The sequence below is a fragment of the Paenibacillus mobilis genome, from assembly GCF_058267595.1.
This window is the reverse complement of sequence record NZ_JBZCMS010000003.1, coordinates 346,030-403,700: the sequence shown is the minus strand read 5'-3', so window position 1 is coordinate 403,700 and position 57,671 is coordinate 346,030. Positions and strand designations below refer to the sequence as shown.

The window sequence follows — 57,671 nt, the reverse complement described above, 5'->3', positions numbered from 1 at the left end:
GATATATACGTTCTGCAAATTTTCGATATCCTCCGCCAATACGCCGAGGATGTCCCCGGTTTTTTGACGGGAGCGGATAAATAGGGCCTGCGGTTCGAGCAGCTTATAAAGCTTGACCCGCATTTTGGACAAAATGCGCAGCACGGCGTCATGGCCCGTCAGCCGCTCCACGTAATGAATCACCGCCCGGGCGATCCCGAAGGTGCGGACGCCGACGATCGGGACATAAACGAGCAGGATGTTCTCCGGTCTGAGCGCGGACTTCGAAATCAGAAAGCCGGAAGTGAACATCAGCATGGCCGCCGACAGCAGCGTCAGGATGCCCAGCAGCACGATCAGCGCAAACCGCCAGAAATAGGCGCGAAAAAAAGGTTTAAACCACGTCTCCCCATTCATGCCAGCGCCTCCCTTTCCGCATTTACCAGTCCGTAATAAACGCCCCTGCGGGCCATCAGCTCCTCGTGGGTTCCCGCCTCCGCCAGCCTGCCCTGCTCCAGCACCAGAATCTGGTCCATCTCCCGCATCCAATGCAGGCGATGGGTCGCCAGCAGCACCAGCTTGCCTGCAAACATGGGCAGCATCGTTTCTTTCAGCTCATATTCGGTTTCGATATCGAGGTGAGCTGTCGGTTCGTCCAGCAGCATCACGGGACGGCTGCACAAAAAAGACCGCGCCAGCGCGACGCGCTGCTCCTGCCCGCCGCTCAGCGGACGTCCTCCGCCGCCGACCGGCGTTTCCAGGCCTTGCGGCAGGCTGCGAAGCAGCTCTTCCAGCCCGGCTGCTTGAACCGCCTGCCGGATGGCCGCTTCCGAAGCATCCGGCGCATAAAAGGCGATGTTCTCAGCGAGCGTTCCGCTGAACAAAAAAGGCCGCTGCGGGATGTACGTAATCAGACTCCGCCAGTCCGGCGTAGCCAGATTGTCCAGCTTCATCCCGCCAAGCTCAAATGTGCCGGCGCTTGGCTTTAAAAAACCGCCGAACACGTCGATCAAGGTGGACTTGCCTGCGCCGCTTTCCCCAATGATGCCGATTTTGCCCGTTCCCGGCAGCGTAACCGTCAGGCCGGCAAGCGAGTCCTTGCCGCCTTCCCCGTAGCTTACGGTGATGCCGGACATTTTTAAAACGCTTGAAGGGGTCCAAAGGATTTGGCCGCCCGGCACTGTGTTATTCATCTCCCAGATGGGTGCCGGTTCCTGAATAGGCACCGGTTCGCCCGCATTCCCAGGCTGATCTGCCAAAGGCGGGATGGTTTTGTTAGCTTTCCTATACGAACCGCCTGTCCCGGCGTCCCTTGTCCTGGCACCTTCAATCCCTGCGGTGCTGTCCGCCTGCGCTATGCCATCCGTCTCGGCGATAATCGCACGGATCGTTTCGCCCGCTTCTTTGCCGTCCATCGTCGCGTGGAAATCCGCGCCAACCATGCGCACCGGCAGGAAATATTCCGGCGCAAGGATCAGGACGGTCAGCGCTGGCAGCAGGGTAAGCCGCCCGTCAATCAGGCGGAGCCCCAGGCTCACCGCTACCGAAGCGACCGACAGCATGGTGAAGAAATCCAGGGCAAACGAAGACATAAAGGCTACCCGCAGCGTTCTCATCGTCGCCGAGCGGTAGGAATCGCTGACTTTCTCGATGGAGCGGACATGACTCCGGCTCCGGCCTAAATATTTCAGCGTCTCCAGCCCGCGCAGCGAATCCACAAAGTGGTTGGACAATACCCGGTAGGTGCCGATCTGACGCTCCGTCTGCCGGCGCGCGGCCAGACCTACCAGAATCATAAAGACGATCAGAATCGGCATCGTAATGATCAGAATAAGGCCCGACATGACATCCTGCGTAAAAACGAACAACAAAACCAGGACAGGCGTCATTCCCGTCGCCAGCATGCGCGGAAGGAACAGCTCCAGATAGGTTTTATATTTGGAGATGCCGTCCAGCACCAGGGTGACCAGCTTGCCCGTGCCCTCCCGGGCCGCAAAACGGGGACCCAGCGCAAACAGCTTGCCTACAAACGCCTTGCGCAGCGCGCTCCCGGTCCGTTCGGCAAAACGGTAGGCCAGCCGCTGCTGCAGCAGGTTCGTCAGCTGCCGGACCGTAAAACCAAGCAGGAACAATACGAGGCTGCCGTATTGTTCCTGCAGGGATCCGCCGTTAAACAGGCCGGTGACGGCATCCGCCAGCCACTTGGCCTGCATAATAACGGCAAGAGTATGAATGAACGTCAGCACGGCCATGAACCCCATAACCGTCCGAATTCCTTTTAGCTTCAGCAAGTTTTTGTCCATGTCCGTTCATCCTATCGCTTAGTGTACTGTAATCTGGCTTGCTAGTTACGCTCACTATCGGCTCCGATCCCAAATGTTCTTACAATCGCTGTTGTCTCCAAGATTCTTGAACACGTTCATTAACGTTAAATCTCGGAGACAAAGGCGAACGCTTCGCTTTTTCAGAATCATTTGTCCTCTCCACCTATAGAACGCACTGAAACGAACTCAGCTTAGTTCCATGTTTTCAGTATTCCAAATGCGATTTCTCGTGCACCCGTTTGTGGAAGACGAAATAACTCCAGATCTGATAACCGAGCACGAACGGCAGCAGCGACACAGCGACGATCGTCATGACCTTCAGCGAATAATGGCCCGAGGCCGCATTATGAATCGTCAGGTTAAAAGCCGTATCGATCGAGCTGATCATCACGTTCGGGAACAGCCCGGCAAATACGCCGATAATCGCCAAAGCGATGACAGCGCCGGTCATGCCGAAAGCCCAGCCGTCCCGTTTCCGGCTCAGGAAATAACCGGCCAGCAGGAAAGCGGCCAGTCCGAGCACCGCCAGCACGCTTAACACGGCGCCATGAGCTTCAAAAATATCCGTTGCCAAATAAGTGGCGATGCCGGTCAGGGCCAGCAGGGCTGCCAGCGGATACAGCATCTGTTTGGCCAGCTTGCGTGCTCTGTCCTGAATATCTCCCTCCGTGCGGAGCACCGTGAACAGAAGCCCGTGCACAAAACAAAGCAGCGTAACGGTAATGCCGCCCACCAGCGTATACCAGTTCACCATGTCGAACAGTCCGGCCCTCATCTCCATTTGCCCGTCGATCGGCAGGCCTTTCATAAAGCCGGCGAAGACGACGCCCAGCAGGAATGGCGGCAGCAGGCTGCCGATGAAAATGCAGACGTCCCACGTTTTTTTCCAGCGGTCGTCCTGCACCTTGCCCCGGAATTCAAAAGCGACGCCTCTGGCGATCAGCGCCAGCAGGAGGACAACAAGAGGCGTATAATAGCCGCTGAACATCGTGGCGTACCAGTTCGGAAAAGCGGCAAAAATCGCGCCGCCGGCCGTAATCAGCCATACCTCGTTGCCATCCCAGAAGGGACCGATCGAGTTGATCAGCACGCGGCGTTCCGTATCGTTTTTGGCGAGAATGCCTGTAGCCATGCCGACCCCGAAGTCAAACCCCTCGAGGAAAAAGAACCCGATGAACAGCACCGCCACCAAAATAAACCAAAGCTCATTAAGAGACAGCATGATACCCCTCCTTGCCGAATGGATCTGTGGAATGTTCGTCGTCGGAATGGTCTTTGGCGAACGGGCCCTGTTTGATCACTTTCACCCAAAGGAACACCATCACGATGGCAAGCACGGTATAAATCGCGCAGAAGGCAATAATTGAAAACAACATCTGGCCTGCGGACACGTTAGGCGACACGGAATCGGCGGTGGTCATCAGCCCGAATACCGTCCATGGCTGGCGGCCGAACTCCGTCATAATCCAACCGGAAGTATTCGCGATATACGGCAGCGAAATGCCAAACAGCATCAAACGCAGATAGTTTTTGTTCGGACGGTCCATTTTTTTGTGCATCCACAGGTACAAGCCGTAAGCCGCAAACAAAATCATGAGCGAACCTGCCGCCACCATGATGCGGAAGCTCCAGAAGGTCGTGCGCACCGGCGGGATGTAATTGCCTGCGCCGTATTTTTGCGTATACTCGGCCTGCAGCTCGTTCATGCCTTTAACTTCCCCATTCAGTTTGCTGTAGGAAAGGAAGCTGAGCAGGTAGGGAATTTTAATCTCGTATTTATTTTCTTTGGTCTTCGGATCAATCGCCGCAACGACCGTCCATGGAGCAGGGTCGCCGCTTTTGCCCCAGAGGCCTTCGGATGCGGCCATTTTCATCGGCTGGGTCTCTACCAGGTACTGAGCCTGCTGATGACCGAAGATGGCGGTCAAGAAAGAGGAGAGCAAAGCTACGATGACGGCGATTTTAAAAGAACTTTTAAAGAAAGCATAGTCTTTCTTCTTGAGCATTTTGTACGCGCTGATGCCGCAGATCAGGAAAGAGCCGGTGGCCAGCGCACCTAAAACGGTATGCGGGAATTCCACCCACAGCTGCCCATTGGCAATCAGGGCGAAAAAGTCGTTCATCTCCGCGCGGCCATTGTTGATTTCGAACCCAACCGGATGCTGCATAAACGAGTTCGCCGCCAAAATCCACAATGCGGACAGCGTGGTACCGAAGGAAACCAGCCAAATGCACAGCAAATGCACTTTCTTGGACAATCGATCCCAGCCGAAGATCCAAATCCCCATAAAGGTCGACTCCAGAAAAAACGCGGCCAGCGCTTCAATCGCAAGCGGCGCGCCAAAAACGTCCCCCACAAAACGGGAATAATCGGACCAGTTCATACCGAACTGGAACTCCTGCAAAATACCGGTGACGACTCCGACCGCAAAGTTAATGAGGAACAGCTTGCCCCAGAACTTTGCCATTGTTTTGTACACTTCTTTGCCCTTGGCCACATACATCGTCTCCATGACCGCGATCATAAACACCAACCCGATCGACACCGGCACGAAGAAGAAATGGAAGATGGTCGTCGCAGCAAACTGGATGCGTGCAAGCACTAACGGATCCATGGATCATACTCTCCTTTGAACGATAAGAATGGGAGGCTGAATGCCCCTCTTGCTTGGAAAACTCACTGTTCTTATCATGGCAGTTCTGCAAAAGGGGTATTGTGATAAATGTCACAATAGAAAACGGAAATATATAAAATTTGTGACCATAATCACAACATTCGTCGAAATTGCACACAAATCAGGCAAAACCAAGGGCGATTTCAAAGTCATTTTGCCTCAAAGCTCATTGACAGAACCGTTTTGTGATCTGCCTCACAACGTTCAATTTTGAAGTCATTTTATAGCCCGAACGGGCTATGCACGGGTTGCGGGATTCCAGTATCATAATACTCGTACAGATCAGGAAGAAGAATAAGAAGGAGTGAAGATTCGACATGATGGTTCTTATGTTTGCTTTGGTGGCTATCAGCTTTATTGTCATTGGCATTTTCTGCGCACAGATTTTCAAAGAAGAAGATCAGCTCGAACAACAAACGCATTAAGTTCAAGTCTGAAACCTTACATTAACCATTTAGATCCAAGCTTTCCCTTTACCCATAACCTTGCCTATAAATTTTAATTCCTTTCCTATTTTAAAATAAAAATAACCGCCGCCTTTCCCCCAGGGAAAGAACGGCGGTTTTGTTTTGCTGCTGGAGTCCACACTTGTCAGCATACTTGCCTGTCAGTACACTTGCCTGTCAAAAGATATTCTACAGCTCTACATCCGTGAGGCTGAAGGTGGTTACATCGACCAGACCGCGGTTGGAGATGCGCAAATCCGGAATGACGGGCAGCGCAATCAGCGAAAACGTCATAAACGGCGCATGAATCGTGCAGCCCAGCTCCTTCCAGCCCGCTTCGAGCCCGCGGACCTCTTCCACCACCTGGTCCAGCGGTTTATCGGACATCAGTCCGGCTACCGGCATTTCGACCAGGCCCAGTACTTTGCCGTCTTTTACGGCAATCATGCCACCGCCGCATTCCGCCAGCTTGGATGCCGCAAACGCCATATCCGCTTCATTCGTGCCCATGACTAGCAGGTTATGGCTGTCGTGCGCGACGGTGGACGCAACGGCGCCTTCTTTTAACTGGAAGCCTTTAGCGAAGGCAAGGGAAATATCGCCCGTGCCTTTGTGGCGCTCGATGCAGGCGAGCAGCAGGACATCCTGCTGCGGATCAGGCTGGATGTATCCGTCCTTCACCGTTAACTCGGCTGTCGCCGAGGCTGTGCGGGCGCTGTTTTCAATCACCTGAATTACCCGCACCCGGACCTTCTCCCCCGCTCCGCCGCTGCCGGCTTCGCTCGCTTGATGAGCCTCAGCCCGTTTGCTGCGCAGGCGGAAATCCTCCGGCGTAAGCGGCCTGGCCAGCTTCACCGACTGGCGGGCTTTTTCCGGATATACGTATGATGGATAATACGCCAATATTCTCCCTGCCTCCGCCACAACCTCACCGTCGGCAATAACGAGCGACGGCACCATCTGCCGCAGATCGTCGATGAGCAGGATATCCGCACATTTTCCGGGCGCAATCGCTCCTAAATCCCGCTCTTTATTAAAGTATTTTGCCGTGTTAAGGGTCGCCATCTGAATGGCGGTAACCGGTTCTACCCCTTCTTCGATGGCACGCCGAACAACGTGATTCATATGGCCTTTTTCGACCAGGGTTTGCGGATAAACGTCGTCCGTCACAAGCGTAATATTGCCCGTAGGCGCATGATCCTCCGTGACCACCTTGATCACTTCCTTCACGTCCTGCCAAGCCGAACCTTCACGGATCATCAGGTTCATGCCCAGCCGGATTCTCGCCAGCCCCTGCTCGCGCGTCACCGTTTCGTGATCGGAGGTAACGCCCGCAGCTATGTAAGCCTGCAGCATTTGCTGGTCGTCGCTCGGAAAATGTCCGGTAACCGTTTTTCCTGCCCGGATGGTCGCTTCGATTTCGCCTTTCATCTTGGGATCGCCATTGACCACGCCGGGGAAATTCATGACCTCGCCCAGACCCGCAACGCCTTCCCAGGTTAAACCGGCTTCAATGTCCTTGACCTCCAAAACGGCCCCGGCATCCTCCAGACCCTCGGCGGCCGGCACGCAGGACGGGTAAGTCGTAAACACCTTCAGCGGGAGCGCCCGCCCTTCTTCATGCATCCACGCGACACCTTCATTTCCGAAGACGTTCGCGATCTCATGGGGATCCATAAAAACGGCCGTGGTGCCTTTGGCCAATGCGGCTTTCGAGAACTCCGTCACGGTCATCATCGTGCTTTCCACGTGCATATGACCGTCAATCAATCCCGGCACCAAAAAACGGCCTTTGGCGTCCACGACCCGGGTGTCCGGTCCGATGGCGTGATCGGCTTTGCCGACGTACGCGATTCTTCCAGCCGATATGGCAATATCGGTATGCTTCATCAGCTCGCCGGAATAAACGTTAACCAGCGTGCCGTTCCGGATCACAAGATCCGCCTTTTCCCGGCCCATGGCCACCTTCGCAAGCCTGCCGCTGACCTCGTACAGCTCGCGTCTTCGTTTTGTCTCCATCGTTTATTCCCCGTTTCTTCTCTTTATTTTGAAAAATTATATAGCAATCGGCCGGAAAGTCAACCATTGGATGACTGGGAATTGAGTACAGCTCAAGCGGCAAAAAAAAAGGCGAAGACTGCTGCTGTAAAAACAGCAGCAGTCTTCGCATTTCGTTTACCTGATCACGTCTATTTGAATTTTAGAATTCCATATCCAAATGCCGATTAAACCAGCCGGCAATCCGGTTTAGCCGCTCTACCCGCAAAATCGGGCGGCCCGTCCGCGATAAATCGTGGCTGGCGCCCGGGAAACGGACCAGCTGCGTTGTTTTTCCGAGACGTTTGAGCGCCGTGTACAGCTGCTCGCCTTGCTCAATCGGACAACGCAAATCCTCTTCGCCATGCAGGATCAGCAGCGGGGTTTCCACCTGCTGAACATAAGCCAGCGGAGAATGTTTCCACAGCATTTCCGTATGCTCCCAAGGATTGCCTCCGCCGATTTCCATCTCTGTGAAGAAATACCCGATATCGCTGACTCCATAGAAGGAAATCCAGTTGGAAATGGAACGCTGCGTGACTGCCGCTTTGAAGCGGTTGGTATGCCCTACGATCCAGTTAGTCATAAAACCGCCGTAGCTTCCGCCTGTAACGACCCAACGGTCCGGATCAATAAAATCAAAATGTTCGGTCGCATAATCGGTTAATTCCATCAGATCCTGATAGTCGCGGCCGCCATAATCGCCGCGGCACGCATCCACAAACAGCTGGCCGTATCCGTGGCTGCCGCGGGGGTTGCTGTAAACAACCGCGTAACCCCGGGAGGCGAACAGCTGGAACTCGTGCATAAACGTATGCCCGTACATGGCATGCGGTCCGCCGTGGATCTCCAGCACCGCCGGATAACTGCCGCCTTCTTTAAAGCCTGCCGGCTTCATGATCCAGCCCTGAAGCTGTTCGCCGTCGGACGCCTCAAACCAGAAGGTTTCCGGTTCGCTCAGCTCCAGTCCGCCCAGCAGCTCTTTGTTCAGCTCCGTAAGCCGTTTTTCCAGCCCGGTCTTCGGATAAATGCGGAAAAGATCGCCCGGCTGCAAAGGATCAGCGGCTGCAATAACAAAGCTTCCGTCCGACTCGTCTGCAGCAAAACCGAAAATATCGCGTTTCCCTTGCGTCAAAGCCTCCGGAGCGCGGCTTCCGTCCAGAGCAAAGCTGTACAGATGAACGCTTCCTTTTGTCGTAACAAGCGTATATACCTCTTTACCGTCCGGGCTGAATACGGGTTTGTAGAAACCGCCGCCGCGCATATCGCTTATCGAGGCAGCCGAGATCATCAGATCCATTCCGGCCGTTACGCAAGTGACCTCGCCTCCGCCCGCAGGCATCCGGTAAAGCTGAACCAAGGTAGCGTTGCTGTATGACAAATCATCGCCCAAAAACACCAGTTCGCTGCCATCCGGCGAATAAACCACCTGATGGATATCGTACTGCGTAGCCGTTAATCTGCGGGGTTCCCCGCCTTCCACTGGCAGCTCGAACAAGTCGTTCTTCAATTCTAGGTCGGGATCGGCCTGAGGATCTGCGGGAATCGTCGCCGTGAACACCAGCTTTCTGCCGTCCGGGGAACATGCGACACTTCCAACATCAAATTCCCCTTCCGTTAATGGTTGAACCGCTGCATCCCCTAGCCCAATGCGATACAAATGACGGTAACGGCCGTCCCATTCCCCACTGCCGTCCGACCTCGGCTTGGTCCGGTCGCTGACCACTACCCGGTTAGCTTTGTCTTCGTCTTTGACCGCGGGTGGTCCGCCAACCGGCTGCTTAATAAATAGGGCGCGGCTGTCCGCAGACCAGACAAAACCTTCTACGCCGTGTTCGGCATGCGTCAATACGGCGGCTTCTCCGCCCTCCTTCGGTAAAATCCAAATCTGGGGATGATCTTTGTGTTTCCGGATAAAAGCCAGTTTCGTGCCGTCCGGAGACCAGGCAGGAGCAGCGTCTGTCTCTCCGGAGGTATAAGACTGGTCTTTCCCGTCCACGTCCAGCTTGCGGAAATGGCTGAGGTAACCCGTGCGCTCCTTATTGACCCTCTTGACTCCGTACACCACTTCGCCGCTGGAAGGATGTACGCTTAATCCCGAAATCCAAGCCAATTCATACAAATCCTCCGAAGTAACCTTCCGTTTTGCCGTCATACAGAAGCCGCCTCCTATGTAATATTCATGTTATATTCCCCAACAATCAATCCATCTAAAAAAGACGGATAAAGCTGTTATATCTATCTTATTCCTCCGAATTTACAGCGTCAACTTTGAAGAAAAAAGAAATTATCCGGCGTTACCCTTTGATTAATCGGCGATTTTCGACTTTTTCCGGAACCAACAACTTTTATACTTTTTCAAAAAAAATAGTGAAATCTCTTTTTTCTTATGCTACGATGACCTCATAATAATTGAGCTTTTGTTAGTTTTCCTGACATCAAAGAGGGCCGATGATCTGCTACCGCATCCAGACCATTTCCGTTTCGGCAACAGCAAGGCATTCCCCGCTGCAGCTCCCCGTTTCGGACTGCTTTGTCCGCTGTAATCCCCGACTTCTCCCCGCAAAACCTCCCAGACCGCCCCTCCGGTTTGGGAGGTTTTTTCCTTGGTCCTCAAGCAAAAAAAAAAGCCCTTCAAAGCACTGCGATGAAGCAGTCTTTGAAAGGCCGTAGGTTTGTTCATTAATTTGAAGTTATAATGCCGTCAACAATGATGACATTAACGCTGCATGCCGGACGGCATAAATCCGCCGATATCCACGCCAAGACTTTTTGCGACCCGCATGCCGTATTCCACGTCTGCGCGGAAGAAATTGCAAATCGCGCGGAGTTGAATTTTTTCGTTGGTTTGCTTCAAATCCCCCACGATATTGCTGATGAGATGGTCTTTCTCCACATCCGTGTAACTGCGGTACAGCTCTCCGGCCTGCGTAAAATCATCCGTTTTCTCGATTTTTTGGCTTCCGGTCTCCCCGCTGAGCGGCATCGAACTGTTCCGGTATGCAGGGTCTTCCTTCACGCTGTCCGTGTAACTGTTCGGCTCAAAGTTGATCGGGGAAGGGTCCTGGTTTACGTTCATCTGTCCGTCGCGCTGATGATTTCGTACGGGCGCATAAGGGCAGTTGACCGGAATCTGCATATAATTCGCTCCCAGACGGTAACGCTGCGTATCCGGATAAGAGAACAGGCGGCCTTGCAGCAGTTTGTCTTCGGAAGGTTCGATGCCCGGTACGGTTGCGCTTGGCGTAAATGCGGCCTGCTCCACTTCCGCAAAGAAGTTTTGCGGATTCCGATTCAGCGTCATCGTACCGACTTTCAGCAGCGGGTAATGTTCTTCCGGCCATACCTTGGTCGGATCGAGCGGGTCATAACTCCAAATGTCCAGGTCTTCCACCGGCATTAGCTGAACATGCAGCTCCCACTGCGGAAAATCGCCCGAGGCGATATGCTCATGCAAATCGCGCGTGGCATGGTTGAAATCCTTCCCTTGGACTTCTACAGCTTCTTCAGCCGACAGATTGCGGACGCCCTGCTTGGATTTCCAGGTATACTTCACATAAGTAACCTTTCCTTCGCTGTTGATCCACTTGAAGGCGTGAACGCCGAATCCGTCCATTTCCCGGTAGTTCGCCGGCGTGCCATGATCGGAGAACACCCAGGTCATCATATGGGTCGATTCCGGCGACAGGGTCATAAAGTCCCAGTACCGTCCAGGTTCCTGTACATTGGTGGCAGGCGAAGGCTTCAGTGAATGGACCATGTCCGGAAATTTTATAGCATCGCGGATAAAAAAGACCGGCAAATGGTTGCCCACAATGTCATAATTGCCTTCCTCCGTATACAATTTCACGGCAAAGCCGCGCGGATCGCGAGCAGTTTCCGGGGATCCGGCCGAGTTGATGACCGTAGAAAATCTTACGAATACCGGCGTCTCCCGTCCCGCCTCTTGAAGAAAGTGGGCTTTCGTGTGGGCGCTCATGCCGGCTTCAGTTACAAAAATACCATGCGCCCCCGCCCCGCGGGCATGCACTACACGCTCCGGGATGCGCTCTCGGTCAAAATGAGCCAGCTTCTCAAGCAGATGGTAATCTTCGAGCAGAGCGGGACCACGTCTGCCAGCCGTTCTGGAATTCTGGTTGTCTCCTACCGGGGTACCTTGATTTGTAGTCATTCTTTGATCCATATTTTGAACACCTCATCGCGTGAATTTAGACTTGATCTAAATTTGATTCTAACATCATTGCGGTTTCGCATCATGAAGAAGGCATGAAATAAAGATGAATGATCCGAAGGCAAAAATGAAGATAGATGAAGGAAGATGAAGATCAATGAACGTCAATGAATATGAAGCAGACTATAAGCCGATATTCAGCCTTTTTTGATGCTCCGGCGAGTTCATGATTTCGAGGCCAAAAGGGCATAGTAAAAGCGGATTCTTGTCAGGAAAGGAGGATAAAGGTATGGAAAACACCCATGAATTCGTAGAGAAAGTACGCCAGCACCAGAAAAACCAGGAACGGAACAAAAAGCGGGGCCAAGGCACTCCCAATGCCGCGCTGCCAACCAAACAACACGGTACCAACAAATAAAGCCGATCGGCGAATGAAGCGGGCATTTATAAAAATGAAAACAGGAGCCGGGCCATGCCCGTACTCCTGTTTCGTTATTTCCGTAGAGCCCGCTTTACGTCCTATACCTTCTGTACCTTGACCAGGTTGGTCGTGCCCGCCTGCATCACAGGCAAGCCGGCCGACAGGACAATCGTATCGCCCTTATGGATATAGCCGGTATTCAGCGCATTGCGGATGGCGGATTCAAACATTTCGTCGGTCGTAGCCACCTTGTCTCCGAGCACCGGAGTCACGCCGGAGAGCAAGCAGATTTGAGGCAGCACCTTCCGCTGCGGCGTGACGGCAATAATCGGCGCTTCGGGGCGGTATTTGGAAACCATCCGCGCCGTAAACCCGCTTTCCGTGGATACGATAATGGCTTCGGCCTTCAGTTCCAGTGACGCGTTAACGGCGCTTTGGCTGATGACCTCCGTGATATCGGACGGATGCTGCAGCTTCTTGCGGTTGAACTGTTCCTGGTAGTTCAGCACGCTTTCCGCTTTTTTGGCAACGGTGGCCATGGTTTGAACCGCCTTGACCGGGTATTTGCCGGCGGCCGACTCTCCGGACAGCATGACCACGTCCGCCCCCTGAATGACGGCGTTAAACACGTCACCGACCTCCGCCCGCGTCGGACGCGGGTTCACCTGCATCGATTCCAGCATATGCGTGGCTACGATCACCGGTTTGCCCGCATAATTGCATTTTTCGATCATTTCCTTCTGCAGCATTGGCACATCCTCGACCGGCACTTCTACGCCCAGATCGCCGCGGGCCACCATGATGCCGTCGGACGCCTCGATAATGTCGTCCAGGTTGTCGATGCCTTCGCCATTTTCAATTTTGGAAATGATCTGCACATGCTCTGCGCCATGCTCCTGCAAAATACGCCGAATTTCGCGGATATCGTCGCCTTTGCGGACAAAAGAAGCGGCGATCATTTCGATGTTGTGCTCCAAGCCAAATTTAATGTGACGGATATCCCGTTCGGTGACGCCGGGCAGCGTCGTTTTTACGCCGGGCAGGTTAACGCCTTTTGTTGGTTTCAAAGGCCCGCCGCTGATGACCTTGCAGTGCATTTCCGTATTTCCCACCTTTACGACATGCAGCTCGATCAATCCGTCGTTAATCAGTACGCGGTCACCCGGGCGCACTACCTTGGGCATATCCGGATAATTCACGGATACCCGGCCGGCATTCCCCTCCACAATTTCCGTAGTCAGCGTGATCGCGGCTCCCTGCTCCAGCATCACGGAAGCTTCCTTCAGCTTGCCGATCCGGATTTCCGGACCTTTGATGTCCAGCATAACCGGGATAAAGGTTCCGAGCTCCTCCGCAGCCCGGCGAACCCCGTCAATCCGTCTGGCGTGTTCTTCAAGTTCTCCATGCGCCATATTAAGCCGTCCTACGGTCATTCCGGCTTCAATCATTTGCTTCAGCACCTGGGGTTCATCGCACGCCGGTCCTAGCGTACAAATGATTTTTGTTTTCTGCACGTCCTGCAGCCTCCTTTGTCATCGTATAAAAATCGCGTTGGTATCTTTTACCCGATTCTTCTACCTGCCATGCGCCATACCAAAAAAGCCCCCGCTTCCGGGGGCCTCGGCGCCTCAGCGGACATTTCCGCCCTCCGCCTGGTCGATCGCCTGCTGTTAATCCTTTTGATCGTCCAGATACTCATTCAAAACACCGCTGCCATCCTGACTGTGGTTCTTAAACTGGGCTTTCCGTCCGGCTCTCCGTTCCCCCCGGCCTCCCGCCGTATCGCTCTGTCCGTTATTGCTGGCAATTTGACGTTCCCGTTTCTGATGTTTGTCTTTGGTCATGGGTGACTCTCCTTTGCATGGACTGATATTGGGTTAAATGCTTTTGTTTCTGTTCGGGGATAAGTTCAGGTTTAGTATGCCTTGTCCACCGGCGGGACATGCATTCTAAAGCCGCTGTCCGGGTCATCCGCCCTCCTGCTGAGAACCGCCATTTCGTTGATGATCGCCGTTATTTTGCATTTGATCGTTCGGATTCGTTTGATCCCCGTTTTGCTATTCCGTATGATTCTGCTGCTGGCCGCTGTTTGGCTGTTGATTAGCGCTTTGCTGTTGTTGGGCATTTTGCTGCTTACCGGCCTGCTGTCCGTTTCCATTCCCCTGGTTTGGAGCACCTTTGGGAAACCGGACAGCCGATACGATCCACAGCAGAATCGGAATTACATAGCCGTTAAGCGGCAGCAGGGTTCCTATCCATAGGTTTTGCAGAATGACCACATTGGAGATATTGCTTCGAATAAGCAAATAGCCAATCGTAGAAGTCGTAACGGCAGGAATAACAACGAAATATTTCCACTTGTTAGCTTTGCCTACCCATTGAGCCGTCCCATAGCTGGTTACAAAGACATAGATGGACATTTTCACAAAAATGCTGACGAGCCAGACCGCCATTACAAAGATATCCATATTTTGAATGAACTCCATGAGGTAGACCAGCTTAACCATGTCGAAAAAAGGATAATTAAGTTTGGAGGCGATATGCCAGCCGAAAGTCATCAAAACCCAAAGGAGCCCCATCAAGATAAAAAAAGTCGAGAGAAGAACGCCCGACAAGGCCGCCCGCCTCGTGTATTTTCCGGGTTTGTCCACGAAGGCGATCAGCATCATGACGCTCACAGATTCCGCTAACAGGGAGCCGGGGACAAGAGAACCTTTAAGGATGGGAACCATGCCGGTCAGCGCGTAAACCGGGAACAATGCTTTCCAGTCCAGATTGTTTATGGTAAAAGCAAAGGTCAGGGCCAGAATCGCAAGCAAAATCGGGCTCCAGATCTGGGTACAGCGAGCGATCACTTCAATCCCGCCTTTTATAACGGTATAAACAATGATTAAAATCATGGAGCCGATGATCATCCATACCGGAGTCATAAACAGGACATTGATATGCACAAACTGATATTGATCTCTCAAGACCAGCGGTATGACCAGATACCATTGGATCATATAAGGAATCACGATAAGTTTGCCCAGCCATTTGCCTAAAATGACGGTACTGAACTCAAACAGGGTTTGCTTCGGATGTCTCAAGGCTACCTGGGTCCCCAAATAAACGGCCCCCAGACCGATCAGGCCGGAAATCATCGAGGACATCCAAGCATCCTGGTGCCCTTCCTGAACGACCAGATTGATGGCAATAAGCAGATTAATTCCCACATTCAGCATCAAAATCATCCAAAGCAGCTGTTGGTTACTAATCTTCATTCGCTATCCCGGCTCCTTTCAGGAAGCAACGACTGCTGATCCAGTCCTGTTCCCGTGATATCCAGCTTCACCACCACGTCTACCGGAGCTTCTTTGAACGTTTCCTTCCAATGGGGCTCAAGCTTTTTCCACTTGTAGGGATGGAACATCCGTATGGAGTCCCCGAAGTTAAAGACATCGGTCCCGTATTTCGTTTGCACCTTCTTGAGGACCCGCTGCACATCCTTTTTCAGCCCCTTTTCGAAATGCTGCTCCAGCTCTTTTATGACCTTCGGCTGGCCGACATTAAGCGGCGTATTGTTTTCGAGAATTTCTCCTCGGGCGTTTAATCGGACTTTAAAAGACACTTCGTTCCCCTGAAAGATGGGCGTGATCTTGCTTTTCAAATGGTTCAGCCTGATGCTGACCGTATCTTCTTTTCCACCGATCGTTTTCGTGACATCCCTTTTCTCCAGCTCGTTCGCGATCCACAGCCTGACCCAGAAATCTTCAGTATCCAGATAGCCGAGCATTTTTACGTTTTCATCCATTAAAGCAATGCCGTCTATCTCCAACGTGGGCTGCGGAGGGCTGTCTTCGCTGGTTTTTTTAGGGGTTTCCACTTCGGGATTCACTACATGCAGCGTTGGAATGGTCCCGCATTTGTTTTTATTTATTTGAATTAAGAAGTCAAGCAGGGAGCGGCTGATCGGGGCTCCGAGCTTTTCCTGGATTTTCTGCACGGCAATGGATGGATTGGTCTCCAGCTTGTAGAACAAAGCCATAGCCTCCTGCGCAGTTCCCCCTTTGACCACAAAAATATTGCTCCGCGGCCGCACGCTCGGACTTCTCGAGTATTCGTCCATCATGTGCCCGAGCCCATGCTTTGCCAGGTTTTCCCCGATAAAAATATTCCGGCGGTGCCCCGAAAAAGTTACGCGCGAAAGCTTTTTCTGCATATTTTGACCGGCGTCGGTAATGTTTTTGCCCATGGCGCTCTCCGTAATGTATCCGGGGTTTCCGCTGCTGCCTCCTTGAGGTTTCGCGGCAAGCGGAAGAACGATGTTAGCCGTGGCCATATAACGCCCGTCTTCGAGCAGATCCATTCCCCAGCCGAGCAAAATGGCGCGGTCATTGAGTTCAAGCCGGTCCCAGCAGCCGGTCAGAAGGAACATGAACATTAGGACAAGCGCTATTTTTCTCCACATCGTGATTTCCTCCCGTTTCAGAATACGATTTCTATTTCACAGGCGACCGGTTTTTGTTGTGGCCGGATAACGTGCCCATACGTTTATTCATTTTCCATTTAGGAGCCCGGATCAGGATATCCCGCAAATTAGCGCTTTCCAGCGGACTTGCAGGAGCCATGTACGGAATGCCGAACGGTTTGAGCGACACAAGATGCACGGTCATCAAAATGAGAAACAGCATGATGCCGTAAAATCCGATAAATCCGGAGATCAGCAGCAGCGGAAACCGCAGCATCCGAAAGGACGTGCCGATGTTGTACATCGGAAACGCAAAGGATGCGATACCGGTCAGCGATACGATGATAACCATCGGGCTCGAAACAATACCAGCGTCCACGACAGCTTGTCCGATAACCAGCGCTCCCGCGATACTCACTGCGGGTCCGACCTGCTGCGGCAGGCGGATCCCCGCCTCGCGCAGCCCCTCGAAAATAAATTCCATCAGCAGCGCCTCGATCATAGCTGGAAAAGGAACGCCTTCGCGGGCGGAAGCAATACTGATCAGCAGCGGCGTGGGAATGACCTCGGGATGAAACGTGGTAAGCGCCACATAAAGAGAAGGCAAGAGCAGTGAAATATGCACAAAAATATACCGCACCCATCGGACCAGGGAAGCGTACATCGTTCTTTCCGTGTAATCGTCTGCCGCCTGAAGGCCGGCCCAATAAGTCATAGGAACGATCAGGACAATCGGCGAGTTGTCCACGATAATGACAATTTTCCCCTCCAGCAGGCTTGAAGAGGCCACATCCGGCCTTTCCGTGTTCTGTACCTGGGGAAAAGGGGAATATACCTTGTCCTCGATGTATTCCTCGATGTCCTGGGAATAAAGAAGCCCATCCACATCGATATCCTGAATGCGGCCCCGTACCTCATTGACAAGCGAATCCTTGGCGATTCCGTCAATATACATAATCGTGATATTGGTACGGGTAAAGGTTCCTACGGACAAGGCTTCCGCCTTCAGGCGGGAGCTCGCGATCCGTCTCCGGATCAGTGACGTATTGGTTCGCAAGGACTCGGTAAAGCCGTCCCGCGGTCCGCGGACGACCTTCTCGGAGGTCGGTTCACCGATCGCTCTTTGCTCCATTTTGACCAGGTCCACGATCAAAACATCGGTTTCCCCATCCGCCAAAACGACGGTCTGGCCCTTCATGATATTCTGAACGACGATCTTGAATTGTTTTTCCCGGCTGATTTGCGGTACGGAAATCAGCTGTTCCTCCAATTTGGCCGCCGGTTTCTTGTCGCCTTCCTTGTTCCGGCCGCCGCTTTCTCCCTTGCTATTCCGCTCTCCTTGGCTGTCCTTCTCTTCCTCGCCGCGGTTCTGCTCTTCCCCCCCGGTCTCTCCTTCGCTGCCGTGGCCCTGGCCGCTCTGGTTCCGGCTGCCCTGGTCCCGGCTGCTTTGGCCCTGCTGGCTGCCCGTCTCTCCTTCTCCAGCTTGGGAGCTGCCACTCGGGCCCTCCATAAGCGGTCTTAGCACGGCTTCTTCTACCTGCTGGGAATCGCTCATACCGTCAAGATAAATTAATACGGCATTCGTTCCAGAAGTTTTTATCTTGAAAGGACGATAGATAATATCCGAGCAATTTTCAAAGGTTGTCTTAAAACGAGCCAGATTGGTCTCCAAGTCCGGTTCAAGCGGCGGATCATCGGACTCCCCATTCGCGTCCTGTCCGGAATTAGCATCCGAATCCCGCTTGGAAGATTCTCCCCGGCCCTGCTGCGAGGCTGCGTGGGAACCCGCTTCCCCTGGCGGTTGCTTATCCTGATTAGAACCCGTGGTCTGTTGATCCGACCCGTTTTGGGTATTTGGATTTGTATCTTGATTTGTATTTTGATTAGAATCCTGATTGCCGCTTTGTTCATTATTTTGCCCGGTTTGCGGGTTAGAGTGCTGGTTCTGCGTCTGATCCTGACTTTCTGTCTTCATCAGCTCGCTAAAAAAACCCGCCTTATTCGCCGAAGAGTTTCTAGCTGTCTTCGTTTCATTCAGCGAATTTGTACTAGCCGAACTTGAATCGTCTTGGCCCATGCCGCTTCCGGAATTTCCACTCCCTGCCGATGATCCGCTTTCGGAAGCCCCGCCGCCTGACGATGAGCTGCTTTCGGAAGCCTTATCCTTCGTTGCCGTGCTGCCGTTCCCGGAATCCCCGCTTTTGGAGGTACCGCTGCTCGAGTTTTGATCATCGGTTTGATCAGCATTTCGGTTCGATTCCCCGACCTTGTCCTGTCCTTGATCTTGCATCTGATCCTGGTCCTGCACCCGGTCCTGATCTTGAGCCCGATCCTGCTGATCTTGGCCCTCAGTCTGTTCCTGGCTTTGAAACTCCTGATTAGGCTGCTCTTCGTTCCGCTCCTGATTTTGCTCCTCATTATTGTCATTTGTTTTTCTAAACCACGACACGGGCCTCACCTCTTGGTGTTGGTATTTGCCGTTTTTGGTCAAAATATGCATAATTCTTGGAAAAATGAGGTTAAAGCGTACGCCTGTCGCTGCCCACCGGTCTCGTTCGTATAACGCAAAAAGAGGACCCCGGCCGGGTCCTCTTTGCAATCTCGATTCCTTTTGCCAATCAGTTATTTAAAACATTCAGATCCAGATTCAGCACGGAATCAGATTCCTGTGAATCTTCCCCGTCCTTCAACTGGCTGAGGTGGGAGTCCAAGATGGATTGATAGTTCTCTTCATCCTTGAGGACACTCACCTCGGAATTTAATACCGAGCCGCTTTCCGTGGTTTCCTTTGGACTGCTAGTGCGAGATTCTCCCATAGGCGTCATGGAGCTACCGCAAAGAACCCACATGCCGTTATCATCATGGTTATTCAGAACGTTGATGGTCGAATCCAGTACGGATTCGCTGCCTTGGCCGTTTACGCGGGTCTGACCGTTGCCACGGTCAGTCGGCGTGCTGTCTTCTTCATCCTTCAGTACGCTCAGATTAGAGTCCAATACAGAATCGTGATCTTCTCCATCCTTAAGCACGTTCAAATTCGAATCCAACACCGAGTCGCGATCCTCACGATCGTTCAGGACACCGATGCTCGAATTCAGCACGGATCCGTTATCTTGGCCATTCACACTTGTTTGACCGTTGCTGCGGTCAGTTGGCGTGCTGCCTTCTTCTTTATCCTTCAGTACGCTCAGATTAGAGTCCAATACCGAATCGTGATCTTCTCCATCCTTAAGCACGTTCAGGTCGGAGTCCAGCACCGAACTCTTGTCGTCGTTCAGATTCGTACCGCTCAAATCTAACACGGAGTCGCTGCTCTGTCCGCAGTTTGGCTGCACGCCTCCATTTTGATTGTTCAGCACCTTCAGCTTGCCGTTCAGCAGGCTTTGATCCCCATCATCCTTCATGGCATCCAGATGAAGGCTGATTAGACTGCTCTGGCTTGTCGTCTGATTCTGACTGGCTGAAGCATGAACATCCTTCTGAGCTAGACCTACAGCAAAAAGAAACGACGTCGCGACCATCAATCCGGTTAGTTTTTTATTCATTATTCAAAGCACTCCTTTTCTTGTTGTGGGCTTACGGTCAAGCGGCCTCAAAGAAAAGGAATGCCTTCGGCGGCATAAACGGCGGAGCGTGGGAATGCTGGTCTTTCATGAAAAAGGCCTGCCCGGGCTGGCTGGTCCCCTGCGTCTCGGCTTGAATCATCCCTTCGTTTAATATAGCGGTTAAATAACCGCCGCCACTAAAAGAAGAGCCGCTGCTGCCGGAATTCCCGCCGCTGCCTGTTCCTCCGCCGGACTGTCCGGCTGCCATATAAGCCGGCTCCGCCCAAGGCCCGGGCTGAGTCAAAGGAAACTGCTTCTCCAGCCGGGCCGTTTTCTCGGCAGCAGCGTAATAAGCGGCATAACGGCTCCATTCCGCCCTGCCGGCCTCTTTTACAAGATCAAAGGCATATTCGTTCACGGCGGCTGTCTCCTTCAGGTCCGTTACGGACGAACCCCTTACCTGGCCAAAGGATCCCTTCCCCCTTTCGGCAGGCAGATTCCCTGAAGCAGCACCGGACGAGGCTGGCTGATTAGCCGCATTTTCGGCCAATTCCATTGAAGCCGCCGGCGAGGATACAATTCCCGTTCGAACGCCGGAAACTCCCGTGCTGCTCTCCGGATCCGAACCCGTCGATCCGCTTCCCGTCCGAATTAAAGAACCCGCTTCTGACGGCGCGGCCGAAAGACCCGAAGATTTTTCCGGCTTGGAAGGTTTGCCCGGTTGATCCGCATCCACTGACCCGACTACCGAAATAGCCGGTACGCTCGGCAAAACCTCCCCGCTTATCTCCACGTCGATTTGCACTTCCGGCAAACCGGCGGCCAGAACGCGGGCCGTATCCGTGACGGCATCAACCGAACCAGCAGCCGTATCCGCCGTCTTCTGAACGGTTCCTCCTACCCTGTCCAAGGCTCCTTCAGCCGTATGAGTTACGACGTCCATTACCGAATCAACAATAGGCTTGAGCGGTTCAACTTCTTGAGGGGAGGCTTCGTTCACCGTATTTTGAACGGTTTGCTGAACGGCCTTGACGACCGGTTTTGCAGCCTCCTGGATCACAACCTCCTGAACTGCACCGTTTACGACATTGCCAGCCTCCTGGAAGGTCTCATCCAATGTGCCTGTGAGCGGTTTCAATAAACCGTCTGCCGAAACCTCGGCATGCACGGAAAGGCTCTTTTGTCCCTGTGTTCCCTCAGGTATATCCACCGCCGACGGTGCAGAGGATAGGACTCCGGACATCCCGGAAACCGCTGAAGCAGCGGGCAAGGAGTCTAATGGCTTATCCTCTTGGGCGTAAGAGTGTGCGCCAAGGGCAAAAGAAGCGACCAAAGTCGCACCGATCACCCAGGTTTCTTTCCTCATCTGTTCACCTCCTTTCCCGAATGAAACGTAGGTAGGATATAGTTACCCTCTTTCCCGAAATGCAAACAAATCAGGGCAGCTAAATGAACCTTTTTCCGAAGAAACAATAAAAACAAAAAAGGCAACCCGATCCTTCACAGGATGGAGTACCTTTCATTAAAATTAGAGCCCCGTCAAGGATTGCAGCTCTACCTGTCCTTGTTTGCCGCTCAATTGGATGCCGGTCCGCGGTTTCCCGGCCGGCTTCAAATCGGCCAGCAGCCTTTCCAGAAGGGCTTTCGCCTGGGCGCCCTGCTTGCCTGATATTTTTACCGTCAGAAGCACCGAATCCCCGTTCTGCAGCATCTTTTCAGCCTGGCGTTTCTTCGTGTCGTAGTCATGGTCTTCAATCTCGGGACTGAACCGGATTTCCTTTACTTTGACCGGACCCGCCTTTTTCTTCGCCTGATCGCGCTCCTCGCGCGCTTGGCCGGCGCCGATCAGCCTGCAGGGAGGAGGACTGCTCATCAGGGAGTCGCAAACGAGGTCAACCTTCCACTTTTTCGCCAAGGCAAGCGCCTCGGAAGTGGGCATAATCCCCAAGTCCTCTCCGTCAAGACCCGTTAAGCGGACCTCGGATGCCTTGATTTTTTCATTTTTAATCATTTGTAACCTACCTGGCCTTTCCGATATAATAGCTATACTTTTACGAAAATGAGAGGATACGAATCGATATGGATGCAAAAGAACGGGAACAACGGATCATCGACAGCTACCGTCAGGATGAGCATATGATGATCCTTGTATTCGCCCAATGGTGCGTGAACCATGATTTGAACCCTGCTGAAATTTATTGCAAAGCTTATCCTGATCAAGCCGAAAATCCAGTCCTGAAGCAAATGTCGGAGCTGACCGTCCCCAAAGAAGAAGCCGGAGACATCGCGGATGACACGCTGCTTGGCGTATTGTCGATGTTCGATAACGAGGACCTGGCTTTTGCCGTCACCGAAGAAATTGCCAAACGCCGCAAATAACTTCAGACCTCAGGCTATCCCCTCTCATACACTCAACCCTGCAGCGCCTTTCGTACGCTCAGAATATATTTGGACTGGTCCAGCGGGTTAACGCCTCTGCGAGGACGTTCGGCGATAAAACCTTCGGGACATTCCTCGTATCCGGCAAAAAAGGTTACCATCGCCCCCCGTCCTTTGGTCAGCGAGCCGAGCTGGGTGGCATATTCCATGGACTCGGCAAGAGGCACCTTGCCGGTCAGCGTAATCCGCTCCCCCTGCAGCACCGGCGCTTCGAACATGCCCCTCATCTGGATGAGGTCGTTCATGACCTTGCCCGCATTTTCCTCCGGCACGTTAATCCGGAAGTTCAGGATCGGCTCCAGCAGCTTGGTCCCGGTATTCACAAGCCCGTCCATAATCGCCATAGGGGGCGCCACCACAAAATCAAGCGGATGCGTGTGCCAGACGTGGTGCTGGCCTTCAATAAGCGTTACCTTCAAATCCACGACCTCCCAGCCGTAAAGCCCTTGGGACAACGCCTCGGGAACCCGGCGCCGCACCTCGTTCTGATACTGCACCAGCAGGTCTTCGGCACGTACCCGGGCCTCATATTGGAACCCGCTGCCCCGGGCCCCCGGCTCAATGGCAAAACGCAGGATGGCCCAGCAAGGCTTAGGCATTAAATAAGCAACGTAGCCTTCCCCGGCTCTCTTCGGCGTTTCCTTGTAGATGACCGACGGTTTGTCAAACCGGACCTGAAGCCCGTATCGGCTTTGCAGGACGCTCGTCAGCATTTCGAGCTGGATCTCGCCCATCACTTTCACATGGAGCTCCCGCTCCTCCTGCATCCACTGCACGTCCAGCAGCGGGTCTTCGTCCGACAGCTCCTGCAGCGCCTGAACCGTCTTCGGATAGTCCGCTTCGTTTTCCCAATGCGCCTGCACGGTAAGCAGAGGAACGGCCAGCTTGGCTTCCTCCGGAATATTTGCCGGGCTGCCGAGCACATCTCCAATGCGAATCGAGGTCAAGCCGCATACCGCTGCAATGTCCCCCGCTTCCAGCACGCCAAGGTCCTCGGATTTATTACCGTCCACCTTCCGGATTTGCGTCACTTTCTCCTCCAGTTGCTGCGTATCGTTGCGGACCAGGTCCCGGTTGCGGATGCACCCGGAATACAAGCGGACAAAAGCCATTCGCCCCATCGTTTTGTCGCGTTCGATCTTGAAGACGATGCCCGACAGCTCGGCCTCCTTGTCTCCGCCAGGCTCGGGCAGATAATCGACGATGCCGTCCATCAAACCGGTTACGCCAAGGCTTCTGCCCGAGGCGCCATAAAGCACCGGAAACAGCTTGCCGGAACGGGTCATGTCTGCCGCCGCCCTTTTCCATTCGGCTGCCGGAATCTCTTCCCCTGACAAATAGCGCTGAAGGAGCGCCTCCTCCCGTTCGGCCAGGCTTTCCAGCAGCTCCACACAGGCGGTGTTTGCTGCTGCGCCAGCCTCGGCGGCCTTCGCTTCGTTTTCCGCGCTTCCGGGACCGGCGCCCGGGCTTTCCTCTCCCGCCAGCGTTTCCCATAAATCTATGGCCCCGGCAAACGACTGCTCCCGGCCCTTCGGCAGCTGGACCGGAACGGCGTCCGGAGACAAATATTTGCGAATGTCCGCAAGCAGCGCCTGCTCGTCGACGCCCGTGCGGTCCATTTTATTGACATAAATAAGCGTTGGAATATTCAGCTTTCTTAATGCGCCCCAGATCAGCTCCGTCTGGGCCTGAACGCCCTCCGCCGCCGATATGATCAGCACCGCACCGTCCATCACCCGCAGCGAACGTTCGACCTCCGACAGGAAATCGACATGCCCGGGCGTATCCACTAGGTTGATGTGGATGTCTTTCCATACTAAAGAAGTGGTGGCCGCGCGAACCGAGATGCCGCGTTCTTTTTCGATATCGAGCCAGTCCGTCACGGCCGTGCCGGAATCCACGCTGCCCAGCGAACGGGTGCGGCCGCTTTCAAACAGCATGTGTTCGGTGGTCGTCGTCTTTCCGGCATCGACGTGGGCAAAGATACCCACATTCCGGCGCCCTACAGCCGGGCCGGCTGATGCGGCCGAGGGGCCGCCGTTTTTTTTGCTGACGTTTAAGGTTTGATCCATGGCTGTGTTCTCCTGTATGGATTTGTGCCTGCCGGCGGCAAACACGTTATGTTTGATGTAAAAAAAGACTATGTCCTTGTAAGAGTTAGAAACGAGTCCATTATAACAGATTGCCGGTGCCCGTATAGGCCCAATCCGGTTCCTTTTCCGGCCCAAATGAAAAAGCCGCCCCAAAGGGCGGCTTTTCTATCCGATGTCTATGCGATTAATGCGCCAAAGCAGACAAACCTTTGATGCGAGCCAGGTAACGGATGTTACTTGCTTCTTTCATCAAAGAAGCCGGCATACCTTTAAGCTTGGTGGAGCTTCCGCCCACCATCGCGATGCCGTCTTTGCGGCCCAAGCTGCCGAGTGTGCCGGAGCTTACGTAATGGAAGGATTCCATCGTACCGCCTTTAAAGAATACAGACAGGTTATAACCCACTGTTTCACCCATGTGCCAAGCGATTTGCGCTGTTGGCGGGTAAGGACGCTCAGCGCCTGGAGCAAATACAACCGCGCTGTCGCCGGCAAGGAAAATATCCTTGTGGGACGTAGACTGCAGGCTTTCTGTTACCGTTGCACGTCCGCGGTTCACTTCAATACCGCTTTCAGCTACAAGGGAGTTGCCTTGTACGCCGCCAGTCCAGATCACGGTGCTGGAGTCAATGGAGTTTCCGTCTTTCAGGAATACTTTATTGTCCTTCAGTTCCGTAATCGGTACGCCGGTTACGAATTTAACGCCACGTGCCTCAAGGCTTGTTGTAGCGCGTTCAACGAGGTCAGCCGGGAAACCTGCCAAAATCGTCGGGCCTGCTTCTACGCAGTAGAGGCTAACTTCGTTGAAGTCGATGCCTCTTTGACGGCAAAGTTCCGGAAGCTCATCCGCAAATTCGCCGACAAGCTCAACGCCGGTCAAACCGCCACCGCCGACAACAAATGTGGCGTCCGCTTTGTTTTTCGTTTTCTTGTAAGTATCCAGACGGGTTTTAACTGTTTCGAAGATGCGATGTGCTTCGTCTACGGACTTCAGGGTCAAGCTATTTTCTTTCAGTCCTGGAATTCCGAAGTAAGCTGTTTCGCTTCCGAGTGCGATTACAAGGGCGTCATATTTATATGTAGCGCCGCTTACCAGCTTCACTTGTTTCTCGTCCGGAGAAATTTTCTCAACCGTATCCACAACGATCTTCACGTTTTTGCCTTCGAGCAGCTTCTCAAGCGGAAGTGCTACAGCTTTCTCATGAAGGTTGCCGGCAGCCAGACGGTGCAGCTCCGTAATAATTTGGTGCGTAGGGTATTTGTTTACGACTGTGATGGTAGCTTCTTCAGCGCTCAGATATTCACGCGCAGTCAGCGCGCTCAGGAGTCCACCATATCCGCCGCCCAAAATCAAAATTTGCTTCGACATTTCCATCCTCCGTTCGTTATGCTATTCCGAAAAATTAGGAACCAACTTCATCCTGCTGGATGAAACCAATTCGGGTGCTCTTATTTTTTCTTTTCGTTCGTAATATCCAGGTAAGCCTGCGCAAATTTCAAGGCATGTTGGATGTTAGGGTCCTTCAGCATTTTCAGCAGACCGAATACGCTGACCGAGGAATGGTCTTTCTTCGCGCGATCGCCCGCTTCCATAGCTGTTGCTGCGGCATTTTTAGCCATGCCTACCACTGGACCTACAACGCCGGTGAAGCCGGCTTTGATATCCTCAACGAATACTTTGTCCGTAGCCAGGCTGTGCATCACATCATAAGCTTGAGTCAGGGTATTCACCATTTCGGTCAGCTTTGGCAAATTGTCCACAAGGGTTGTTAGAGATTGCTGTACCTCAGGCTTAAGCAGTTGATCGACAAGATCCTTTGTGCTTGCAGCCGCCGTTTCTTGCGTTCCTTGTGTTTCCGATTGATTCAAAGTTTGTGACATTTGGAACGTCCTCCTTTACGCTTAATTACAGTCCGTCTTAATTCGGGCATGCCGATGCCTTCAAAACGGACTTAGCGGCCTGGTTCAAGGCCCCGTTTCGAATCATCAGCCAGTGCATGTTCCCGATTCATCCACTCGTCATAATTTACCCATAAAAAAGAGCCCCTACTCCATGGGCTTTCCCCGGAAACCCAATCCGCCTAACCGGGACCGTTTCCGAAAATGTTCTGACGAAGGGGTGAATAACACCACAGCCGAAACGAACTCTCTACCCCTATATTACACCTTTTAAATATGAAGATGAAATATATTTTTGAATTTTTCTAAATTTTGCATTCATTTTGTGCTTTTTTCAGTTGCTTTATTCTAGGATTTTCGACTTAATCCTCATTAATTGGCTATAATAAGCCCGAAGACGAACTGAGGCTCTCCTAAAATTCGGGAAAATCAGTCAAAATTAAAATTCCCGCTTTATCTATTGCAAAATTTAATTTTGTGGTGTTATAATGAGGACAACTTTTTAGAGCATTTACTACATTTTTAAGGAGGGTACTAACACATGAACAGAGTAGCAACGGAAGAACAATACCGCGATTTAATCAGCAATGACGGATATACCGTCATTAAATATGACGCCACCTGGTGCCCGGACTGCAAAAACCTGGACCGCTTCATCGGACCGATTATCGAAGAAAATCCGGATAAACAGTTTTATGCCCTGGATGTCGAACAGCTTGAAAATGTCGCCGAGGAAAACGGTGTAAGAGGCATTCCAAGCCTGCTCGTTTATAAAAACGGGGAAAAAATCGCTCACCTGCACAGCAAATTCGCCAAAACGCCGGATCAAATCCGCGAGTATTTGAAAACTTTGGTTTCTCAGGTGTGAATACCTTTTTCAACAGCAAGCCGGTCCTTCGGGATCGGCTTTTTTTGATGTCCTTCCTTTCTGGTCTTCGGGAACCATTTTGCTTCGATTGTCTATTTTTAACAAACAAGGAGTTGTTTTGACGGCCCCGCCGGATTACAATGAAAACACCCCACTTGTACGTACAACTACTCGGAATGAAGCGTTTACAAACCGAATAGGATGTACAAGTCGCGGCATGCGGACGCTGCTCCAAAACTGGAGGTGTATTTCTCTTTTCTTTTGAAAGCGAATTCATTTAGGTTAGCTGTACGCCCTCGCCGCTACAGGAAACGGAATTTACCGGTGTTGAAGTGAATCAAGGAACGGCACGGCTACTCCATTCCATTGATCAAGGAGGCATTTTTAAATGATGATCCATCTGTTGGACGACATCCCCTTGGACTACATTTCCCTGGAAAAAGGCTCACTGGCCAAACTTGCCCCGTATGTGAAAAAAGCCGGCTACAAACAGCCGCTGATTGTTGCTGACCGGAACACCTATGAAGCCGCAGGCCGTACGGTTGAAGCCGAGCTGGCCCCTCTTGGCTGCGCGGTTAACCTCTGCCTGATCACTCCGGATGCAAGCGGAGACTGCATTGCCGATGAAAAATCCATTGTGGAGCTGCTGCTGGCCATCACTCCCGGCACGACGGACTGCCTGCTCGCCGTCGGTTCCGGCACGATCCACGACATTGTGCGGTTTGCCGCAAGCAAAACGCGCATTCCCTTCCTGTCCATCCCCACGGCGCCCTCTGTAGACGGTTTTACCTCCAAAGGCGCTCCGCTGATGATCCGCGGCGTCAAACAAACCGTGGTTGCCGCCGCACCGAAGGCGATTTTCGCCGACCTGGATATCCTCACCCGCGCCCCGCAGGAGCTCGTTGCAGCCGGATTCGGCGATATGCTCGGCAAATATACCTCCCTCTTCGACTGGAAATTTTCCAGTCTGAGCGCCGATGAACCGTATGACAAACGGGCGGCGCAAATTACGGAAGCGGCGCTGCTGGACTGCATCGCGCACGCCGACGCCATCGGACGCCGCACGGAGGAGGGCATCCGCGTCCTCATGAACGCCTTGATCGAATCGGGCATCGCCATGCTGCTGTTCGGCCAGTCGCACCCCGCTTCGGGGGCCGAGCACCATCTCTCCCACTACTGGGAGATGGCTTACCTGGAGCGCGGCCGCAAAGCGCTGCCGCACGGCGCCAAGGTCGGCGTCGCCTGCGCCGAGATTTCGCGGCTGTACCACGATGCCGTGGAACGGGCGCTGTATCCCGGCGAGGAGCCGGAACAGCTGCTGCGCCACGGCGAGCAGGTCCGCGAGTGGCTGGCCGCCGTGCCTGCGGCGCCGGAAATCCGCCGGCTGCTGGAGCTAGCCGGCGGCCCGTCCAGCCGTGACGAGCTCGGCATCGATGACGAGCTGTTCACGGCCAGCCTGCGGGAGGCTCATAAGCTCCGCAGCCGCTATACGCTGCTTCGGGCCTTGAACGAAGCCTAAACTAAAGCATATCCAATCAAAGCGCGGCATGCACGCTTACGGCGGCGGAACGCGAATCAAGCACTGGCACACACATGCACACATGCACACATGCACACACGCACCAGAGCTAATGGGTTTGACCCGGACCTACAGCTTGCAACTCGCGACCATCCTCGGCTGTCCGCTGCCCCCGCCTGCCCTAACAGCCACAAAACCGCAAATAAAGTCCCGCCTGTGAGGGCGGGACTTCGTGTTCAACCTGTTCGTTTTCAAAAATGTCAGTTGCTGCTTCCTTTCACGTCATACAAAATCCGGGCCATCAAATCCTGGCCGTAGTTGCCGAAATGTTTGCCGTAAATTGTCATTCCGCGTTTGTTGGCCGATTTCTCGGGAACGCCCAGCCGGAAGGTCAGCTCGCTTTTGTAATGCAGGTCGATCTGGTCCAGCGTCACGTCCGAAATCCGGCAGCCGTCGATGAAGCTGCCCTCCTGATTGATCCGAATCAGCTTCAGCATGCCGTATTGGTTCAGATGAGGAGGCCACCAGTCCGGATTAAAGGTGCCCCGGATATCTCCGAAATCACCGGGACTGGTCCAGTAGCCAAGCTCTACCCCATTTAAATAGAAATAAATATCCGACGGATAATTGTCGTTAAACCCCGGCGCTTCCGAGCCGAGCTCCAGACAAAACTGGATTTCCCGGAAGGTCTGGTTGGATTTCAAATAATTCGGTACGCGGTACTCCACAAACCCTTCGGTCAGCCATAAAATATCGGCGTCGATCCGCTGCGGATCGGCAAAATAACGGGGATCGTCAAAATCGCCGATGATGCTGTCTTTCGTCGCCAGCCCGCAGGTCGGCGTTACCTGATAGTTGGAGTAATGGCCGACCTGAATTTCCACTTCGTACAGATTTTCCGTATCTTTGCTGCGCAGATCGACCATCAGCTTGTCTTTGTTCAGGTAACACATCTTCTGGATGCCGTGTTTGCCCACGGACGTATTGATTTCAATCAGCCCGCTTTCCTCCAGCTTCTTGATGTGCATGGTGATCGCCCCGTTGCTGAGGTTCAGCTTGCTGGCGATTTCATTCATATTCAGCGCCTGGTTGGCGGCGAGAAGCTCCAGAATCTGAATCCGGATCTCCGAGCTTAGCGCTTTGAAAATATCAATACCGCTCATTAATTCTTTAATATAAATCATCGCTGGACCTTCTTCCGCTAGGATGGCTGTCATTAATAATCTAAAGCGTCGTCGCTTTTACTCATCTTTTTTGTTTCATATTATCATAAACTAAAATCTTGATAAAGCAATGAAATATGCTCCTATTCTCAAAATCCCCTAAAAAACCCTACCTTCCTCTTCTTTTTCTGCTCGTAAAATCAACTAAACTTAGCCTTTTTCCCTAAAATAAGCATGCCCAGTGCCATCGGCCGCTTTTTAATTTATATAAATTTAAAAAGGTTTAAACTTTTTAGTTTACTTCCCGAATGCCCTGTGTTATTTTATATCTGTAAGCGGATTCAAACTAAAATATTCTAATTAATTCGATCTTATCTAAACTAAAAAGGGGAAGGTGGCAGCTATGGCCGCAAGCATTCAGAAAGCACGGATCATCGTAGACAAAGCTTTCCGCATCGCTCCGATCGACAAGCGCATTTATGGTTCTTTTATCGAACATCTGGGCAGAGCCGTGTATGGAGGCATCTATGAGCAGGATCATCCTTCGGCGGACCCGCGCGGCTTCCGCGGCGACGTCAAGGAGCTGATTCAGGAGCTTGGCGTCCCTATTATTCGTTATCCGGGCGGCAACTTCGTCTCCGGCTACAACTGGGAAGACGGGGTCGGTCCTGCAGAGCAAAGGCCCCGCCGGCTGGAGCTGGCCTGGAGAACAGTGGAGCCCAATTGGGTGGGCACCAATGAATTTGCGGCCTGGGCGCGGGAAATCGGCTCAGAGGTGATGATGGCCGTTAATTTGGGCACCCGAGGTGTAGATGACGCCAGAAATCTCGTCGAATACTGCAACCATCCCGGCGGCAGCTACTGGAGCGATTTGCGCAAGCAGCACGGCTTCGAGCAGCCGCACCGCATCAAAACCTGGTGCCTTGGCAACGAGATGGACGGTCCTTGGCAGATCGGCCAGAAGACGCCGGCGGAATACGGCAGGATCGCTTACGAAACCGCCAAAGCCATGCGTCTTGTCGACCCCGATATCGAACTCGTGTCCTGTGGCAGCTCTAATACGGGCATGCCGACCTTCCCCGAATGGGAAGCCGTTACCCTGGATCATACGTATGAGGTCGCTGACTACGTTTCGCTGCACCAATACTACGGCAACAGGGATAACGACACCGCCAACTATCTGGCCCGCTCCATGGACATGGATCATTTCATCCATACCGTCATTGCCGCCTGCGATTACATCAAAGCCAAGAAACGCAGCAAGAAAACGATGTTTCTCAGCTTTGACGAATGGAACGTCTGGTACCATTCAAATGATGCTGACCGCAGGCTTGACCCTTGGAGCATCGCACCTTCCCAGCTGGAGGACGTCTACAATTTTGAAGACGCGCTGCTGGTCGGCAGCCTGCTGATCACCTTCCTGAAACACGCCGACCGCGTAAAAATGGCCTGTCTCGCCCAACTGGTGAACGTCATTGCCCCGATTATGACCGAAAACGGCGGACGGGTCTGGAAGCAGACGATTTATTATCCTTATCTTCATGCTTCCCGCTTTGGACGCGGCGTTTCCCTGAAGCCGATCGTCGAATCCCCGCTTTACGACACCAAGGATTATACCGATGTCCCTTATCTGGACAGCGCGGTCGTTTATGACGAGGAGCATGAAGGACTGACCATCTTTGCCGTCAACAAACATCTCGAGGACAGCCTCGATTTAACCTGCGACGTGCGCAGCTTTGAAGGCTATAAGGTCGTAGAGCACATCGTGCTTCAATCCGACGACCTGAAAGCGGTCAATACCGCGGATCAAGAGCGGGTGAAACCTCACTCCGGCGGGAACGCCTCCCTGCAAGACGGCTTCGTTCAGACGCAGCTTCCGAAGGCTTCCTGGAACGTAATCCGTCTGGCCAAGGCTTAAAATTTCCCTCACGGCACATCCTTCAAGTAATTATTCACGGCAAACGCTGCAACAAGATAAGTCCATTTCTTCATCCTCATCTTCTTGTAAGCGCTTAAAGAAACGGACCCCGTTATACGCTTGGACTTACTCAGGTTTACTTCAGTTTTCCGGAACGGATGATTGGTGTTCAAAATTTGGGGGAGGGTCGATTTATGAAATTGAAAAAATGGTTTATCCTGCTGAGCGTCGTTTCGCTCGTGCTGTTTATGAGCGGCTGCGGCAAATCTTCCGGCAGCTCCGGCGGCGAACAATCCGTCTTGGATGGAGGCGCCGGCGAAAATGCGACAGAGCTTTCTTACTGGACCTTCGTGGAGCTGCACGGCAAACATTTTGAGAAAATGCTGGAGAAATGGAACGCCGCCTACCCGGATCGGCAGATCAAGCTGAACGTGACGGTAATGCCTTATGACGACATGCACAACAAGCTGTCCATCGCGCTGCAGACCGGCACCGGGGCGCCGGATATCGCAGACATCGAGCTCGGCAAATTCCCGGACTTCCTGAAGGGAACGCCTCAGCTCGAGCCGCTTAACGATGTCATTGATCCCTACAGGGATACGATCGTTAAATCCCGCGTCGACTTGTACAGCAAAGATGGCGTTAATTACGGCATTCCTACCCATGTCGGCGCCTCCGTCGCTTTTTACAATACGGAAATATTGAAGGAAGCCGGCGTCGATTACACCCAAATCGTGACCTGGGACGACTTCAAGAAAGCCGGCATCCAGGTTTACGAGAAAACCGGCAAATACATGGGAACGGCCGATACCAGCGCTACCTGGGAGGAATCGATGCTGCTTGCCCAGCAGGGTACCGACTTCACGGACGACCAAGGCAATCCGAAGGTCAACTCGCCGGAAATGGTGAAGGCTTTGACGATGCTGAAGGATCTGCAGGATAACAACGTCATCGCCACCATTGCCGGGGGCCAGCCGGATACAGAGGAAGCCTACGGGGAATTCAATTCCGGTAAATATGCCACCGCCTTTATGCCTCTTTGGATGATGTCCCGCTACACCAACTACATGGCCGATCTGTCCGGCAAAATTGCCATCGCGCCTATTCCCGTCCTTGAACAAGGCATGCCAAGATCGGTGGGCGGCGGCGGTACAGGAACTGTCGTAACCAAAACAGCCAAAGATATTCAGCTGGCCAAAGATTTCCTGGCCTTTGCGAAGCTGTCGGAGGACGCCAACATTGAAATCTGGAACACGCTTGGCTTCGACCCGGTCAACATGGATGTTTGGACCATGAAAGACGTAACCCACAATCCCGATAACGAATTCGTCAAATACTTCATTAACAATCCTTTTGACGTGCTTAACGAAATCAAGGACGAAATCAAGCTGATCAAATCCGTCCCTGCCTCCCCTACGATCAACAACGTGCTGAATACAGTGACGCTGAACGAAATTTTCGAAGACGGCAAAGACGTCAAGCAGGCTCTGGACGATGCCCAGGCGCAGATCGAGCAGGAATTGAAATAACCGGGGCTTCCTCTTCATCTTCATCGGCCTAAAATCTGGAGAGCTGCCCCTAAAGGGGCGGCTCTCCTTTAAAAGGAGTTGCGCGACGATGATTAAAAGATTTTTGTATTCCCAAAAGGTCGCTCCTTACGTATTCGTGCTTCCTTTCGTGCTGATCTTCGCCATCTTCTGGGTTTATCCCCTGCTCAGTTCCTTTCAGATGAGCTTTCAAAAAATCACACTGGGCCAGGCATCCCAGTACATCGGCTTTGACAACTACAGCAAGCTGATGACGGACGGCATCTTTCTAAAAGCGGTGCTCAACAGCGCCGTTTATATGGTGCTTACACTGGTCATCCTGATTCCCTTTCCGATGCTGTTTGCGGTCCTGATCAACAACCGGCTGATGTGGGGACGCGAATTTTTTAAATCCTCCTTTTTTTTCCCGGCTTTGACGTCGGTCGTCGTGGCGGGCACCATTTTCCGGCTGATGTTCGGGGAAATGGAAGGTTCGCTGATCAACAGCCTTTTGGGATGGTTCGGCGTGGAGCCGGTAAAATTCCTGAAAGGCCAAACTACAGGCTTTGTTGCGCTGCTGGCCCTCGCCACCTGGAGGTGGACCGGGGTGAACATGCTTTATTTTCTATCCGGCCTGAAAAGCATCCCCGACGATTATTACGAGGCGGCCTCCATCGACGGGGCGTCCAGCTTTCAGAAATTCACCCGGATTACGATGCCGCTGCTGAAGCCGGTCACGATCTACGTGCTGACGATCAGCATCTATGCGGGCCTCGCCATGTTTATCGAAAGCATGATGCTCTGGAACGGCAACAACTCCCCGAAAAATATCGGTCTGACCATCGTCGGCTACCTGTACCGCCAAGGGATCGAGAAAAACAACCTCGGCTACGCGGCCGCCGTCGGCATCGTGCTGCTGCTCATCACCATGATCATCAATCTGACGCAGCTCGCGTTTACGGGCCTGTTCAAGAAGGAGGATTAGCCAATGAGCGTGACGCGAAAAACAACGATCGTCCGTATCTGTCTGCTTGCCTTGTTTACTGTCACCTGCTTTCTCATTCTGGTGCCTTTCTATGCGGTAACCATCTCCGCCTTCAAGCCGGGCGAGGAACTGATCCGGTACGGCCTTAACCTGAGATTAGATTTGAACGTCATGAGCTTTGACAACTTCGTTTATTTGTTTACCGGGGATCACGCTTATTTCACGTGGTTCTTTAACTCGCTGCTGCTGACAATCGTCCAGGTCGTCCTGACGCTGCTGATCAGTGCTACCGTCGCTTACGGCTTCTCGGCTTACGATTTCCGCGGCAAAAACTTTCTGTTCATCTGCGTGCTGTTGATCATGATGGTGCCGTTCGAAATTTTGCTGCTGCCCTTATACAAACTTATCTTCAACATCGGCCTGATGAACAGCTATTCGGCGATCGTCCTGCCCGGCATTGCCAGCGCGGCGACGATTTTTTTCTTCCGCCAGTACCTGAGCGGGATCCCGAAAGAGCTGATTGCCGCAGGACGCGTGGACGGAGCTACCGAATACGGCATTTATGTCCGGCTGATCCTGCCGATCATGAAGCCTTCTTTTGCCGCCATGGCGATTCTGAATGGGATGAACAGCTGGAACAACTTTTTATGGCCGTTTATGGTGCTCAGCAACGAAAACAAATACACGCTGCCGATCGGCCTCAAAACGCTGCTGACGCCGTACGGCAACAACTACGATCTGCTGATCGTGGGTTCGTTTTTTTCCATTCTGCCGATCTTCATTCTTTTTATAGCTTTCCAAAAATATTTTATCGACGGTATGACCGCCGGCGCGGTGAAGGGCTGAATCCCTCATAACACTTGATTAAAGGAGCGCTTCATGATGACTATTTCTGCTAAACTGGACATCCAAAATACCAAAGGGAGGATCAGCCGGCACCTGTACGGACATTTTGCGGAGCATTTGGGCCGCTGCATCTACGAAGGGCTGTGGGTCGGCGAGGATTCGCCGATTCCGAACACGGACGGCATCCGGAACGACGTGCTTGCGGCTTTGAAAAAGCTGAACATTCCGGTGCTGCGCTGGCCGGGAGGCTGTTTTGCGGACGAATACCACTGGATGGACGGAATTGGCCCGAAAGCGCAGCGGGCGCGCATGATCAACACCCACTGGGGCGGCGTCGAGGAAAACAACCATTTCGGCACGCATGAATTTTACCGGCTCTGCGAGCTGCTGGGCTCCGAGGTTTACATTAACGGCAACGTAGGCAGCGGAACGGTGCAGGAAATGCAGCAATGGGTGGAGTACATCACGTTTGGCGGGGAATCGCCGATGGCAGACCTGCGCAGAAGCAGCGGCCGGGATGAGCCGTGGCAGCTTGCCTTTTTTGGCGTCGGCAACGAAAACTGGGGCTGCGGCGGCAATATGCGCCCGGAATATTACGCGGATCTGTACCGCCGTTACGCGACCTACGTGAGAAATTACGGGGACAGCAGGGTCAGCAAAATCGCCTGCGGCGCAAACTCGGACGATTATCGCTGGACGGAGGTGCTGATGCGCGAAGCGGCCGCCCATATGGACGGACTCAGCCTGCATTATTACACGATCCCTTCGGGCAGCTGGTTCACGGGCAAAGGTTCGGCTACCGAATTTACGACCGAAGACTGGTTTGCCACGCTGCGCAACACCTTAAAGATGGAGGAGCTGATCGTCAAACACTCCGCCATTATGGACAAATACGATCCGGACCGGCGCGTCGGCCTGATCATCGACGAATGGGGCCTCTGGTGCGACGTCGAGCCGGGCACGAATCCGGGTTTTCTTTATCAGCAAAATACGCTGCGCGACGCGCTGATCGCCGGCATTAACCTGAATCTGTTCCAGAAATACAGCAGCCGGGTCAAAATGGCGAACATCGCCCAGATGGTCAACGTGCTGCAAGCCATGGTGCTGACCGAAGGCGATAAAATGCTGCTGACGCCAACGTATCATGTGTTCGAGATGTTTAAGGTGCATCAGGACAACGAGCTGCTGGAGCTCGAATTTGAAAGTCCAGCTTACACCTTCGGCGCCGAATCGATTCCGCAGCTCAGCTTTTCCGCCTCCAAAAGCGGCGACGGAAAAGTTTATGTGTCGGCCTGCAACCTGCATCATGACCAGCCGGTCAGCCTAAACGTCCGGGTGAATGGGCTGGAAGAAGCCGATGTGCAGGCGAAAGGCCGCGTGCTGACGCACACCTCCCTGAACGCGCACAACACATTTGATCGGCCGGATCACGTGGCCCCGGTCACCTTATGCGCCATCTCGTTCAAGGAGGGCGTATTGCATGTTGACCTGCCCGCGGCTTCCGTTGCGGTGCTGGAGCTGGCATGAGCCGGGGCGCCGGAGGGCCGGGTCCAAGACCGGGGCCAAGACCGGGAACGGGCCCGGAAAACCCGGCAGCCGGACTCGCCGGGGCGGAAACCCGCGGCGGTGAGCGCCCCGCTTTACGGTCCGGCGGTGCCCCGGCCGGCTGCAAGGGCTGCGCCGAAGCGGCGAGCGTGCACGTCTCGCCGGAACAGCTGGAACGGCTCGTGCAGCTCGCCGTTCAGAACCGCCCCGCCGCCGGCGATGCCGAATACGCGCGGCGGCTCTCGGTTTGCTCCGGCTGCCGGGGACTGCAATACGGCACCACGTGCCGTTACTGCGGCTGCCTGGTCGCCGTCCGGGCCAAGCAGCGGGATGCCGCTTGCCCCTATCCGGTGCAGTCCCGCTGGGAGCATGCGGGACCAGAATCAAGCCCGGCTGGCTGAGCCGTTAGGCGCGCCGGGCGTCTCCTTCTTTTTCAAAAAACATGTTTGTAATTTCCTCTAACGGGTAACTATAAACAAAGTAGACCACATCAAGTCTTAAGGAGGCGTTCCACATGGGTCAACCTAACGAAGAAGAAATCCGCAACAAACCCAATAAAGAGGGCGATTCCCTCGCTGAGCAAAAGAAAATGGAAAACGGCGTAGACATCGAGCCGGAAGCGGATGAATGGGTAGCCAAACCGGTTGGCTACACCGAATCCGATACGACTAACAAAAAATAAAAAGCAAAAACAAAGCCGCTCCCGTCAGGGACGGCTTTTTTACATGGAAAGGGCAAACTCGTCTTCTCTCACTCGCATCGGCCGCTTTCCTCTCCAGCTTACCCCAAAATAAAATAAAAGCCGCCCTTCGCCGGAAGGACAGCTTAGATTTTTTTATAGCCCATTGCGTTTAAACCGGTGTAGCTGGTGATCCGTTAAGGAATATACTGCTGAACGATTTTAATGACTTTACCGTCTTGCACGGTAATGTGGTATGGGAATTGAGCGGGATCAAGCAAACCGCCCTGATTAAACACCTGGATGAATTTATTCAGCGTGATCGCTTCGTTCGGCTGGATATCGGCATTTTCCGGATGGCCGTCACGATCGTAAAGCTGCATCAGAACCGCTGCATTCGGACTTACGGCATAAGCGATATTATCCTCCGAATGATTTACAATATAATAGTCATCCGGCGCGCCGCCAAGCTCGGCGTAACCTTCAGGGTCCTCTTGTTTAAAAACCGAACTGGCCGCCTCTCCCTGGTACCAGCCGATCGGATCCACTTCGATGCGGACGGCGCCGTTCGTTTGTTTAAGGGTATGGATATAAGCGGTAAAAGCGGTGGTTTGGGATACAGTCCCCTGTTGAGCTGGGGTTGCGCCCGCGGCATTTCCTTCTCCAATAGCGTCTTTTGGCAGCAAAAACGACAATCCGGCGGCAATCACCACAAGCAGCAACAACGACGAACCCAATCTTTTTAACATCCTCTACACCCCTCTTACGCGCCATTCCCTTTAAAAAGGCACTATATTTACCATTCAATAACCATCTGGCAGAATTTCAAACGGCTACTTGGATATCTTTTCTTAGATCATATTCTTTTTACCGGAAAAACGGGTCTCAAAAACGTTAAAAATATTTACAATCTGTTTATTTGTTTAATATCCCGTTTTAAACCCGACTTCATTTATTATTCTAGGGAGGCGGCAGATATGCCCGATGCGGAACTGAAAAAACTGTTCTTTCAAGATGACGGCGTCATCCCCAACCACCCCCGGTTGCCCGTGCTGATCTATGCCGGCGCCCTGGAAAGCAACCCGCCCGGGGCGGAAGCGCTCTTTAATAAGCACAACTGGCGGAACAGCTGGACAAACGGCGTCTTCGATTACCATCATTATCACAGCAACAGCCATGAAGTGCTTGGCGTCGTCAGCGGCACGGCGCGGCTTAAGATCGGCGGGGAACAAGGCGAGGAACTGGAGCTTCATGCCGGGGACGTGATTGTCCTTCCTGCAGGGACCGGGCACAAAAAAATAAGCGCCAGCCCCGATTTCCGTGTTACCGGCGCTTATCCGGACGGGATCGAATACAACACCCGCACCGGCAAGCCGGGCGACCGCCCCGATGCGCTTGAGGAAATCAGCCAGGTGCCTGTGCCGGAAATGGACCCCGTTTACGGAAAACACGGGCCCTTAACCCGTATTTGGGCTTTGTAGGTTTTAGTTATAGGCTGTGTTGAAAAAGCCAAGCCGGACAGCAGCTCCGCTTATCCTGGCGGGAAAACGCGCGAGCGGTTCCCAAGGGAGGCGGAGGAATTGTCCCGGCTTGGCTTTCTTTTATTTTTGCTTATGCATTAGCTTGGCTTCTTTGTTTGACTTCGCTTAACCTTCTCGTCCTGCCTGATCATCCTCTCCCACCGGCTTCGGAGCCGCGGACATAAAATCCTCCACGTCCTTGTCCGCTTTGCTCTGGTTGCAGGAATTGCAGGCGCAAACACAATTGACTGGCGTCGTATGTCCTCCCTTGGCCCGTGGGAGCAGGTGGTCGATCGTGTCGCCATATTGACCGCAGAAATAACAGGTATACCGGTCCCTTTCCAAAATGAACCTTTTGAACTCTCTGTTGGTAAACAGCCTGCGGATCGTATGCCGGTTCACAATGACTGCGGCTTTCTCCCGCACGAGCAGCCTGGCCAGATCCAGTTCGATCTCCTGCTGCCAGCGGCGGCCTTTGTCGCTTTTCCCGCGCATACGCACGAATCCGGAACGCATCGGCTTTAACTGCTGTTCCTCCTCCTGAAGCGGCACTGCGGCGATGGAAACGCCGGGTAACGCCGAGGGATTCCCGGAAGACTCCTGAGCCGGATGTCCGGCTTTAGCGTGCCCGGCCCCTGTGTCGTGCCCGTTCCCTTTGGCATGCGGCCGTCCGTCTGAAACCCGGGTTCCATTTGATTTTTGCGGCCCTTTAACTGCCTTGGCTTTGCTGGTCGGGCCGGTTTGTTTGGTTCCGCCGATCTGCTTTAGCTCATTGATCTGCTTTAGTTCATTGATCTGCTTAATTCCAACGGCAGGCTTGTTTGGCTCATTGTGCATGGGGGCATTCGGCCTGCCGGTTCCTTTCCGTTTGCCGGTCTCACTCCGTTTCACGGTCTCATTTTGTTCCGTTGCTCCAGCCGGTTGGCCCGGTTCAATCCGAGGACCGGCTTTGTCCTTCTTTGGGTTTCGTTTTCTCTTTTTAGGGGAGCTGCTTGTTTCTGCCGCCGGATTCTGATCCGCCGCCACCACGGCCACTCCCAGCTCCTTCTCCTTTTGCAGCAGCTCGCGGCAATCCCTGCAGGGTCCGCGGCGCGATCCGGCGCCGGCTCTCCGGCCGGTCCTCCGCCTGAAATCGTGCAGGGGTTTGATTTGCTTGCAAAACATGCACATTTTTGTCTGAGGCTTCTCGGTATCCGTCATCTAGTCTTCGAACGGAAGCGCAAAACGCGCCTCCATTCTTTTCTGTCACCTCGTTCTGTTAAATAAAGGCATCTATGTCCATATTATTACTATATCGTGCGTACGAAAATGTTCAACTATCCGATTGAAAACTAAGTTTCTTTTGGCGGTCGTGATTAGAAATGCCCGCTCGCAGGGTAACTTTGATATATCAGAGAAGGAGGCCGTCAAGCATGAAACGAAATCATACGATTATGCAGTTTTTCGAATGGCATCTGCCCGCGGACGGGAAACACTGGGACAGGCTGGCCGAGCTTGCGCCAAAGCTGAAGGAAACCGGCATCGATTCGGTCTGGATTCCGCCGGTGACCAAAGCACAAACGCCGGAAGATACCGGTTATGCCGTCTACGATTTGTACGATCTCGGCGAGTTCGACCAGAAAGGCAAGGTCAGCACCAAATACGGAACAAAAAAGCAGCTGCTTAACGCCATCGAGATTTGCCGCAATCACGGGATCGAGGTCTATATCGATGTAGTCATGAACCATAAAGCCGGAGCCGACGAAACGGAAACCTTCAAAGTCGTGGAGGTCAATCCCGACAACCGGACGGAGGTGATCTCCGAGCCCTTCGAAATCGAAGGCTGGACCAAGTTTACTTTTTCGGGGCGCAAGGGGGAATATTCCTCCTTCACCTGGAATTTCGAGCATTTTAACGGAACGGACTACGACCAAAGCAAGAAACGCAAAGGCATCTACCGTATTCTCGGGGAAAATAAGGACTGGAATAAAAACGTCGACAATGAGTTCGGCAATTACGATTATTTAATGTTCGCCAATATCGACTACAACCACCCTCTTGTACGCGAGGAAATGATCAAATGGGGCGAATGGCTGCTGGATACTACCGGCTGCGGCGGCCTGCGGCTTGACGCAATCAAGCACATCAACCACAACTTTATCCGGGAGTTTGCCGCGGCCATGAAGGAGAAGCGGGGCGAAAACTTTTACATGGTCGGCGAGTTCTGGAATCCGGATTTGAACAACTGCCGCCAATTTCTCGACAACGTCGATTACAAGATCGATTTGTTTGACGTCTCGCTCCACTACAAGCTGCAGGCGGCTTCCGCCGGCGGAAAAAGCTTTGACCTGCGTACAATCTTTGATGACACGCTTGTCGCCTCCCATCCTTTAAACGCGGTGACCTTCGTGGACAATCATGATTCCCAGCCGAACGAATCGCTGGAGTCCTGGGTACAGGACTGGTTCAAACAAAGCGCTTATGCGCTTATTCTGCTGCGCAAGGATGGTTACCCGGTCGTCTTCTACGGCGATTATTTCGGTATTGGAGGAGAGAACCCTATTCCAGGGAAAAAGGAAGCCCTGGATCCCCTTCTTTATGCACGGGCCCAAAAAGCCTACGGCGAGCAGCAGGATTATTTTGACCATCCGAACACCATCGGCTGGGTCCGCACGGGCGACAAGGAACTGCCCGGTTCCGGCTGCGCCGTGCTGATAGCGAACGGAGCGGAGGGCAGCAAACGCATGTCGGTCGGGAAAAACCGGGCCGGAGAGGTCTGGGCGGACCTGACCGGCAACCGCAATGAGCAGATCGAAATCGGCGAAGACGGCTTTGCCGAGTTTAAGGTAAATGGCGGCAGCGTGTCCGTATGGGCGCTTGCGGAGGAAGCCTAAACCTGACCTATACCCATCTCCTCCCTCCTGTTGTACACTAGTCATAGAGATTTTTTTGACTACGGACAAAGGCAGGTGCCTGAAGGACTTATGGAACATTTAATCAACGCTAACGTACGAGACATTCAAATTAGCGGCATCCGCCAGATCGCCAACAAGGTTGCGGAATATCCGGGTGCCTTGTCTCTGACCATCGGGCAGCCGGACTTTCCGACTCCCGCCCACATTATTGAAGCGGCCAAACAGGCTCTTGACGAGGGACGCACCGTCTATACGCCAAATGCCGGGCTTCCGGCGCTGCGCGAGGCGGCGGCCGATTTCCTCCGCAGCAAATACGACTTATCCTACAACGGTGCGGATGAGGTAATCGTAACAAACGGGGCCAGCGAAGCGCTGGATATCGCGCTGCGCACGCTGCTGAGCCCGGGGGACGAGGTTATTCTTCAAGGGCCGATTTATCCGGGATACGAACCGCTCATCCGCTTGTCGGGCGGGGTTCCCGTATACGTCGATACACGCGGCACCGGCTTTAAAATGACGGCCGACCTGATCGCCGCCAAACTTACGCCGCGGACCAAAATCGTCGTGCTTGGCTATCCTTCCAATCCTACAGGCAGGGTTTTGGCCCGCGAGGAATTGCAGGAAATTGCGGCGCTGCTGGCCGAACAAGAAATATTCGTCATCTCCGACGAGATTTACAGCGAGCTGATCTATGAAGGCGGGCATCACTCCATCGCTGCCATGAACGGCATGCGCGGGAAAACCGTCGTCATCAACGGGTTATCCAAATCCCATTCCATGACAGGCTGGAGAATAGGCTTCACTTTTGCGCCTGCGGAAATTACGAAACATATGCTGAAAGTACACCAGTACAACGTCACCTGCGCCAGCTCGGTCAGCCAATACGCGGCGCTGGAGGCGCTGACTAACGGTTATGACGACGCGCTGCCGATGCGGGAGGCCTACCGGGAACGGCGAGACTACGTTTACGACCGTCTGACCGCGATGGGACTTCCGCTTGTGAAGCCGGAAGGCGCCTTTTATCTTTTTGTATCGGTAGAAAAGTTTGGCTTGAAGTCCATGGACTTCGCGTTAAGGCTTTTGGATGAAGCCGGCGTGGCCGTAGTGCCGGGCAGTGCTTTTTCCGAATATGGGGAAGGCTATATCCGCATCTCTTATGCGTATGCTCAAGAAGCGCTGGAGCGGGCGCTTGACCGGTTGGAAGGATTTGTGGGCAAGCTGGAGAAAGAATAGAAAAGAAGCTCATTCCTTAGGGAGTGGGCTTTTTCTAGTGCAATCTATGTTCAAGTAAACTCATACAAGGGAGGTGGCCGCTTTATCTATGAAAACGTTAATTATTTATGCGCATCCCAATCACGACAGCCTTTGCTACGCATTTCTGCAGAAGGTGCTTCAGGGCTGCGAGGAGAATCCAGATTCGGCCGAGGTCCAGGTGCTCGATTTGTATGCCGAAGGGTTTGATCCGTTACTGGTTTTTAACGAGGAACAGCGCAGAAGGGATATGCACCGCAACCCGGCCCTCGAAACATACAGGCAGCAGATTACGTGGGCGGACCGGCTCGTGTTTGTTTATCCGATCTGGTGGGGCCGCCCTCCGGCCATGCTGCTCGGCTATATTGATCAAATGTTTGCGTCCAATTTCGCCTACCGGGATAAAAAAGGCCCTTTTCCGGAAGGGCTGCTGAAGGGCAAAAGCGCCGTCTGTATTTCCACCATGAAAGGTCCGGCCGGTTATCCGCTGATTTACCTGAACAATGCTCCCAAGATCCTGATGAAACGGGCTTTATTAAATTTCGTAGGCATCAAAAAGGTGAAAATGTTTGAGTTCGGCAGTATGGAGAGCCCGAAGGGCCGGCAGGCAGAGAAGCTGGAGAAGGTGTACAGATATTTTTTAAGTCATTAATTTTTTTAGCCGTTGTTTCTAAGTCGTTGTTTTCCTAAGTCGTTGTTTCTTAAGTCGCTAATTTCTCTCATAAGCAAAAAAATCCCCCTGAACAGACGTTTTCGCAAAAACGTTCTGTCCAGGGGGATCCGTGATGAAAGCTCCATTTCGATCTGTAAATCCTATTCATTCCGACGCGGCGGGCTAAAAAACCAAACCCTCAAACAAAATCCTCAAATCAGGCCTCCTGAAGCTCGGCAGCCGGTCCAAAAAACTCATAATGGATCCGGTCTTCCGGTATCCCCATTTGATTCAAGGCAACGTAAACCGTGCGCATGAACGGAACCGGTCCGCAGAAATAAAAATCGGCGGCCGGATCGGCAATCTGCCGAAGCCAGGTTTCGTCGATATACCCGGTTTTGTGGCAGCTGTCCCCTTCCAGCGGATTTTTATAACAAACATAAGAAGTCATTTGTTCGTGTTTCGCTTCAAGCTCTTCGATATGCGGCTTCATCGCATGATAACTTCCGTTTTCCGCAGCATGAATGTACGTCACCTTGCGGTGCGGCTGCTCCTTCAGCAGCGTCTCCAGCATGCTCACCATCGGCGTCAAACCTACGCCTCCGCTAATCAGTACGACAGGAGTATTCCGCTGCTGGTCCAACGTAAAGACACCCGCCGGCGAACTCACATCAACAATGCTTCCTTCCCGCACCTGATCATGCAGGTAATTGGATACAACGCCCGCCGGTTTTCCTTCCCCAGCCTCCTCGCGCCGGACGGAAATCCGGTAGACCTTTCCGCCTGGAGCCGCAGACAAGCTGTAGTGCCGGATATGCGTATAAGCCGAGCCTTCCGGCTGCACGCGCAGAGTGATGTATTGGCCTGGGAGATAAGAAGCGATCTCGCCGCCGTCCTGCGGTTTTAGATAAAAAGAAGTAATGACTTCGCTCTCCTTCACTTTCCGCTCCACCACAAAAGCCCGGTAGCCGGACCATCCCCCTTTGGCTTCTTCGGCTTCCTTGTACATCTCGGCTTCAATGCCGATAAACGCGTCGGCAATCACGCCGTAAGCCTGGCTCCAAGCTTCCATAATCTCCGGCGTTGCTGCTTCTCCGAGCACCTCTTTAATCGCGGCAAGCAGATTCTCCCCGACGATCGGATAATGCTCCGGTTTGATCTGCAGCGCCCGGTGCTTCTGAGCGATCTGCTTCACAACCGGCAAAATATTCTCCAGCCGGTCAATGTTGGCGGCAGCCGCGTAAACGGCACCGGCCAGCGCCGTCGATTGTTTGCCCTGCCGCTGGTTGGCCTGGTTGAATATATGGAGCAGCTCCGGATGAGCTTCGAACATTTTTTTATAAAAAACAGAGGTAATCGTCTGTCCATGAACTTCCAAGACCGGAACGGTCGATTTTATAATTTCTATCGTTTGCTGACTTAACATGAGGGTTCCTTCTTTCCATGGGATTCGTTAGAATACTTCAAATTTGTAATAACAAATCCATTGTAAAAAAGGACACCCTATGAAATGGTGATTATAGTCACACCTTTTAGACGGGCTGACCCGACTTCCAGGTCAGATAATCGGCTACCGTCGATACCGCCAGGCTGATCGCCTCTTCCTTTGGCTCCAGCTTGGCATGATGCAGCCCGTAAGGAGTATCTACGCCCAGCCAGAACATGAACCCGGGGATCTCCGCCAGAAAATAACCGAAATCCTCGCCCGTCATCGCTTCCGTGCATTCAAACAGCGTAACGTCCTCCCGCTGCTCAAGCCATCCCATGAACTCCCGCGTCAGCTCCGCTTCGTTATAGACTTGGCGGTAATTCGCGCCATAGTCGATTTCAGCCTGGCATTCAAAGCCGGTTTCGATGCCGGAGACCAGGTTCTCGATCCGCGATTTGATCTTCGTCATCGACTCCGCCGACAACGTGCGGATCGTACCCTCCAGCCGCGCCCGTTCGGCGATGATGTTCTGCTTCGTGCCGCCGTCGATCTTCCCGATTGTGATGACGGCCGAATCCAGCGGATCAATGTTGCGGGCGACGACCGTCTGCAGCTGGCCGACCAGTTGGCAGGCCGCAACCACCATGTCATTGGCTTTATGCGGATAAGCCGCATGCCCGCCGGTGCCGACAAGGTCGATGAACAGCTCCGACGTATTGGCGAACAAAATACCCGGGCGCGTCGCAATCGTGCCAACCGGATATTCCGGCGCGACGTGCAGCGCCACGATCTGGTCCGGCATCCAGTCCGCCAGTTCCGCGCTCTCCAGCATCGGCTGCGCCCCGCCCGGCCCTTCTTCGGCAGGCTGGAAGATGACGATAAGGTCATCGCTGATCGCATGTTCGATTTGCGCAAAATAAGTGACGATGCCCAGGCCGATCGTCATGTGCAGATCATGTCCGCAGGCGTGCATATACCCTTTATGCGTCGAGCGGAATTCATAGCCCGTCTCCTCTTCGATCGGCAGCCCGTCCATATCGGCGCGGTAGCCGAATTTGCGGCGCGGTTCGGCACCCGTGCCGGTGATTTTCACCAGAATGCCGGTTCTCCACGTCCGGATCTCCATCCGTTCCTGCGGCAGCCCCGCCAGAACATTCAGCAGATACCGCTGGGTTTTAAATTCTTCAAACCCCGGCTCCGGAATTTGGTGCAGATCGCGGCGGATGCCGATCAAAATGTTCTCTCTGTCCTTCACCCATTGGTTCATAAACGTCTTCCCCCTGTCCTATGTAGACAGAAAGCCCGGCGGTGTACGCCGAGCTTTCTAAGCTTGTTTAATTATGCAGCAGATCCAAATCCGGATTCGGCCGATTTGCAGGCTGGTTTAAATTCAGCCGTTCGCTTACAGCGTACGAAGCTCAGCCAAAATTTCCGTTTTGGATTTCGTTTTGTCATCCACTTGTTTGATCACGCGTGCAGGCGTACCCGCAACTACGGTGAACGGAGGAACATTTTCAGTCACGACAGCACCTGCGGCCACCACGGCACCTTCGCCGATGCGTACGCCTTCAAGTACAACGGCGTTAGCGCCGATCAATACGTCGTCTTCCACAACTACCGGTTGTGCGGACGGTGGCTCGATAACGCCTGCCAGCACTGTGCCAGCGCCGATGTGGCACATTTTGCCGACTTTTACGCGTCCGCCAAGGACAGCGCCCATATCGATCATGGTGCCTTCGCCGATGGATACGCCAATGTTGATCACCGCGCCCATCATGATGACGGCGTTGTCGCCAATGCTGACCATTTCACGAATGTAAGCGCCCGGCTCGATGCGAGCGTTGATGTTCTTCATATCCAGCAGCGGAATTGCAGAGTTGCGGCGGTCATTTTCCACAACATAATCTTCGATATTAGCGCTGTTAGCTTCAAGAACGCCTTGAATATCGGCCCAATCGCCAAACACAACGCCGCTGCCGCCGGTGATAAACGTCTTTACGTTCTCCCCGAACGATACAGCATCCAGATTTCCTTTAAGATATACTTTAACCGGCGTTTTCTTCTTGCTGGTTTTGATCAGATTAATGACTTCCTGCGTGTTCATTTCAGTAGGCATAGAATTGAGCAGCTCCTTTACGGCCATTTTAGGGCCCTTGACGGACAAGCCGTCCGGGCACAAACTATCTCTTTTATAGCATATAAAGGGGGTTGTCCGCAATTGAGGCAGGCTTTTCTAGCCTTAAATCTATAATCCGACTCCCTTGTTTTTTTATTTCCTCGTCATGAGTCACCAACACAATTGTTTTCCCTGCCACATTAAGGCCCTTAAGGATTTTTATCACTACCGCGGCATTTTCTTTATCCAAAGATCCGGTAGGCTCATCAGCCAAAATCAGATCACATTTTTTTAACATCAAACGGGCTAAGGCTACTCTTTGCTGTTCTCCCCCCGAAAGGGTATATACTTTTTTGTTTAACTTGTCCTCAAGCCCTACTCTCGTTAAGGCGTCGGAAATGGAGAGTTCCGATTTGGAGTCTTTCTTGATCAAATTCAAATTTTCCTTTACCGTCTTGTTATCAACCAGGGCAAAATTTTGGAATAAAAAACCTACCTTAGTTCGAAAAAAAGAAAGATGGTTTCTTTTGTCCGCCATATTCATTCCGTCTACCCAGATCAATCCCTCATCTATTTTCTCTATAGCTCCGATAAGGTTAAGCAGGGTTGTTTTCCCGCAGCCGCTGGGTCCTGAAATTATTACAAATTCGCCAGTTTCAATCGTTAGGTTTAAGTCCTGGAATAATACTTTATCTTCAAACGATTTGCTCAAATGTTCAATCTTGATCAAGAGATGCTTCCTCCTTTCAATATTTTTTGAAGCTGTTGTTTTTCCACTTTTCGGATATAAAAGAGAATAACCAGAACTTCAGAGAACAGGATAACTCCCCCTCCCAATACCAGATAAATAGATGAGCCTACCCCTATTAAAAAAGCCCCGGTCACAGCAATCCCCAGGCTTATGAACGTAGTAATCAAAGTAAGGAGGAGAATTTTTCTGTTTTTTTGCCACAAGCTGTAGCCAAGAATCTTTTTTATAGAAAGTTCCATGGCGTGGACTTCATATTCCAACTTAATGATCGAAAGGATAATGATAAATTCCAGAAATAAAACAAGGGCACTAAATACAGCATTAATATATAAGAGGTGTTTTGCGCTACTCCAGCTTTCATTAAACCTGGCTAAAACATTTGATTTTGCAAATATGGCGTTAGACTCAGTTAAATGGTGCTCTTGAATAAAGGAGTTAAACTGTTCGTCAGAGATGTTATACATAATTTCATAGATGTAGTTAGCTCTGCTCGGATCAAAGGGTAAGGGCCGTTGTTCTGGAGAAATATTATTAAGAATAAGGATTGGATTATTTAAAAGATCGCTCCCATAAATAGAGTTCTGATTTATCGCTACAAGATTCGCATCGTCATGATAGTAAAGCACTTCATAGTTATCCTTAATCTCCTGATTCTCAAAAAATGTGAACTCATCTATTAAGTGGTCCAGAATCCCTTTTTCATGCTCAAGCACGGCGGGCAAAACAAAATAAATATCCTGATCCCCGTCGAGGTTTTTCAGTTCTTTAATATGATTGGACAAATAAGGAACCGCATTCCTGTTGGCCATAAGCGTTGGCGTTGAAGTTCCCAAAGGTTCGTGGACGACGGATAGCAATATAGCATTCGCTTTACTAAAGTACCTGGTATAAAAATCGGTTTGCAGCTTTTCGCTTTCGGTAAACATAGGATCACCTTCGCCATTGCTATTCATCACCGGTCTATACCGGGTAGTGATGTAAGAGTAGCTTGAGTGTTCTTTGAAAAACGGCTTTTGTTTATAAAGACTGTAGGATTCAAATATAACCACCAAATTACTGGATATAACAAATACGGTAAGGATAACCGTAAACAGCTTTAAGCCATAATTGACGCCAAGAAGTCTTCTTGACTCAGCTTTAGTATTAGAGAATGCTTCTCTTATTTGATAAGAACGTGCAATTAGATACATTAGGGAATTTAACAATAAAAGTGCTATAAAGCCAAAAATAGAAATATGTATAGACAGAAAAAGGGAAGTAATATTTCCAAGCATAAAGAACAGGAGAACAAAAATAACCGTGTAACATAAAGTGTCCGTAATTATATTTTTTAAGATAAGGGCGACTGAATGTTCTCCCATGGTTATACGGATCAAATTCTCTTTCTTTTGGTAGATGACATCATAATAAGTCAAGACCAGTACAACGATAATCATCAGCAACCAGATCCCGATAATCGTATATGAGGTGTCATGATCGGCCGAGCCTTCTTGAGGAAAGTTCCCTGCATATTTGTCGATCAGTTCTGTTTTAAATTGTTCGGATTGAACGCTTGTGCCGATGAGATAGAAATCATGGATATTTTCAAGCCCCTGAATCTGCTCCAAAGGATAGAAATGAAATTGAACATCCCCTAAAAACAAACTTTTATATTCTTTAGCATGAATAGACGAGGTTTGATTAATTTCCTTCTCCGTTCCCGGTGAACCATAGATTTTGAATTCGGTTAGACCTTCATTTGTAGTTTTGATAAAAGTAAAAACTTCAACATCATTATTTAGGGCAGACTTAAGAATATCGTTTTTCATATCCTGTTCTTGTTGACCGTACTGTAAATATAGGGTCGTATAGCGATAGGGACTGGTGAAATTCTCCAGACGGAAAATTTGGCTTTCCCCGATAAGTAACGCGCCAATGAAGAATACCCATAAACAAATGGAATACTTGATCAACTTCACTAAGAAACCTCCAATGTGAATGGTCGCATCGCCCCAATCTCACATGGCTGAGGCGATGCCAGAGCTATAAACTTAATAATTTTTTAGAAAGCTTTGAAAATGGCTGGCCAGCTAGTGAATCCTTCCGCTTCTCTTACTATAATTTAAATGCTAGAATATTCTACGACTATTTTGTAAAAATGTAATTTAAAATCCATGAACAGAAAAATTAAAGAGCTAAGCGAGAACCGTCCGCTTAGCTCCTTAATTTCTTTTAAATAACATTCTGATTTATTGCTGAAGGTGCTTCAAAATTCACTTTTTGGGACACCTTCTGCTATTATGCCGGCATTGCGCATCAGGATTCGATCAAACCTTTCTCGACAAGGAAATCATGGGCTACTTGATCTTCCTTTAATCCCTCGATGTCCACTTTCCCGTTCAAATCCTGCATATCTTCTTCCGTAATGGAATCATTCATTGTCTTTAACACATCGGCAATCTCCGGATATTGATCCAGCGTGTCCTGGCGTATGATGGGGGCTGCATAATACGGCGGGAAAAATTGTTTATCATCCTCCAAAATAACCAGATCATTAGCTTTAATTTGGGCATCTGTAGAATAGGCATTCGTTACGTCGGTTTCTCCGCCTTTGATCGCTTGATACATGATGCCGTGATCCATACCTTTTGCTGTTTTAAAGTTCATATTATACAGCTTTTGTATACCCGGGTAACCGTCGTCCCGGTCCAGAAACTCAAATTCTACGCCCAGAACCAAATCAGGGGATACTTTGGCAAGATCGGAGTATGTCTTCAGATTATACTTCTCGGCGGTACCCTTGGTTACAGCCAGGGTATACGTATTGTTAAAGCCAAGCGGGTCAAGGAAGACCAATTTATCCTGTTTAACCAGTTCTCTTGCATGCTCCAGCGTTTCCTCCGCCGTCCCTGTTTTCTCTTGGTAGTAGTTGGCTACAACTGTTCCTGTGTAATCGGGATAGAGCTGAATTTCATTATTCTTCAGAGCCGTCCAGACAACGTTGGAACCTCCCAGGTTCAGCTTCCTGTTCACCTTGATGTCCGTCTTGGCTTCGATCAGCTGAGCCATCATCTCGGCCACCAATATGTTTTCGGTGAAGTTCTTGGAACCTATCGTAATTTCTTTGCCGCTGTTCGCACCGGCCGTATCTTTAGAGCTTCCACAAGCAGCCAGAATAAGGATTAAAGACATAAGGATGGCTGAGGAACTAAATAACTTTTTATAAAAAGGGTTCATCGTTATTCCTCCAAACGGTTTCAGATAGATAAGACTATCAAGGATGATTAAACTTTCAGTCCTTTTGGTGTTGTTAATTTCTCAAGCAGCCCCAATAAATAATCAATGAGGATAGCCAGCAAGGCAGCCGGGACTGCACCGAGCAGCGTCAGCGCTTCGATATTTCTCTGTATGCCGAGGAAAATAAACTCCCCAAGCCCCCCGGCTCCAATAAATGCGGCCAGTGTGGCTGTACCGATATTAATGACCGTAGCCGTTCGAACCCCTGCCATAATGACACTCATAGCAAGCGGCAGCTGAACGCGGAACAGGATCTGCCTGCTCGTCATCCCCATCCCCCGTGCTGCCTCCACGACAGCCTTATCCACATCGGTAATTCCGGTATAAGTATTTCGGATGATGGGAAGCAAGGAGTAGAGGAATAGAGCGGCAACTGCAGTGTTCATGCCAATCCCGAAGAAGGGAATCATAAAACCTAACAGGGCAAGACTCGGAATCGTCTGCAGAATTCCGGCTGTCCCCAGCGTAATGCCCTTCAGGCGGGGAACACGCGTAATACAGATGCCTAAGGAGATGCCTACAAGGATCGCAAAAATCATGGAAAGAAATACGAGTTCGATATGGATCAACAGCGCGGATATTAAATCCTGCCATCTGCTGTCAAGCTGCTGAATGATTTGCTGCATAAGCGACTTCTGATTCATGCCCCAACCTCCTTCTGCCCGTCAGACCATTGTGCAGTGAAGGCGGTAAGCAGACTGCTCCGGGTAACAACTCCCTTGATTGTGCCTTCGTGATCGACAACGGGAATGATGCCGTAAGGGGCTTTGCCGATTAACAGCAGCGCTTCCTTGGCGGTTGCCGTTTCTTCCAGGACGATCGCCGGCGGATGTGTAACTTCGCCGATGGTTTCATGATGATCCAGTCCGGCCACTACATCGTAAGCTGAAGCTATGCCAATCAGTTTATTGCTGGAATCGCAGACAAGAAGAGTATCTATCTTTTTCTGCCTCATGTAAGCAAGTGCTTTGCCCAGATTTCGGTCCGGTAAGGTAAAGGAAGGATTATCGCGCATAACGGAATGAACAGGGATATATTCGGGGTTTTGAAAAATTCTATTCTTCCCAATAAAATCTTCAACAAACGCATTCGCTGGCTGACTTAAAATTTGCTCAGGAGAATCTAATTGCACCAGCTCCCCGTCTTTCATGATAGCAATCTTATCGCCAAGCTTCAGAGCTTCATCCATATCATGGGTAACAAAAACAATGGTCTTCTTTACTTCTTTCTGAAGTCTAAGCAGCTCATCCTGCAGTTGTTCCCGAGTGATCGGATCAAGGGCTCCGAAAGGTTCATCCATTAAAATAATGTCAGGTTCACCGGCTAACGCTCTTGCAACGCCTATACGCTGCTGCTGGCCGCCGGACAACTGTTTGGGGTACCTGGAGGCATAAATTTCGGGGTCAAGTCCTACGAGGCGAAGCATATCTTGGACTTTCTGATGCTTCCGCTTCTTCTCCCAGCCTTTCAGCTGAGGAATAAGTCCAATATTATCTTCAATGGTGTAATGAGGAAACAGCCCTACCTGTTGAATGACGTACCCGACGTCTCTGCGGAGCTTATCCGGGTTCTGAAGATTGACATCTTTATCATGAATGAATATGTTCCCGGATGTGTGTTCAATCAGGCGATTGATCATTTTCATCGTGGTTGTTTTGCCACAACCGCTCGGGCCAATCAGAACCAGAATTTCACCCGCAGCGATTTCAAAATTCAAATCTTTCACAGCCACATGTCCGTTTGGATACCGTTTTGTAACATGTTCAAATTTAAGCATGGCACTCTCCCTTCTACACTTGCTTTCAGAGTTGGCGTTAGCCCTAAGTGTATGTCTTTTAATATAACAGACCCCCATCCAACTGACAACCTTATTCGTAAATGTAAATTGTATGTTAATAAGTGGTAATGTTTGCGCATGAAAAAACCAGATCCCTTTGGATCTGGCTCATCGTGCTTTACTCGCGCTTTACTCGTACTTTACTGGTTGGGCTCTTTTTTATTGATAAAAACTTCCGTTCTCTCGTTCATTTTGTCATCCCCGACGGCTATGATAATGTCATTTTCTCTGAGCACCACATGCGGTCCTGGAGATATCGTAATTTCGGTGCCTCTCCGCAAGGCAATAATGGTTGCCCCTGTGTTTTGCCAAAACTGCAGGTTGCCAATCGTCTTCCCTACGACATGAGAATGTTCTTGAATTTTGATTTCAACGGGTTGGTAAGGCTTCAAATTCTGGAGCCTGTCTGACGCCTCCATAATTTGGTGCACTAGCTCCTCAAACTTCCGGTCCATTTGTTGCTTCTCTTCAAGCAACTGCTGCAGATCCCTCTTTAACGAATGGGCAGTCTTTAATTGGTTATTACGAATCGTGTATTCAAGAGCTTTCTGGTCCGAAAGGACAATGATCTCCTTGCCTTGGGAGACGGACACGATGTTCTCATCTTTAAGCAAAGCGACGGCCTTACGGATGGTTTCAGGAGATACATGATAGTGGCTGGCTAGTAAGGAGCGGCCTGAAATCTTGCTATTCAAAGGGAATTCCCCTCTGACAATTCTTCCAGCAATATCAAGTGCAATTGTTTTATATCCCGCTTTTTCCTGCAAAATCCATTCTCTCCTTAGTCGAGGTTCTGCCTGAATCCATCAGACAACCCAAATTCCTAATAAAATTATATCCGTTTTACTTTACGTGAAACCAGCCGCACCAAATCCAGCGTCAGCACCGACAAATATGCGGACGCAGGATAAGCGAGATACCGCGGTTCCCATTGTGGATTAAACTTCTCCTTGTATTTCCGAAGGCCCTTAAAGCCATACCAGTGGCCACCGTGCTGGAACACAAGACCGGCCAGCCGCTCCTCGCGCAGTGCCCTATCCTTCTGTCCTACGCTGGACAGCGGTGCATTTCCCAGATTAAATACCTTGTAGCCGTTCTCCTTAGACCATTCCAGCAGCCGCACGAACAGGTTGTCCATCGTGCCGTTCGGTACGCCTGGGCTGTGCCGCATCAAGTCAATCGATACCGTCTCTCCCCCATCATAGGAAGGGGCAATCGAAGCGAAGGCAATGACAGAGCCTTCCGGATTCTTCAGCAGCGCCAGCGGCGCTTCCTGGAGGTAAGCCGGTTCAAACCAGCCCAGCGAGAAACCTTTCTCCTGGCGGCCTTTCAACCAGGCATCGGAGATCCCTTTCAGCTCCTCCAGGAGTTTGTCCCCATACGGAGGATTTGCAACCTCAAAAGTATAGCCTTCCCGTTCAAAGCGATTTCGGACGCTGCGCAGATCTGCGTTCCTCCGGCCGGCTAGCGAGAAATCATCTACATGAATCAGCGCTTCTTCCCCCAGCTTGAAGAACCGGCAGCCATTGTCATGGTAAAGGGGTAGATAGGCCGGCGTAACCTGGTAAAATACGACCGACAAGCCGTAAAGATCGGCATAATGCTGGAATTCCGCAATGGCGGCGGATACCAGCTCTATTTTTCCAAGCGGATCCCCCAGCACCACCAGTTTATCCCTCACTTTGGAATAAGGCAGCAGCACTTCTCCATCCTGGGCCCAATAAAAGCTTTTATCACCGGCGAACAGCATATGGGTCAGCAGATTGCCTTTATGGTTCCTCAGGTATTCACGCAGCCGTTCAAGCTCCTCGGGGCTTGCACCTTTTACTTTCAGACTGCCCGGCCGTAAGGAAAAGATCAGGACCAGCACAATCCAGGCCCCTACCAGACCTATGGCCGTGTTGACCGCATACGCCCGGCCCGGCATCCGGCCGATTAACGGTTCTTTCAAATGCAGATGCTTAAAGAAGCTGTAATGAATATGGCTTCCAAGCCAGTAATAAATAAAAGCAATGACCACGGAGATCACCAGCCATAACACCACGGACCGGCGGATGATCGGAGCTCCGCTGCGGTAGAAACGTCCCCGGGAGATCCAGAGCATCAGCGCAACCAGCAGCAGAAAGACGGCTTCCTCGTAATCAAAAGCTTTCGTAAATGTAAACACCGCGCCGGCCAGCAGCATGATGCTGGTCCAGACGTAAGCCTGCCGCACCCGGAGCGAAATGCCGCGGGAAAGCACCACCAGCACAAAGCCGACAATAACGGAAAGCTGGTGCGACAGGTGCATAACCGGCATAGACAGGATTTCCTGCGACATCCGGATGCGATACAGCAGCCCCGGCGTCGCTGCGGACAGCAGCAGGATCAGACCGCTGAGCAGCACCAGTTTGCCAAGCGCCCATACGCCCAGATCGCTCAGAAACCGAAACTGTCCCGGCCAGCCCCACAGCTTCTGCCAATAGGTAAGCGGAACCTCAAGCAGCTGCCGTTCCTCCTCCTCGGGACTGGCTCTCCGTCCCCGAAAGCCCAGCTCGAAGATCGAAAGAATCAGACCGATACACCAAGGGATGATGTAATAGAAAAATCGGAACAGCACGATGACCGCCAAGGCCCTTTCAGCCGGAAAACCCATCAGTTTCGTGCCAAGCAGCACGGTCAGGTCGAAAGCCCCGACGCCTCCCGGCGCCATGCTCAAGATGCCGCCGACCGCGGCGACCGTGTACAAACCAAGCATTTCCCGCCACGTAACGCCCCCCAGCACGTAATGTGCGATCAGGGAGAACGTCAAGCCGGCAAACAGCCATTCCACAAAAGAAGCCCCGATGGCTTCCAGAATCGTCCGCCAGGGAAACAAATCTTGGCCTTGCTTATGGAACCACTTCGCAAACAGCTTCGTCCGCTGCAGGGCGACAAACAAGGGCAGGTAAAGAGCGATGGCCCAAACGGCCAAGTTGATCCATTTATGCTCGTGCAGCAGCGCTTTGGCTTCAAACAAGCCGAAGATTTCGAGCCAGGCCATGACGGAAAGTCCGTTTAGCACAACCGGTGATAAAAAGACAACTCCGGCCGTGATCGACGCCATCGGCACGCCGCTTTTTTTATAAAGCAGCGTCCTGACGCCCGCCCCGGTCAACCCGGCGAAACCGAGCAGGTTGTTGAAGGTGTTCGAGATCCAGGAATATCGGAAAGTTTTTCCTGCGCTTACCTGGAAACGGAACTGACGCCGGATCACAAAGTCGTAACACGACATCACCGCCACGGAAACAAGCGCAAGGCTGAAAATTTCAGCCAGCGCTCCGGGCGGTATCCGTCTCAGCTCGGCTACCATGACGCCAAGGCGGACTTTTTTCAATTCATGCTGCCCGGCCCAAACCACCAAACCGAAGATCAAGACAGGGATCAAGATCCGGACGGTTTTGGTCTGAAAGGCAGCCATCAGGAACCGGACGATGCGTAGACGGGCCAGCTTGTCTTTCACCCTATCCTTCCTTTCTGGGGAAAATGAACCGAAGGACTTCCGTTTCCCATACGATTCATTTTTTTCAAATTTCCTATTTAACCTTTGTGCATCTTAAACTCCAGGAACAGCTCGTTATAATGACCGAGCATGCGTTTGCCGAGGTTTTTGTAAACCTCGAGGTTATTGGTCACTTCAGCCGAAGGATAAAACCGGGTATCGCCCGAAATGTCCTCGGGCAGCAGCTTCAGCGCCCCCTGGTTTGGCGTGGCGTAGCCGACGTATTCGGCGTTCTGCGCCGCTACGTCCGGCTCCAGCATGAAGTTGATGAACTTGTGCGCACCGTCCAGGTTTTTCGCCGTTTTCGGGATCACCATATTATCGAACCAAAGGTTCGAGCCTTCTTTCGGAACCACGTAATCGAGCGTGTCGTTCTCGTCCATGATTTCCGCGGCATCGCCGGAAAAAACGACGCCCGCTGCGGCTTCGCCGTTCGCGAGCAGCATTTTGATCTCGTCGCCGACGATCGCTTTGACGTTTGGCGACAGCTTTTCCAGCTTGCGCAGCGCTTCCTGGAGATGGTCCTCGTTTGTATCGTTCAGGGAATAGCCGAGGCTGTTCAGGGACATGCCCATGATTTCACGCGCCCCGTCGGTCAGCAGCACGTTGTTCTTCAGCGCCGGATTCCAAAGGTCGTTCCAGCTGTTGAACTCGATACCCTTGGTCAGCTCGGGATTATAAACGATGCCGACTGTCCCCCAGAAATAAGGCACCGAATATTTATTGTCCGGGTCGAAATCCAGGTTCAAGAATCGCGGATCGATTTTGGACAAATTCGGGATTTTGCTGTGGTCGATCGGGAGAAGGAGGTTTTCCTCCTTCATTTTGTCGATGGCATAGTCGGACGGCACCGCGATATCAAACGTGGTTCCGCCCTGCTCGATTTTGGTGAGCATGGCC

The 57,671-nt window shown here is 52.0% G+C and carries 47 protein-coding genes (2 of these 47 only partly in view); 15 read left to right on the top strand and 32 right to left on the bottom strand.

Going from position 1 to position 57,671, the window contains the following annotated elements; all coding sequences use genetic code 11:
• The 7 genes from cydC to AC3ZPD_RS08030 form a co-directional block, all read right to left on the bottom strand.
• Nucleotides 1-396, bottom strand: the 5' end (the start) of a protein-coding gene (cydC, locus tag AC3ZPD_RS08060) for a thiol reductant ABC exporter subunit CydC (RefSeq protein WP_490983764.1). The gene continues 1,335 nt to the left of window position 1, outside the view; the window shows 396 of its 1,731 coding nt (coding positions 1-396); the start codon lies at nucleotides 394-396; its stop codon lies beyond the left edge, outside the window.
• Nucleotides 393-2,282 (bottom strand): thiol reductant ABC exporter subunit CydD, encoded by a 1,890-nt coding sequence (cydD, locus tag AC3ZPD_RS08055; protein ID WP_490983763.1) that lies wholly within the window; start codon nucleotides 2,280-2,282, stop codon nucleotides 393-395. Before cydD ends, cydC begins: the two co-directional genes overlap by 4 nt.
• Nucleotides 2,283-2,508: 226 nt before the next feature.
• On the bottom strand, nucleotides 2,509-3,525 hold the full coding sequence (gene cydB / locus AC3ZPD_RS08050) for a cytochrome d ubiquinol oxidase subunit II (RefSeq protein ID WP_490983762.1): 1,017 nt from the start codon (nucleotides 3,523-3,525) through the stop codon (nucleotides 2,509-2,511).
• Complete coding sequence (locus AC3ZPD_RS08045; RefSeq protein WP_490983761.1) at nucleotides 3,512-4,918, bottom strand: cytochrome ubiquinol oxidase subunit I; 1,407 nt, start codon at nucleotides 4,916-4,918, stop codon at nucleotides 3,512-3,514. The genes cydB and AC3ZPD_RS08045 overlap by 14 nt, the downstream gene beginning before the upstream one ends.
• A gap of 695 nt (nucleotides 4,919-5,613) precedes the next feature.
• A complete protein-coding gene (ade, locus tag AC3ZPD_RS08040) occupies nucleotides 5,614-7,443 on the bottom strand; it encodes an adenine deaminase (RefSeq protein WP_490983760.1) in 1,830 nt (609 codons plus the stop codon).
• Nucleotides 7,444-7,624: 181 nt separating this feature from the next.
• Complete coding sequence (locus AC3ZPD_RS08035) at nucleotides 7,625-9,616, bottom strand: S9 family peptidase (protein WP_490983759.1); 1,992 nt, start codon at nucleotides 9,614-9,616, stop codon at nucleotides 7,625-7,627.
• 564 nt (nucleotides 9,617-10,180) lie between these two features.
• Entirely contained in the window at nucleotides 10,181-11,644 is a 1,464-nt protein-coding gene (locus AC3ZPD_RS08030) for a catalase (protein WP_490983758.1), read from the bottom strand.
• Between the two features lie 277 nt (nucleotides 11,645-11,921).
• Between AC3ZPD_RS08030 and AC3ZPD_RS08025 the strand changes: the two genes are divergently transcribed.
• A complete protein-coding gene (locus tag AC3ZPD_RS08025; protein WP_490983757.1) occupies nucleotides 11,922-12,050 on the top strand; it encodes a DUF4023 family protein in 129 nt (42 codons plus the stop codon).
• A 101-nt stretch (nucleotides 12,051-12,151) separates the two neighbouring features.
• On the opposite strand, the gene pyk is transcribed toward AC3ZPD_RS08025, so the two are convergent.
• The 8 genes from pyk to infC all read right to left on the bottom strand — a co-directional run bounded on the left by pyk (nucleotide 12,152) and on the right by infC (nucleotide 22,059).
• Nucleotides 12,152-13,567, bottom strand: a complete 1,416-nt coding sequence (gene pyk, locus AC3ZPD_RS08020; protein ID WP_490983756.1) for a pyruvate kinase — start codon at nucleotides 13,565-13,567, stop codon at nucleotides 12,152-12,154.
• A gap of 156 nt (nucleotides 13,568-13,723) precedes the next feature.
• The gene (locus tag AC3ZPD_RS08015; RefSeq protein ID WP_490983755.1) at nucleotides 13,724-13,897 is read right to left on the bottom strand and encodes a hypothetical protein; all 174 of its coding nucleotides are present in this window, start codon (nucleotides 13,895-13,897) and stop codon (nucleotides 13,724-13,726) included.
• Between the two features lie 213 nt (nucleotides 13,898-14,110).
• Complete coding sequence (locus AC3ZPD_RS08010; protein ID WP_490983754.1) at nucleotides 14,111-15,316, bottom strand: GerAB/ArcD/ProY family transporter; 1,206 nt, start codon at nucleotides 15,314-15,316, stop codon at nucleotides 14,111-14,113.
• Complete coding sequence (locus AC3ZPD_RS08005; RefSeq protein ID WP_490983753.1) at nucleotides 15,313-16,503, bottom strand: Ger(x)C family spore germination protein; 1,191 nt, start codon at nucleotides 16,501-16,503, stop codon at nucleotides 15,313-15,315. Before AC3ZPD_RS08005 ends, AC3ZPD_RS08010 begins: the two co-directional genes overlap by 4 nt.
• A 31-nt stretch (nucleotides 16,504-16,534) precedes the next feature.
• Nucleotides 16,535-18,952, bottom strand: a complete 2,418-nt coding sequence (locus tag AC3ZPD_RS08000; protein WP_490983752.1) for a spore germination protein — start codon at nucleotides 18,950-18,952, stop codon at nucleotides 16,535-16,537.
• Nucleotides 18,953-19,121: 169 nt separating this feature from the next.
• On the bottom strand, nucleotides 19,122-20,048 hold the full coding sequence (locus tag AC3ZPD_RS07995; protein ID WP_490983751.1) for a hypothetical protein: 927 nt from the start codon (nucleotides 20,046-20,048) through the stop codon (nucleotides 19,122-19,124).
• 37 nt (nucleotides 20,049-20,085) lie between these two features.
• Nucleotides 20,086-21,414, bottom strand: a complete 1,329-nt coding sequence (locus AC3ZPD_RS07990; protein ID WP_490983750.1) for a hypothetical protein — start codon at nucleotides 21,412-21,414, stop codon at nucleotides 20,086-20,088.
• A 162-nt stretch (nucleotides 21,415-21,576) separates the two neighbouring features.
• The gene (gene infC, locus AC3ZPD_RS07985) at nucleotides 21,577-22,059 is read right to left on the bottom strand and encodes a translation initiation factor IF-3 (RefSeq protein WP_490983749.1); all 483 of its coding nucleotides are present in this window, start codon (nucleotides 22,057-22,059) and stop codon (nucleotides 21,577-21,579) included.
• A gap of 68 nt (nucleotides 22,060-22,127) precedes the next feature.
• Here infC and yxiS point away from each other — a divergent pair, with 68 nt between their 5' ends.
• A complete protein-coding gene (gene yxiS / locus AC3ZPD_RS07980) occupies nucleotides 22,128-22,427 on the top strand; it encodes a protein YxiS (protein WP_490983748.1) in 300 nt (99 codons plus the stop codon).
• Nucleotides 22,428-22,459: 32 nt separating this feature from the next.
• Here yxiS and AC3ZPD_RS07975 read toward each other — a convergent pair whose 3' ends face one another.
• The 3 genes from AC3ZPD_RS07975 to AC3ZPD_RS07965 form a co-directional block, all read right to left on the bottom strand.
• Nucleotides 22,460-24,559 (bottom strand): GTP-binding protein, encoded by a 2,100-nt coding sequence (locus tag AC3ZPD_RS07975; RefSeq protein ID WP_490983747.1) that lies wholly within the window; start codon nucleotides 24,557-24,559, stop codon nucleotides 22,460-22,462.
• A 205-nt stretch (nucleotides 24,560-24,764) separates the two neighbouring features.
• The gene (locus tag AC3ZPD_RS07970; protein ID WP_490983746.1) at nucleotides 24,765-25,946 is read right to left on the bottom strand and encodes an NAD(P)/FAD-dependent oxidoreductase; all 1,182 of its coding nucleotides are present in this window, start codon (nucleotides 25,944-25,946) and stop codon (nucleotides 24,765-24,767) included.
• 80 nt (nucleotides 25,947-26,026) lie between these two features.
• On the bottom strand, nucleotides 26,027-26,458 hold the full coding sequence (locus AC3ZPD_RS07965) for a DUF1641 domain-containing protein (protein ID WP_490983745.1): 432 nt from the start codon (nucleotides 26,456-26,458) through the stop codon (nucleotides 26,027-26,029).
• A gap of 559 nt (nucleotides 26,459-27,017) precedes the next feature.
• Here AC3ZPD_RS07965 and AC3ZPD_RS07960 point away from each other — a divergent pair.
• On the top strand, nucleotides 27,018-27,344 hold the full coding sequence (locus AC3ZPD_RS07960) for a thioredoxin family protein (RefSeq protein WP_490983744.1): 327 nt from the start codon (nucleotides 27,018-27,020) through the stop codon (nucleotides 27,342-27,344).
• A gap of 388 nt (nucleotides 27,345-27,732) precedes the next feature.
• Nucleotides 27,733-28,863, top strand: a complete 1,131-nt coding sequence (locus tag AC3ZPD_RS07955) for a sn-glycerol-1-phosphate dehydrogenase (RefSeq protein ID WP_490983743.1) — start codon at nucleotides 27,733-27,735, stop codon at nucleotides 28,861-28,863.
• Nucleotides 28,864-29,123: 260 nt separating this feature from the next.
• Here the strand turns inward: AC3ZPD_RS07955 and AC3ZPD_RS07950 are convergent, their stop codons facing one another.
• Nucleotides 29,124-30,047, bottom strand: a complete 924-nt coding sequence (locus AC3ZPD_RS07950; protein WP_490983742.1) for an ArsR/SmtB family transcription factor — start codon at nucleotides 30,045-30,047, stop codon at nucleotides 29,124-29,126.
• Nucleotides 30,048-30,429: 382 nt separating this feature from the next.
• Between AC3ZPD_RS07950 and arfA the strand changes: the two genes are divergently transcribed.
• The 7 genes from arfA (at nucleotide 30,430) to AC3ZPD_RS07915 (ending at nucleotide 37,528) form a co-directional block, all read left to right on the top strand.
• Nucleotides 30,430-31,944 carry an arabinosylfuranosidase ArfA gene (gene arfA, locus AC3ZPD_RS07945; RefSeq protein WP_490983741.1) on the top strand — a complete coding sequence of 505 codons (1,515 nt, stop codon included), beginning with the start codon at nucleotides 30,430-30,432 and terminating at the stop codon, nucleotides 31,942-31,944.
• Nucleotides 31,945-32,138: 194 nt separating this feature from the next.
• Nucleotides 32,139-33,473: an ABC transporter substrate-binding protein gene (locus AC3ZPD_RS07940; protein ID WP_490983740.1), complete on the top strand. Its 1,335-nt coding sequence runs from the start codon at nucleotides 32,139-32,141 to the stop codon at nucleotides 33,471-33,473.
• Between the two features lie 88 nt (nucleotides 33,474-33,561).
• Complete coding sequence (locus AC3ZPD_RS07935; protein ID WP_490983739.1) at nucleotides 33,562-34,455, top strand: carbohydrate ABC transporter permease; 894 nt, start codon at nucleotides 33,562-33,564, stop codon at nucleotides 34,453-34,455.
• Between the two features lie 3 nt (nucleotides 34,456-34,458).
• Nucleotides 34,459-35,301, top strand: a complete 843-nt coding sequence (locus tag AC3ZPD_RS07930) for a carbohydrate ABC transporter permease (RefSeq protein WP_490983738.1) — start codon at nucleotides 34,459-34,461, stop codon at nucleotides 35,299-35,301.
• Nucleotides 35,302-35,337: 36 nt separating this feature from the next.
• Nucleotides 35,338-36,828, top strand: a complete 1,491-nt coding sequence (locus AC3ZPD_RS07925; protein ID WP_490983887.1) for an alpha-N-arabinofuranosidase — start codon at nucleotides 35,338-35,340, stop codon at nucleotides 36,826-36,828.
• On the top strand, nucleotides 36,825-37,247 hold the full coding sequence (locus AC3ZPD_RS07920) for a DUF6171 family protein (RefSeq protein ID WP_490983737.1): 423 nt from the start codon (nucleotides 36,825-36,827) through the stop codon (nucleotides 37,245-37,247). The genes AC3ZPD_RS07925 and AC3ZPD_RS07920 overlap by 4 nt, the downstream gene beginning before the upstream one ends.
• A 113-nt stretch (nucleotides 37,248-37,360) precedes the next feature.
• Nucleotides 37,361-37,528 (top strand): hypothetical protein, encoded by a 168-nt coding sequence (locus AC3ZPD_RS07915; RefSeq protein ID WP_490983736.1) that lies wholly within the window; start codon nucleotides 37,361-37,363, stop codon nucleotides 37,526-37,528.
• A 194-nt stretch (nucleotides 37,529-37,722) separates the two neighbouring features.
• On the opposite strand, the gene AC3ZPD_RS07910 is transcribed toward AC3ZPD_RS07915, so the two are convergent.
• Nucleotides 37,723-38,274 carry a hypothetical protein gene (locus tag AC3ZPD_RS07910; RefSeq protein WP_490983735.1) on the bottom strand — a complete coding sequence of 184 codons (552 nt, stop codon included), beginning with the start codon at nucleotides 38,272-38,274 and terminating at the stop codon, nucleotides 37,723-37,725.
• Nucleotides 38,275-38,502: 228 nt separating this feature from the next.
• On the opposite strand from AC3ZPD_RS07910, the gene AC3ZPD_RS07905 reads away from it, so the two are divergent.
• On the top strand, nucleotides 38,503-39,006 hold the full coding sequence (locus AC3ZPD_RS07905) for a cupin domain-containing protein (RefSeq protein ID WP_490983734.1): 504 nt from the start codon (nucleotides 38,503-38,505) through the stop codon (nucleotides 39,004-39,006).
• Nucleotides 39,007-39,171: 165 nt separating this feature from the next.
• Here AC3ZPD_RS07905 and AC3ZPD_RS07900 read toward each other — a convergent pair whose 3' ends face one another.
• On the bottom strand, nucleotides 39,172-40,215 hold the full coding sequence (locus AC3ZPD_RS07900; protein ID WP_490983733.1) for an HNH endonuclease: 1,044 nt from the start codon (nucleotides 40,213-40,215) through the stop codon (nucleotides 39,172-39,174).
• A 242-nt stretch (nucleotides 40,216-40,457) separates the two neighbouring features.
• Between AC3ZPD_RS07900 and AC3ZPD_RS07895 the strand changes: the two genes are divergently transcribed.
• The 3 genes from AC3ZPD_RS07895 (at nucleotide 40,458) to AC3ZPD_RS07885 (ending at nucleotide 43,842) form a co-directional block, all read left to right on the top strand.
• Entirely contained in the window at nucleotides 40,458-41,918 is a 1,461-nt protein-coding gene (locus AC3ZPD_RS07895; RefSeq protein ID WP_490983732.1) for an alpha-amylase, read from the top strand.
• Between the two features lie 90 nt (nucleotides 41,919-42,008).
• Complete coding sequence (locus tag AC3ZPD_RS07890) at nucleotides 42,009-43,172, top strand: aminotransferase A (RefSeq protein WP_490983731.1); 1,164 nt, start codon at nucleotides 42,009-42,011, stop codon at nucleotides 43,170-43,172.
• A gap of 88 nt (nucleotides 43,173-43,260) precedes the next feature.
• Nucleotides 43,261-43,842 (top strand): NAD(P)H-dependent oxidoreductase, encoded by a 582-nt coding sequence (locus AC3ZPD_RS07885; RefSeq protein WP_490983730.1) that lies wholly within the window; start codon nucleotides 43,261-43,263, stop codon nucleotides 43,840-43,842.
• 217 nt (nucleotides 43,843-44,059) lie between these two features.
• Here the strand turns inward: AC3ZPD_RS07885 and hmpA are convergent, their stop codons facing one another.
• From hmpA to AC3ZPD_RS07830, 11 genes are all read right to left on the bottom strand, one after another.
• Nucleotides 44,060-45,268, bottom strand: a complete 1,209-nt coding sequence (gene hmpA / locus AC3ZPD_RS07880) for an NO-inducible flavohemoprotein (RefSeq protein ID WP_490983729.1) — start codon at nucleotides 45,266-45,268, stop codon at nucleotides 44,060-44,062.
• 106 nt (nucleotides 45,269-45,374) lie between these two features.
• Nucleotides 45,375-46,538, bottom strand: coding sequence for an N-acetyldiaminopimelate deacetylase (locus tag AC3ZPD_RS07875; RefSeq protein WP_490983728.1), 1,164 nt, complete (start codon nucleotides 46,536-46,538; stop codon nucleotides 45,375-45,377).
• A gap of 135 nt (nucleotides 46,539-46,673) precedes the next feature.
• Nucleotides 46,674-47,387 (bottom strand): 2,3,4,5-tetrahydropyridine-2,6-dicarboxylate N-acetyltransferase, encoded by a 714-nt coding sequence (gene dapD / locus AC3ZPD_RS07870; RefSeq protein WP_490983727.1) that lies wholly within the window; start codon nucleotides 47,385-47,387, stop codon nucleotides 46,674-46,676.
• A gap of 73 nt (nucleotides 47,388-47,460) precedes the next feature.
• Entirely contained in the window at nucleotides 47,461-48,117 is a 657-nt protein-coding gene (locus tag AC3ZPD_RS07865; RefSeq protein WP_490983726.1) for an ATP-binding cassette domain-containing protein, read from the bottom strand.
• The gene (locus AC3ZPD_RS07860; protein WP_490983725.1) at nucleotides 48,114-50,096 is read right to left on the bottom strand and encodes a DUF1430 domain-containing protein; all 1,983 of its coding nucleotides are present in this window, start codon (nucleotides 50,094-50,096) and stop codon (nucleotides 48,114-48,116) included. The genes AC3ZPD_RS07865 and AC3ZPD_RS07860 overlap by 4 nt, the downstream gene beginning before the upstream one ends.
• Before the next feature lie 337 nt (nucleotides 50,097-50,433).
• Nucleotides 50,434-51,354 carry a glycine betaine ABC transporter substrate-binding protein gene (locus tag AC3ZPD_RS07855; protein WP_490983724.1) on the bottom strand — a complete coding sequence of 307 codons (921 nt, stop codon included), beginning with the start codon at nucleotides 51,352-51,354 and terminating at the stop codon, nucleotides 50,434-50,436.
• Nucleotides 51,355-51,401: 47 nt separating this feature from the next.
• On the bottom strand, nucleotides 51,402-52,058 hold the full coding sequence (locus AC3ZPD_RS07850; protein ID WP_490983723.1) for an ABC transporter permease: 657 nt from the start codon (nucleotides 52,056-52,058) through the stop codon (nucleotides 51,402-51,404).
• Nucleotides 52,055-53,191, bottom strand: coding sequence for an ABC transporter ATP-binding protein (locus tag AC3ZPD_RS07845; protein WP_490983722.1), 1,137 nt, complete (start codon nucleotides 53,189-53,191; stop codon nucleotides 52,055-52,057). Before AC3ZPD_RS07845 ends, AC3ZPD_RS07850 begins: the two co-directional genes overlap by 4 nt.
• 200 nt (nucleotides 53,192-53,391) lie before the next feature.
• Nucleotides 53,392-54,018 carry a cation:proton antiporter regulatory subunit gene (locus AC3ZPD_RS07840; protein ID WP_490983721.1) on the bottom strand — a complete coding sequence of 209 codons (627 nt, stop codon included), beginning with the start codon at nucleotides 54,016-54,018 and terminating at the stop codon, nucleotides 53,392-53,394.
• Nucleotides 54,019-54,083: 65 nt separating this feature from the next.
• Entirely contained in the window at nucleotides 54,084-56,690 is a 2,607-nt protein-coding gene (gene mprF, locus AC3ZPD_RS07835; RefSeq protein WP_490983886.1) for a bifunctional lysylphosphatidylglycerol flippase/synthetase MprF, read from the bottom strand.
• Nucleotides 56,691-56,809: 119 nt separating this feature from the next.
• Nucleotides 56,810-57,671, bottom strand: partial view of an ABC transporter substrate-binding protein gene (locus AC3ZPD_RS07830; RefSeq protein WP_490983720.1) — the 3' portion only. Its footprint extends 212 nt past the window's final position; 862 of the gene's 1,074 nt are visible here — the last part of the coding sequence; its start codon lies beyond the right edge, outside the window; the stop codon is at nucleotides 56,810-56,812.

Excerpts from the sequence above, each read along its gene's own strand:
- cydD (WP_490983763.1), bottom strand. The coding sequence starts at position 2,282 with ATGGACAAAAACTTGCTGAAGCTAAAAGGAATTCGGACGGTTATGGGG.
- cydB (WP_490983762.1), bottom strand. The coding sequence starts at position 3,525 with ATGCTGTCTCTTAATGAGCTTTGGTTTATTTTGGTGGCGGTGCTGTTC.
- AC3ZPD_RS08045 (WP_490983761.1), bottom strand. The coding sequence starts at position 4,918 with ATGGATCCGTTAGTGCTTGCACGCATCCAGTTTGCTGCGACGACCATC.
- ade (WP_490983760.1), bottom strand. The coding sequence starts at position 7,443 with ATGGAGACAAAACGAAGACGCGAGCTGTACGAGGTCAGCGGCAGGCTT.
- AC3ZPD_RS08035 (WP_490983759.1), bottom strand. The coding sequence starts at position 9,616 with ATGACGGCAAAACGGAAGGTTACTTCGGAGGATTTGTATGAATTGGCT.
- AC3ZPD_RS08030 (WP_490983758.1), bottom strand. The coding sequence starts at position 11,644 with ATGGATCAAAGAATGACTACAAATCAAGGTACCCCGGTAGGAGACAAC.
- AC3ZPD_RS08025 (WP_490983757.1), top strand. The coding sequence starts at position 11,922 with ATGGAAAACACCCATGAATTCGTAGAGAAAGTACGCCAGCACCAGAAA.
- AC3ZPD_RS08015 (WP_490983755.1), bottom strand. The coding sequence starts at position 13,897 with ATGACCAAAGACAAACATCAGAAACGGGAACGTCAAATTGCCAGCAAT.
- AC3ZPD_RS08010 (WP_490983754.1), bottom strand. The coding sequence starts at position 15,316 with ATGAAGATTAGTAACCAACAGCTGCTTTGGATGATTTTGATGCTGAAT.
- AC3ZPD_RS08005 (WP_490983753.1), bottom strand. The coding sequence starts at position 16,503 with ATGTGGAGAAAAATAGCGCTTGTCCTAATGTTCATGTTCCTTCTGACC.
- AC3ZPD_RS07995 (WP_490983751.1), bottom strand. The coding sequence starts at position 20,048 with ATGAATAAAAAACTAACCGGATTGATGGTCGCGACGTCGTTTCTTTTT.
- AC3ZPD_RS07990 (WP_490983750.1), bottom strand. The coding sequence starts at position 21,414 with ATGAGGAAAGAAACCTGGGTGATCGGTGCGACTTTGGTCGCTTCTTTT.
- infC (WP_490983749.1), bottom strand. The coding sequence starts at position 22,059 with ATGATTAAAAATGAAAAAATCAAGGCATCCGAGGTCCGCTTAACGGGT.
- yxiS (WP_490983748.1), top strand. The coding sequence starts at position 22,128 with ATGGATGCAAAAGAACGGGAACAACGGATCATCGACAGCTACCGTCAG.
- AC3ZPD_RS07975 (WP_490983747.1), bottom strand. The coding sequence starts at position 24,559 with ATGGATCAAACCTTAAACGTCAGCAAAAAAAACGGCGGCCCCTCGGCC.
- AC3ZPD_RS07970 (WP_490983746.1), bottom strand. The coding sequence starts at position 25,946 with ATGTCGAAGCAAATTTTGATTTTGGGCGGCGGATATGGTGGACTCCTG.
- AC3ZPD_RS07965 (WP_490983745.1), bottom strand. The coding sequence starts at position 26,458 with ATGTCACAAACTTTGAATCAATCGGAAACACAAGGAACGCAAGAAACG.
- AC3ZPD_RS07960 (WP_490983744.1), top strand. The coding sequence starts at position 27,018 with ATGAACAGAGTAGCAACGGAAGAACAATACCGCGATTTAATCAGCAAT.
- AC3ZPD_RS07955 (WP_490983743.1), top strand. The coding sequence starts at position 27,733 with ATGATGATCCATCTGTTGGACGACATCCCCTTGGACTACATTTCCCTG.
- AC3ZPD_RS07950 (WP_490983742.1), bottom strand. The coding sequence starts at position 30,047 with ATGATTTATATTAAAGAATTAATGAGCGGTATTGATATTTTCAAAGCG.
- arfA (WP_490983741.1), top strand. The coding sequence starts at position 30,430 with ATGGCCGCAAGCATTCAGAAAGCACGGATCATCGTAGACAAAGCTTTC.
- AC3ZPD_RS07940 (WP_490983740.1), top strand. The coding sequence starts at position 32,139 with ATGAAATTGAAAAAATGGTTTATCCTGCTGAGCGTCGTTTCGCTCGTG.
- AC3ZPD_RS07935 (WP_490983739.1), top strand. The coding sequence starts at position 33,562 with ATGATTAAAAGATTTTTGTATTCCCAAAAGGTCGCTCCTTACGTATTC.
- AC3ZPD_RS07930 (WP_490983738.1), top strand. The coding sequence starts at position 34,459 with ATGAGCGTGACGCGAAAAACAACGATCGTCCGTATCTGTCTGCTTGCC.
- AC3ZPD_RS07925 (WP_490983887.1), top strand. The coding sequence starts at position 35,338 with ATGACTATTTCTGCTAAACTGGACATCCAAAATACCAAAGGGAGGATC.
- AC3ZPD_RS07920 (WP_490983737.1), top strand. The coding sequence starts at position 36,825 with ATGAGCCGGGGCGCCGGAGGGCCGGGTCCAAGACCGGGGCCAAGACCG.
- AC3ZPD_RS07915 (WP_490983736.1), top strand. The coding sequence starts at position 37,361 with ATGGGTCAACCTAACGAAGAAGAAATCCGCAACAAACCCAATAAAGAG.
- AC3ZPD_RS07910 (WP_490983735.1), bottom strand. The coding sequence starts at position 38,274 with ATGTTAAAAAGATTGGGTTCGTCGTTGTTGCTGCTTGTGGTGATTGCC.
- AC3ZPD_RS07905 (WP_490983734.1), top strand. The coding sequence starts at position 38,503 with ATGCCCGATGCGGAACTGAAAAAACTGTTCTTTCAAGATGACGGCGTC.
- AC3ZPD_RS07900 (WP_490983733.1), bottom strand. The coding sequence starts at position 40,215 with ATGTGCATGTTTTGCAAGCAAATCAAACCCCTGCACGATTTCAGGCGG.
- AC3ZPD_RS07895 (WP_490983732.1), top strand. The coding sequence starts at position 40,458 with ATGAAACGAAATCATACGATTATGCAGTTTTTCGAATGGCATCTGCCC.
- AC3ZPD_RS07890 (WP_490983731.1), top strand. The coding sequence starts at position 42,009 with ATGGAACATTTAATCAACGCTAACGTACGAGACATTCAAATTAGCGGC.
- AC3ZPD_RS07885 (WP_490983730.1), top strand. The coding sequence starts at position 43,261 with ATGAAAACGTTAATTATTTATGCGCATCCCAATCACGACAGCCTTTGC.
- hmpA (WP_490983729.1), bottom strand. The coding sequence starts at position 45,268 with ATGTTAAGTCAGCAAACGATAGAAATTATAAAATCGACCGTTCCGGTC.
- AC3ZPD_RS07875 (WP_490983728.1), bottom strand. The coding sequence starts at position 46,538 with ATGAACCAATGGGTGAAGGACAGAGAGAACATTTTGATCGGCATCCGC.
- dapD (WP_490983727.1), bottom strand. The coding sequence starts at position 47,387 with ATGCCTACTGAAATGAACACGCAGGAAGTCATTAATCTGATCAAAACC.
- AC3ZPD_RS07855 (WP_490983724.1), bottom strand. The coding sequence starts at position 51,354 with ATGAACCCTTTTTATAAAAAGTTATTTAGTTCCTCAGCCATCCTTATG.
- AC3ZPD_RS07850 (WP_490983723.1), bottom strand. The coding sequence starts at position 52,058 with ATGAATCAGAAGTCGCTTATGCAGCAAATCATTCAGCAGCTTGACAGC.
- AC3ZPD_RS07845 (WP_490983722.1), bottom strand. The coding sequence starts at position 53,191 with ATGCTTAAATTTGAACATGTTACAAAACGGTATCCAAACGGACATGTG.
- mprF (WP_490983886.1), bottom strand. The coding sequence starts at position 56,690 with ATGGCTGCCTTTCAGACCAAAACCGTCCGGATCTTGATCCCTGTCTTG.